The sequence below is a fragment of the Pedococcus bigeumensis genome (assembly GCF_006438965.1).
In the GTDB taxonomy this organism is placed as follows: Bacteria; Actinomycetota; Actinomycetes; order Actinomycetales; family Dermatophilaceae; genus Pedococcus; species Pedococcus bigeumensis_A.
In genome coordinates, this window is sequence record NZ_RCZM01000001.1 from 286,379 (window position 1) to 344,049 (window position 57,671).

Annotated in this window: 49 protein-coding genes (2 of these 49 running past the window's edge); 29 read left to right on the forward strand and 20 right to left on the reverse strand. The window is 70.7% G+C overall.

Features of this window, described 5'->3' with window-relative positions; translation table 11 throughout:
* Positions 1-404 carry the 3' portion of a PfkB family carbohydrate kinase gene (locus tag EAH86_RS01265; RefSeq protein WP_140736815.1) on the forward strand. The gene continues 556 nt to the left of window position 1, outside the view, so only the last 404 of its 960 coding nucleotides appear in the window; its start codon lies beyond the left edge, outside the window; the stop codon is at positions 402-404.
* Between the two features lie 51 nt (positions 405-455).
* On the opposite strand, the gene EAH86_RS01270 is transcribed toward EAH86_RS01265, so the two are convergent.
* From EAH86_RS01270 to EAH86_RS01280, 3 genes are read right to left on the reverse strand one after another with little or no spacing between them, the layout of a single operon-like run.
* The gene (locus EAH86_RS01270) at positions 456-1,160 is read right to left on the reverse strand and encodes a M50 family metallopeptidase (RefSeq protein WP_140736816.1); all 705 of its coding nucleotides are present in this window, start codon (positions 1,158-1,160) and stop codon (positions 456-458) included.
* Between the two features lie 60 nt (positions 1,161-1,220).
* Positions 1,221-2,219, reverse strand: coding sequence for an NAD-dependent epimerase/dehydratase family protein (locus tag EAH86_RS01275; protein ID WP_140736817.1), 999 nt, complete (start codon positions 2,217-2,219; stop codon positions 1,221-1,223).
* Between the two features lie 39 nt (positions 2,220-2,258).
* Positions 2,259-2,660: a MerR family transcriptional regulator gene (locus EAH86_RS01280; RefSeq protein WP_140736818.1), complete on the reverse strand. Its 402-nt coding sequence runs from the start codon at positions 2,658-2,660 to the stop codon at positions 2,259-2,261.
* 105 nt (positions 2,661-2,765) lie between these two features.
* On the opposite strand from EAH86_RS01280, the gene EAH86_RS01285 reads away from it, so the two are divergent.
* Together EAH86_RS01285 and EAH86_RS01290 are read left to right on the forward strand one after the other, a co-directional pair.
* Positions 2,766-3,947, forward strand: a complete 1,182-nt coding sequence (locus EAH86_RS01285; RefSeq protein ID WP_140736819.1) for an acyl-CoA dehydrogenase family protein — start codon at positions 2,766-2,768, stop codon at positions 3,945-3,947.
* 101 nt (positions 3,948-4,048) lie between these two features.
* Positions 4,049-5,605, forward strand: coding sequence for an acyl-CoA carboxylase subunit beta (locus EAH86_RS01290; RefSeq protein ID WP_425325209.1), 1,557 nt, complete (start codon positions 4,049-4,051; stop codon positions 5,603-5,605).
* A 102-nt stretch (positions 5,606-5,707) separates the two neighbouring features.
* On the opposite strand, the gene EAH86_RS01295 is transcribed toward EAH86_RS01290, so the two are convergent.
* The 3 genes from EAH86_RS01295 to EAH86_RS01305 all read right to left on the reverse strand — a co-directional run bounded on the left by EAH86_RS01295 (position 5,708) and on the right by EAH86_RS01305 (position 10,101).
* Positions 5,708-6,373: a Maf family protein gene (locus tag EAH86_RS01295; RefSeq protein ID WP_140736821.1), complete on the reverse strand. Its 666-nt coding sequence runs from the start codon at positions 6,371-6,373 to the stop codon at positions 5,708-5,710.
* A gap of 64 nt (positions 6,374-6,437) precedes the next feature.
* Positions 6,438-8,333 (reverse strand): Na+/H+ antiporter, encoded by a 1,896-nt coding sequence (locus EAH86_RS01300; protein WP_140736822.1) that lies wholly within the window; start codon positions 8,331-8,333, stop codon positions 6,438-6,440.
* Between the two features lie 28 nt (positions 8,334-8,361).
* Entirely contained in the window at positions 8,362-10,101 is a 1,740-nt protein-coding gene (locus tag EAH86_RS01305; RefSeq protein ID WP_140736823.1) for a DUF885 domain-containing protein, read from the reverse strand.
* An 85-nt stretch (positions 10,102-10,186) separates the two neighbouring features.
* On the opposite strand from EAH86_RS01305, the gene EAH86_RS01310 reads away from it, so the two are divergent.
* Positions 10,187-10,873, forward strand: coding sequence for an MOSC domain-containing protein (locus EAH86_RS01310; protein WP_140736824.1), 687 nt, complete (start codon positions 10,187-10,189; stop codon positions 10,871-10,873).
* 3 nt (positions 10,874-10,876) lie between these two features.
* Here EAH86_RS01310 and EAH86_RS01315 read toward each other — a convergent pair whose 3' ends face one another.
* Both EAH86_RS01315 and EAH86_RS01320 read right to left on the reverse strand, forming a co-directional pair.
* Positions 10,877-11,101: an acyl-CoA carboxylase epsilon subunit gene (locus EAH86_RS01315; RefSeq protein WP_140736825.1), complete on the reverse strand. Its 225-nt coding sequence runs from the start codon at positions 11,099-11,101 to the stop codon at positions 10,877-10,879.
* A gap of 40 nt (positions 11,102-11,141) precedes the next feature.
* Complete coding sequence (locus EAH86_RS01320) at positions 11,142-12,806, reverse strand: acyl-CoA carboxylase subunit beta (protein WP_140736826.1); 1,665 nt, start codon at positions 12,804-12,806, stop codon at positions 11,142-11,144.
* A gap of 24 nt (positions 12,807-12,830) precedes the next feature.
* Here EAH86_RS01320 and EAH86_RS01325 point away from each other — a divergent pair, with 24 nt between their 5' ends.
* Genes EAH86_RS01325 through EAH86_RS01345 form a run of 5 tightly spaced genes read left to right on the forward strand, consistent with a single transcriptional unit; the run spans position 12,831 to position 17,307 of the window.
* Entirely contained in the window at positions 12,831-13,613 is a 783-nt protein-coding gene (locus tag EAH86_RS01325) for a biotin--[acetyl-CoA-carboxylase] ligase (protein WP_140736827.1), read from the forward strand.
* Between the two features lie 9 nt (positions 13,614-13,622).
* Positions 13,623-14,780: an adenylate/guanylate cyclase domain-containing protein gene (locus tag EAH86_RS01330; RefSeq protein WP_241668118.1), complete on the forward strand. Its 1,158-nt coding sequence runs from the start codon at positions 13,623-13,625 to the stop codon at positions 14,778-14,780.
* Positions 14,777-15,568, forward strand: coding sequence for an enoyl-CoA hydratase/isomerase family protein (locus EAH86_RS01335; RefSeq protein ID WP_140736828.1), 792 nt, complete (start codon positions 14,777-14,779; stop codon positions 15,566-15,568). Before EAH86_RS01330 ends, EAH86_RS01335 begins: the two co-directional genes overlap by 4 nt.
* 29 nt (positions 15,569-15,597) lie before the next feature.
* Entirely contained in the window at positions 15,598-16,275 is a 678-nt protein-coding gene (locus tag EAH86_RS01340; RefSeq protein WP_056922896.1) for a response regulator transcription factor, read from the forward strand.
* A gap of 9 nt (positions 16,276-16,284) precedes the next feature.
* Positions 16,285-17,307: a sensor histidine kinase gene (locus tag EAH86_RS01345; RefSeq protein WP_140736829.1), complete on the forward strand. Its 1,023-nt coding sequence runs from the start codon at positions 16,285-16,287 to the stop codon at positions 17,305-17,307.
* A 47-nt stretch (positions 17,308-17,354) separates the two neighbouring features.
* On the opposite strand, the gene EAH86_RS01350 is transcribed toward EAH86_RS01345, so the two are convergent.
* The gene (locus EAH86_RS01350) at positions 17,355-17,861 is read right to left on the reverse strand and encodes a GtrA family protein (protein ID WP_241668119.1); all 507 of its coding nucleotides are present in this window, start codon (positions 17,859-17,861) and stop codon (positions 17,355-17,357) included.
* Between the two features lie 61 nt (positions 17,862-17,922).
* On the opposite strand from EAH86_RS01350, the gene EAH86_RS01355 reads away from it, so the two are divergent.
* On the forward strand, positions 17,923-19,131 hold the full coding sequence (locus EAH86_RS01355) for a 5-(carboxyamino)imidazole ribonucleotide synthase (protein WP_140736830.1): 1,209 nt from the start codon (positions 17,923-17,925) through the stop codon (positions 19,129-19,131).
* Positions 19,128-19,682: a 5-(carboxyamino)imidazole ribonucleotide mutase gene (gene purE, locus EAH86_RS01360; protein WP_140736831.1), complete on the forward strand. Its 555-nt coding sequence runs from the start codon at positions 19,128-19,130 to the stop codon at positions 19,680-19,682. The genes EAH86_RS01355 and purE overlap by 4 nt, the downstream gene beginning before the upstream one ends.
* On the opposite strand, the gene EAH86_RS01365 is transcribed toward purE, so the two are convergent.
* Positions 19,679-20,134: a CoA-binding protein gene (locus EAH86_RS01365; protein WP_170212755.1), complete on the reverse strand. Its 456-nt coding sequence runs from the start codon at positions 20,132-20,134 to the stop codon at positions 19,679-19,681. The genes purE and EAH86_RS01365 overlap by 4 nt on opposite strands.
* 55 nt (positions 20,135-20,189) lie before the next feature.
* Here EAH86_RS01365 and EAH86_RS01370 point away from each other — a divergent pair, with 55 nt between their 5' ends.
* Together EAH86_RS01370 and EAH86_RS01375 are read left to right on the forward strand one after the other, a co-directional pair.
* On the forward strand, positions 20,190-21,251 hold the full coding sequence (locus tag EAH86_RS01370) for an LLM class F420-dependent oxidoreductase (RefSeq protein ID WP_140736833.1): 1,062 nt from the start codon (positions 20,190-20,192) through the stop codon (positions 21,249-21,251).
* 97 nt (positions 21,252-21,348) lie between these two features.
* Entirely contained in the window at positions 21,349-22,515 is a 1,167-nt protein-coding gene (locus EAH86_RS01375) for an acyl-CoA dehydrogenase family protein (protein ID WP_140736834.1), read from the forward strand.
* 10 nt (positions 22,516-22,525) lie between these two features.
* On the opposite strand, the gene EAH86_RS01380 is transcribed toward EAH86_RS01375, so the two are convergent.
* On the reverse strand, positions 22,526-23,794 hold the full coding sequence (locus EAH86_RS01380; RefSeq protein WP_241668120.1) for an LCP family protein: 1,269 nt from the start codon (positions 23,792-23,794) through the stop codon (positions 22,526-22,528).
* Positions 23,795-23,979: 185 nt separating this feature from the next.
* On the opposite strand from EAH86_RS01380, the gene EAH86_RS01385 reads away from it, so the two are divergent.
* Together EAH86_RS01385 and EAH86_RS01390 are read left to right on the forward strand one after the other, a co-directional pair.
* A complete protein-coding gene (locus EAH86_RS01385) occupies positions 23,980-25,518 on the forward strand; it encodes an LCP family protein (protein ID WP_140736835.1) in 1,539 nt (512 codons plus the stop codon).
* The gene (locus EAH86_RS01390; RefSeq protein ID WP_140736836.1) at positions 25,515-26,567 is read left to right on the forward strand and encodes a glycosyltransferase family 2 protein; all 1,053 of its coding nucleotides are present in this window, start codon (positions 25,515-25,517) and stop codon (positions 26,565-26,567) included. Before EAH86_RS01385 ends, EAH86_RS01390 begins: the two co-directional genes overlap by 4 nt.
* Here EAH86_RS01390 and EAH86_RS01395 read toward each other — a convergent pair.
* Both EAH86_RS01395 and EAH86_RS01400 read right to left on the reverse strand, forming a co-directional pair.
* Positions 26,552-28,858: an NfeD family protein gene (locus tag EAH86_RS01395; protein ID WP_140736837.1), complete on the reverse strand. Its 2,307-nt coding sequence runs from the start codon at positions 28,856-28,858 to the stop codon at positions 26,552-26,554. The two genes, EAH86_RS01390 and EAH86_RS01395, sit on opposite strands and share 16 nt — an antisense overlap.
* On the reverse strand, positions 28,855-31,050 hold the full coding sequence (locus EAH86_RS01400; RefSeq protein WP_140736838.1) for a hypothetical protein: 2,196 nt from the start codon (positions 31,048-31,050) through the stop codon (positions 28,855-28,857). The genes EAH86_RS01395 and EAH86_RS01400 overlap by 4 nt, the downstream gene beginning before the upstream one ends.
* 163 nt (positions 31,051-31,213) lie before the next feature.
* Between EAH86_RS01400 and EAH86_RS01405 the strand changes: the two genes are divergently transcribed.
* The 5 genes from EAH86_RS01405 (at position 31,214) to EAH86_RS01425 (ending at position 35,300) form a co-directional block, all read left to right on the forward strand.
* Complete coding sequence (locus EAH86_RS01405; protein ID WP_140736839.1) at positions 31,214-31,753, forward strand: GtrA family protein; 540 nt, start codon at positions 31,214-31,216, stop codon at positions 31,751-31,753.
* Between the two features lie 6 nt (positions 31,754-31,759).
* Positions 31,760-32,602: a glycosyltransferase family 2 protein gene (locus EAH86_RS01410; protein ID WP_140736840.1), complete on the forward strand. Its 843-nt coding sequence runs from the start codon at positions 31,760-31,762 to the stop codon at positions 32,600-32,602.
* Positions 32,603-32,654: 52 nt separating this feature from the next.
* Positions 32,655-33,668: a glycosyltransferase gene (locus EAH86_RS01415; protein WP_241668121.1), complete on the forward strand. Its 1,014-nt coding sequence runs from the start codon at positions 32,655-32,657 to the stop codon at positions 33,666-33,668.
* Positions 33,665-34,633, forward strand: coding sequence for an NAD-dependent epimerase/dehydratase family protein (locus EAH86_RS01420; protein WP_140736841.1), 969 nt, complete (start codon positions 33,665-33,667; stop codon positions 34,631-34,633). Before EAH86_RS01415 ends, EAH86_RS01420 begins: the two co-directional genes overlap by 4 nt.
* Before the next feature lie 73 nt (positions 34,634-34,706).
* On the forward strand, positions 34,707-35,300 hold the full coding sequence (locus EAH86_RS01425; RefSeq protein ID WP_140736842.1) for a class I SAM-dependent methyltransferase: 594 nt from the start codon (positions 34,707-34,709) through the stop codon (positions 35,298-35,300).
* A 39-nt stretch (positions 35,301-35,339) separates the two neighbouring features.
* On the opposite strand, the gene EAH86_RS01430 is transcribed toward EAH86_RS01425, so the two are convergent.
* The gene (locus tag EAH86_RS01430) at positions 35,340-37,346 is read right to left on the reverse strand and encodes an N-acetylmuramoyl-L-alanine amidase (RefSeq protein WP_140736843.1); all 2,007 of its coding nucleotides are present in this window, start codon (positions 37,344-37,346) and stop codon (positions 35,340-35,342) included.
* 182 nt (positions 37,347-37,528) lie between these two features.
* On the opposite strand from EAH86_RS01430, the gene EAH86_RS01435 reads away from it, so the two are divergent.
* Genes EAH86_RS01435 through EAH86_RS01450 form a run of 4 tightly spaced genes read left to right on the forward strand, consistent with a single transcriptional unit; the run spans position 37,529 to position 42,655 of the window.
* On the forward strand, positions 37,529-39,013 hold the full coding sequence (locus EAH86_RS01435) for a bifunctional cytidylyltransferase/SDR family oxidoreductase (RefSeq protein WP_140736844.1): 1,485 nt from the start codon (positions 37,529-37,531) through the stop codon (positions 39,011-39,013).
* 23 nt (positions 39,014-39,036) lie between these two features.
* Positions 39,037-40,995 carry a glycosyltransferase gene (locus EAH86_RS01440; RefSeq protein WP_140736845.1) on the forward strand — a complete coding sequence of 653 codons (1,959 nt, stop codon included), beginning with the start codon at positions 39,037-39,039 and terminating at the stop codon, positions 40,993-40,995.
* Positions 40,992-41,792: a CDP-alcohol phosphatidyltransferase family protein gene (locus EAH86_RS01445; protein ID WP_140736846.1), complete on the forward strand. Its 801-nt coding sequence runs from the start codon at positions 40,992-40,994 to the stop codon at positions 41,790-41,792. Before EAH86_RS01440 ends, EAH86_RS01445 begins: the two co-directional genes overlap by 4 nt.
* On the forward strand, positions 41,789-42,655 hold the full coding sequence (locus EAH86_RS01450) for a glycosyltransferase family 2 protein (RefSeq protein WP_241668122.1): 867 nt from the start codon (positions 41,789-41,791) through the stop codon (positions 42,653-42,655). The genes EAH86_RS01445 and EAH86_RS01450 overlap by 4 nt, the downstream gene beginning before the upstream one ends.
* 15 nt (positions 42,656-42,670) lie before the next feature.
* On the opposite strand, the gene EAH86_RS01455 is transcribed toward EAH86_RS01450, so the two are convergent.
* Positions 42,671-44,584 carry a hypothetical protein gene (locus EAH86_RS01455; protein WP_140736847.1) on the reverse strand — a complete coding sequence of 638 codons (1,914 nt, stop codon included), beginning with the start codon at positions 44,582-44,584 and terminating at the stop codon, positions 42,671-42,673.
* A 219-nt stretch (positions 44,585-44,803) separates the two neighbouring features.
* On the opposite strand from EAH86_RS01455, the gene EAH86_RS01460 reads away from it, so the two are divergent.
* A complete protein-coding gene (locus EAH86_RS01460) occupies positions 44,804-46,441 on the forward strand; it encodes a CDP-alcohol phosphatidyltransferase family protein (protein ID WP_140736848.1) in 1,638 nt (545 codons plus the stop codon).
* 39 nt (positions 46,442-46,480) lie between these two features.
* On the opposite strand, the gene EAH86_RS01465 is transcribed toward EAH86_RS01460, so the two are convergent.
* On the reverse strand, positions 46,481-48,256 hold the full coding sequence (locus EAH86_RS01465) for a hypothetical protein (protein ID WP_140736849.1): 1,776 nt from the start codon (positions 48,254-48,256) through the stop codon (positions 46,481-46,483).
* On the reverse strand, positions 48,253-50,037 hold the full coding sequence (locus EAH86_RS01470) for a CDP-glycerol glycerophosphotransferase family protein (protein WP_161988539.1): 1,785 nt from the start codon (positions 50,035-50,037) through the stop codon (positions 48,253-48,255). Before EAH86_RS01470 ends, EAH86_RS01465 begins: the two co-directional genes overlap by 4 nt.
* Positions 50,038-50,233: 196 nt before the next feature.
* Between EAH86_RS01470 and EAH86_RS01475 the strand changes: the two genes are divergently transcribed.
* From EAH86_RS01475 to EAH86_RS01485, 3 genes are all read left to right on the forward strand, one after another.
* Positions 50,234-51,043: an ABC transporter permease gene (locus EAH86_RS01475; RefSeq protein ID WP_140736851.1), complete on the forward strand. Its 810-nt coding sequence runs from the start codon at positions 50,234-50,236 to the stop codon at positions 51,041-51,043.
* Positions 51,044-51,045: 2 nt separating this feature from the next.
* Positions 51,046-51,816 (forward strand): ABC transporter ATP-binding protein, encoded by a 771-nt coding sequence (locus EAH86_RS01480; protein WP_241668123.1) that lies wholly within the window; start codon positions 51,046-51,048, stop codon positions 51,814-51,816.
* 208 nt (positions 51,817-52,024) lie between these two features.
* On the forward strand, positions 52,025-53,677 hold the full coding sequence (locus EAH86_RS01485; RefSeq protein ID WP_140736852.1) for a SpoIID/LytB domain-containing protein: 1,653 nt from the start codon (positions 52,025-52,027) through the stop codon (positions 53,675-53,677).
* A gap of 60 nt (positions 53,678-53,737) precedes the next feature.
* On the opposite strand, the gene EAH86_RS01490 is transcribed toward EAH86_RS01485, so the two are convergent.
* Positions 53,738-54,391, reverse strand: coding sequence for a CoA transferase subunit B (locus tag EAH86_RS01490; RefSeq protein ID WP_140736853.1), 654 nt, complete (start codon positions 54,389-54,391; stop codon positions 53,738-53,740).
* Between the two features lie 3 nt (positions 54,392-54,394).
* Positions 54,395-55,207: a CoA transferase subunit A gene (locus tag EAH86_RS01495; RefSeq protein ID WP_140736854.1), complete on the reverse strand. Its 813-nt coding sequence runs from the start codon at positions 55,205-55,207 to the stop codon at positions 54,395-54,397.
* A gap of 293 nt (positions 55,208-55,500) precedes the next feature.
* Between EAH86_RS01495 and EAH86_RS01500 the strand changes: the two genes are divergently transcribed.
* Entirely contained in the window at positions 55,501-57,111 is a 1,611-nt protein-coding gene (locus EAH86_RS01500; protein WP_140736855.1) for a peptidoglycan-binding domain-containing protein, read from the forward strand.
* Here the strand turns inward: EAH86_RS01500 and EAH86_RS01505 are convergent.
* Positions 57,108-57,671: the 3' portion of a TIGR03089 family protein gene (locus tag EAH86_RS01505; protein WP_140736856.1), read on the reverse strand. It continues 156 nt past the right edge of the window; the window shows 564 of its 720 coding nt (coding positions 157-720); the start codon falls outside the window, past its right edge — the gene reads right to left on this strand; it ends in the stop codon at positions 57,108-57,110. The genes EAH86_RS01500 and EAH86_RS01505 overlap by 4 nt on opposite strands.

A 57,671-nucleotide genomic window follows, 5' to 3' on the forward strand; every position in this document is an offset into this window, starting at 1 on the left:
TGCGTGAGCGGGTGCTCACCCGCACCACGGTGTGGACCAGCAACGCCGAGGAGGCCGAACAGCTCACCGGGCGCGCCGACCCGGCTGCTTCGGTGGAAGCGGTGGCCGATCGCCTCCCTCAGGGTGCCGTCGCCATCGTCCGCGACGGGCCGAAGGGGTGCCGACTGCGCGAAGGTGGGCAGACGGCATACCTGCCGGGATATCCGCAGGAGGCGGTCGACACCAACGGGGCCGGGGACACCCACACCGGCGTGCTCGTTGCCTGCCGGGCGGCTGGCTCGGACTGGGAGACGGCCGCACGACGCGCCAACGCGGCCGGGGCGATCAAGGTGACGCGGCGTGGTCCGGCGACGGCGCCCACTGCGGCGGAGATCGACGGCTTCCTCGCGCAGCAGGACGCGTAGCGCGGGACGGTCAGGCCGGACGCCCAGTGCCAGGCGCTCACGGCCGGGCGCTCACTGCCAGGCGCGGGCTACCGCGGAGGCGGCAAGGACGGTGGCCGCTGCACACACGAGGACGAACGACGCGTTCCAGACGAGGCGCGGGACATGCGTCAGCGCGGCGAGGACTCCCGGGTCGCTGCTGCGGTCGCGGGTGCGCAGTACGGCGCCGAGGTGACGCCAGGCCCCCACCAGCAGGACGATTCCCGCTCCCACGAGCACCTGCGCCTGGACCGCGTCATCGCGCCACCACCACAGGGCCCCGGTGGCACCGAGCGCAACCAGCATCACCACCGCAGTGAGCAGAGAGCGCACCCGGACGAGCGCGACGAGCAGGATGACGATCACGACGCTCAGGACCGGAGCGCCCCACCCGCGGCCAGCGGCCCAGACCAGGGCGGCACCCACGACGGCGGGTGCCGGGTAGCCGGCCCAGGTCGTGAGCACCCTGCCCGGGCCGCGCGGGGGCCCCACGGTGACCGCGTGTCCTGACATGTCGCCGCGGAGCACGAAGCCGGTGAACCGCCGACCGACGGCCAGCCCCACCAGGGCGTGGCCGAGCTCGTGGACGAGAGTCACGGCCAGCCGCATGACCTGCCAGATGGCCGGCACGGCCACCACGAGAAGGGCCGCGACGAAGGCGACGGTCACGGCCGGGGCGGTCAGGGCGACGTCACCGGTCGCCGGTTCGAGTCGCGTGCTCAGCAGGTCCCAGTCCACGGCGGCGAACCTAGCCGACCGCGCTGTGCCGACCGGGGGTGCCCTCGGTCGATGCTCGCCTCAGGCCCTGTCCACGCGGAAGCGCGTCACGAGGTCGTCGTAGAGGGCGTCGAGGCGTTCGTCGCCGACCCGACGGGCGGGGTCGGCGTCGTGCCAGTCGACGATCTCCTGCGCTCCCTGGCGGAAGGGAACGCGAGCGGTCCAGCCGGGCACGAGCGTGCGGATCTTGGTGTTGTCGAACACCATCGAGTGCGTCTTGTCGCCGAGCAGGCTGTCGCCGAACTCCTCGTCCACGGCGGCGATGGCGTCGGAGGGGACGTGCACGAGGTGTGGCTCGACCCCGGCCGCCTCGGCGATGTCGGTGTAGATCCGGTTCCACGCCGGGGCCTCGTCGCCGGTGATGTGGAAGGCCTCGCCGATGGCCTCCCGGCGACCCAGCAGCCCGACGAACGCCCGCGCGAAGTCGGTGTGGTGCGTGATCGTCCACAGTGACGTGCCGTCACCGTGAACCACGACGGGCTTGCCCTGCCGCATCCGCTCGATGACGGTCCAGTGACCCTCGAAGGGCGGCAGCGTGTGGTCGTAGGTGTGCGAGGGACGCACGATGGTCATCGGCAGGTTGTCGTCGCGGTAGCCGCGCACCAGGAGGTCCTCGCACGCGATCTTGTTGCGGGAGTAAGCCCAGAACGGATTCCGCAGGGGAGTCGACTCGGTGACAGGCAGACGGGACGGTGGTGTCTGGTAGGCCGACGCGGAGCTGATGAAGACGTACTGTCCGGTCCGGTCGGCGAACTCGTCGAGCTGCTGCTGCACCTGGTCCGGGATGAAGCTCAGGAAGTCGACGACCACGTCGAAGTCACGTCCACCCACCGCTGCCCGCACGGCCGCGGCGTCACGCACGTCCGCCTGGAGGGACTCGGCCTCGGGGTGTGGGGGATGGGTGGTGCTCGTGCCCCGGTTGAGGATCGTGACGCGGTGGCCCTGCGCGACGGACTCGGCGACGCAGGCCGAGCTGATCACGCCGGTGCCACCGATGAACAGGACGCTGGAGCTGGTCATGTGCCCGAGCCTAGGGCCGGGAGTGCGCGAGGTGCGGCCTCAGGCGAGGCGGTCGAGGTCGGCGCGGCAACGGCGCTCGAACTCGCCAAGCTCGGTGATCGCGTCCTCGAGGTCACGCCGACGCTGTTCGAGGTCGGTCCGCCGCTCGTCGATCTGGTCCAGGACGTATTCGAGCTGGCTGGCCTTGCCTCGCGGCCGGTCGTAGAGGTCGATGATCGTGCGGATCTCCTCCAGCGGGAAGCCGAGTCGCTTGCCCCTCAGGATCAGGGCCAGCCGGGTGCGGTCGCGACGGTGGTAGACCCGCACGGTGCCGCGCCGCTCCGGGGTGATCAGGCCGAGGTCCTCGTAGTGCCGCACGGTCCGGTGGGTCACCTCGAACTCGTCCGCGATCTCCCGGATCGTCCACGTCTGGTCGACCTCGGTGGCGGCTGCGGCTGGCATACCCGTGAGTATTGCTTTACGTTTACGTCAACGTCAAGCAACCACGACAACCAGGTATGCCGCGTGGCCGGGTGACCCCTAGGCGCGCACCACGAAGGAGTAGCGATGTTCGAGCTGAGCAAGGAGCACGAGGACTTCCGGAAGGTCGTCCGGGAGTTCGCCGAGGCAGAGGTCGAGCCGCACATCGCCAAGTGGGACAAGGACCACCACTTCCCGAGCGTCCTGGTGCCGAAGATGGGCGAGCTCGGCCTGTTCGGCCTCGTCGTGCCCGAGGAGTTCGGCGGCATGGGCGATGACGGCGACTTCACGTCGCTGTGCGTGGCCATCGAGGAGCTGGGCCGGGTCGACCAGTCGATCGGCATCACGCTGTCGGCCGGTGTCGGCCTGGGTATCAACCCGATCCTCACCTACGGCAGCCAGGAGCAGAAGGAGCGCTTCCTGCCCGACCTCGTGGCCGGTCGTGCGCTCGCGGGCTTCGGCCTGACCGAGCCCGACGCCGGGTCCGACGCCGGTGCCACCCGCACCAAGGCCGTTCGCGAGGGCGACGAGTGGGTCGTCAACGGCTCGAAGGCGTTCATCACCAACTCCGGCACCGACATCACCTCGGTCGTCACGGTGACCGCCCGCACCGGCACCAAGGACGACGGCTCGGCCCAGCTCAGCGCGATCATGATCCCCTCCGGCACGCCGGGGTTCACCGTCGAGCCGGCCTACGACAAGCTCGGCTGGCACGCGTCTGACACCCACGGCCTGACCTTCGAGGACTGCCGCGTCCCCGCCGACAACCTGCTCGGCAACGAGGGCGAGGGCTTCAAGCAGTTCCTCAAGACCCTCGACGACGGCCGGATCGCCATCTCTGCGCTGGCCATCGGCATGAGCCAACGGATGCTCGAGGAGACCACGGAGTACGCCAAGACCCGCAAGGCGTTCGGCAAGCCGATCGGCGTCAACCAGGGCATCTCGTTCCAGATCGCCGACCTCGCCGTCATGGTCGAGGCGTCCCGCCAGCTCACCTACAAGGCCGCCTGGCTCAAGGACGAGCTCGAGGCCGGACGCCGCTCCGTCAAGGAGGTCAAGCAGGCCGCCGCGATCTGCAAGCTCTACTCGACCGAGGCTGCCGTCACGGCCACCCGCATCGCCACCCAGGTCTTCGGGGGTAACGGCTTCATGGAGGAGTACCCCGTCGCGCGCTTCTACCGCGACGCCAAGATCCTCGAGATCGGCGAGGGCACCTCCGAGGTGCAGCGCATGGTCATCGCCCGCCACCTCGGCCTGCCCACCGCGTGAGCGCCGGAGTGCGAGAGGGTATGCCGGTGACCTCCACCACCTCGTCCGACGCCGCCGGGTCCACCCCCACCGGATCGGGTGCTCCTGAGGCGCCCTTCGCCGTGGGCGGCGACTCGGGCTCCGACCCCAAGGTGACCGACGTCCGGGAGCGGCTCGCCGCGGCATACCAGGCCTCTGCGGTGGCGCCGGAGAAGGCGCAGGCCAAGCTGGACTCGCAGGGCAAGCTGTATGTCCGCGACCGGATCGCGATGCTGTTCGACGAGGGCAGCTTCGTCGAGGACGCGCGCTACGCCAACGCGACGGCCAAGGGTCTGCCGGCCGACGGCGTCGTCACCGGTCGAGGCACCGTCGACGGTCGTCCGGCGATCGTCATCGCCAACGACCCGACGGTGAAGGCAGGCTCGTGGGGCGCGCGCACCGTCGAGAAGATCGTGCGGGCCACCGAGATGGCGCTGCGCGAGGAGCTGCCCGTCTTCTGGTTCGTCGACTCGGCGGGTGCCCGGATCACCGACCAGGTCGAGATGTTCCCGGGGCGCCGTGGCGCCGGGCGCATCTTCCACAACCAGGTCGCGCTGTCCGGCAAGGTGCCGCAGATCTGCTGCCTGTTCGGGCCGAGTGCTGCCGGTGGCGCCTACATCCCGTCCTTCACTGACCTGATCATCATGGTCGAGGGCAACGCGTCCATGTACCTCGGCAGTCCGCGCATGGCGGAAATGGTTGTGGGAGAAAAGGTTTCGCTCGAAGACATGGGTGGTGCGCGGATGCACTGCACCGTCTCAGGGGTGGGTGACCTGCTCGTCGGCGACGACACCGAGGCCATCGAGATGGCGCGGTTGTACTTCTCCTACCTACCGGCCAACTGGCGCTCGGACCTGCCGTCCTACGCGCCCGAGGAGCCGTCGGCGCCGCTGACCCGGCATACCGTGCCCGAGCGCGAGAGCCAGCCGTTCGACATCCACGAGGTCATCGACGGACTGGTCGACGACGAGTCGTTCTTCGAGATCAAGCCGCTGTTCGCCCCCGAGCTGGTCATCGGGTTCGGCCGGATGTCGGGCGAGACGGTCGGCATCGTCGCCAACAACTCGATGGTCAAGGGCGGCGTGCTCTTCACCGACAGCGCTGACAAGGCCGCCCGGTTCATCTGGCTGTGTGACGCCTACTCGATCCCGCTGATCTACCTCGCCGACGTTCCCGGCTTCATGATCGGGTCCGAGGTCGAGCGCGGCGGGATCATCCGGCACGGAGCCAAGATGGTCCACGCCGTGTCGTCCGCAACCGTGCCGCAGTTCTGCATCATCGTCCGCAAGGCCTACGGTGCGGGGCTCTATGCCATGGGCGGTCCCGGCTTCGGCCCGGACGCCACGATCGCGCTGCCCACCGCCCGGATCGCAGTGATGGGTCCGGAGGCGGCGGTCAACGCTGTCTACGCCAACAAGATCGCGGCGATCGAGGACCCGGCCGAGCGCGAGCAGTTCGTGCAGGACATGCGGCGCGAGTACGAGGAGGACGTCGACCTCGAGCGCCTGGCTGCCGACCTCGTCCTCGACCAGATCATCGAGGCCGACGCGCTGCGTGCCGAGCTGTTGCTGCGGCTGCGCTACGCCAAGGCCCGCGAGCGCCACTTCGCCACCAAGCGTCGCGACATCCCCCCGGTCTGAGCCAGCTCCGGAGGTCCGACGGGCAGTAGCCGCCGACCGGTGGCCCGCTGAGCACGGGCAGAGGCGTGTTGGGCACGCTCTGCACGTCAGTACGCCCGACGGCTAGCTGTCGCGGCGGCCCTGGGCGCCCTGGTGGGCCGACGTGCGCAGCTCGTGCCACTGCAAGCCCACCTCCATGAGCAGCTCACGCAGCAGCGGGAGCGAGATGCCGACCACGTTGCTCGGATCGCCCTCGATACCAATCACATAGGGGGCGCCGAGCCCGTCGAGGGTGAAGGCACCGGCCACGCGCAACGGCTCGCCGGTCTCGACGTAGGCCTCGATCTCGTCGTCGGTCAGCTTGGCGAAGTGCACCGTTGTTGATGCGGTCGCGCCGAGAGTCGCGCCGGTGCCGCCCTGGGCCTCGTCCCGCGTGTCGACGACCCAGTGGCCGGTGTGCAGGACGCCCGAGCGGCCACGCATCTGGCGCCACCGTGAGATCGCCTCGGCCGGGGACGAGGGCTTGCCGTGGATCTCGCCGTCGAGGTCGAGGACCGAGTCGCAGCCCACGATGATCGCGTCGTCGATCTGGTCTGCGACGTCCTCGGCCTTGGCCCGGGCGAGTACGAGGGCGACGTCCTCGGCGACCAGCTCGCCGTAGGTCTCCAGCGCCGCGGCGGTGACAGCCGTCTCGTCCACGTTGCTGACGACCACGCTGGGCTCCAGCCCGGCGGCGGCGAGCAGACGACGACGGGCGGGGGAGGCGGAGGCGAGTACGAGGGACGTCACGAGGCGAGGTTACCCACCCGCGGCAACCACGCGGCATACCCGGACGTGGTCGGGCTGGACGGGCTCAGCCGAGCTGGTCGTCGACGAAGCACCAGCGCCAGGACTCACCGGGCTCGAAGCTGCGCATCACCGGGTGGTCGGTCTCGTGGAAGTGGGCCGTGGCGTGCTTCTGGGGCGAGGAGTCGCAGCAGCCTACGTGCCCGCAGTCCAGGCAGAGCCGCAGGTGCACCCAGGTCGTGCCGTCGCGCAGGCACTCCTGGCAACCGTGTGGACTGGTGGGGGCGACGAAGCGGTCGTGGTGGTCCGCGAGGTGCTGGCACTCGTCCTCAGACCGCTCCGGCGGCAGCAGCGGGTCCTCGCGCAGCTCGTCGGTGCGCTCCTCGATCCGGTCGAGCATCGACTCCTCGATGTCGAGCTGGGCGAAGACGTGGCCGAGCACCTCTTGGTCGACGGTGCCCGCGTCCCGGATCCGGAGCAGCTCGGCCCGTTCGGCCTCCAGCATGATGAGACGGACGCGGCGGTAGGTCGCGCTCGGCGTCTCTGCCGCGTCGACCCGTCCTTGACCCAGCCGTTCCCAGACGATGTTGGTGCGGTTCTCGGCGCGTCCGCGCAGCGTCTCGATGAGGTCGGCGTCGACGTCGTCGTGCTCCTCGAGTGCTTTGAGGCCGGCCGCGACCGACGACTGGAGGATGGTCGCCTCCTGGAGGGCGTCCTCGCGGGGGTCCGGCCCGCGCACGCCGAGCGTCTTCGCGAGCCAAGGGAGCGAAAGCCCTTGCAGGAGAAGCGTCGCCACCGTCACGGCCATGGCGGCCAGCACCAGGGTGGAGCGCTCGGGCGTGCCGGCCGGCAGGGCGAAGGCGGCGGCGAGCGTGACCACGCCGCGCATCCCTGCCCACGAGATGATTGCGGCGGCCTTCGGGTGGAACTTGCCCTCGCCCTCCATGAACTTGTGCTGCACCCACTTGAACGGGAAAACCCAGATCGGCCGGATGATGATGACGGTCGCCAGGACGGCCAGGCAGGTCGCCACGATGGTGCCCCAGCCCGGGCCGGTGTTGTTCGCGTCGGAGACCAGGCGCCGCATCTGCAGGCCGAGCATGAGGAAGACGACGTTCTCGAGGATGAACTGGATCGTGGTCCAGTTGATCCGCTCACTGACCCGCGACGACGCGTTCTGCACGATGGGTGACTTGTGACCGAGGAGCAGTCCTGCGACGACGACGGCGAGCACGCCTGAGCCATGGAACCGCTCGGCCGGCAGATAGGCGAGGTAGGGGACGATGAACGAGATCGAGGTGTCGATGGCCGACTCGGTCACCTTGCGCCGCACGTACGCGATCACGACCCCGACCAGCACCCCGAAACCCACGCCCAGCACGACGGCGCGCGTGAAGTCCAACACCACCGAACCCATCGTGACGTCCGAGGCGTGCTCGCCGGCCACCGCGGCGGCCAGGGGAAAGGCCGCGATGGCGGTGCGCAGCGACACCAGGGCGGTGGCGTCGTTGACCAGGGACTCGCCCTCCAGGATCGTGACGATCCGCCGCGGCAGGCCGATCCGCCGCGCCACGGCGGTGGCCGCGACGGCATCCGGTGGCGCGACGATCGCCCCGAGGGCGAAGGCCACCGCGAACGGCACCCCCAGAAGCCAGTAGGTGACCAGCCCGACGCCCGCGGCGGTGAACAGCACCAGTCCCACGGAGAGCCCGAGGATCGGTGCCCAGTTGGCGCGGAAGTCCACGAGCGACGTACGGATCGCCGCGGCATACAACAAGGGCGGGAGGAGTCCGACGAGGACGACTTCCGAGCTCAGCTCTGGCTCGGGGATGAACGGCACGTAACTGACCGCCACCCCCACGACGAGTAGGACCAGGGGCGCGGCGACCCGCAACCGCCGGGCGAAACCCGCGACGAGGATGACGGTCCCGATGATGGCGACGATCGCGCCGGCTGTTCCCACGCACCCATCCTTGCAGGCGCGCGGTCGGTCAGGTCAGCTCGCCCAGCACCGCCGCCCGCAGGGTGTCGAGGCCGACGCCGCCGATGTCGAGTGCCCGCCGGTGGAAGTCCTTGAGCGAGAACGAGTCTCCCTCGCGCTCCTGTACCTGGTCACGCAGCTGCATCCAGAGCCGTTCACCGATCTTGTAGGACGGTGCCTGACCCGGCCAGCCGAGGTAGCGGTCGAGCTCGAACCGCAGCCACGCCTCACCCTGGTTCGCGTGGTCGGTGAGGTACTGCCAGGCCTTGTCGTAGGTCCACTCCCCGCCCCCGACCTCGGCCGGGGCGTCGAACCGGCCGTGCACCCCGATGTCGATGACGACGCGGGCGGCACGCAGCGACTGGCTGTCGAGCAGCCCCATCTTGTTGCCCGGGTCGTCCATGTAGCCGAGCTCGTCCATCAGCCGCTCGGCATACAGGGCCCAGCCCTCGCCGTGACCCGAGGTCCAGGCGAACATCCGGCGCCACTTGTTGAGCAGCTCGGAGCGGAACACCGTCTGGGCGACCTGGAGGTGATGCCCCGGCACGCCCTCGTGGTAGACGGTGGTGAGCTCCTTCCAGGTGCCGAACTCGGTGACGCCCTTGGGCACCGACCACCACATGCGGCCGGGACGGGAGAAGTCCTCGGACGGGCCGGTGTAGTAGATGCCACCCGTCTGGGTCGGCGCGATCAGGCACTCGATGGTGCGCACCGGGTCTGGGATGTCGAAGTGCGTGCCGGCCAGGTTGGCGATGGCCTCGTCGGCGCGCTTCTGCATCCACGCCTTGAGCTCGTCGGTGCCGTGCAGCTGGTATGCCGGGTCGGCGTCGAGCGCGGCGATGGCCTCCTTGACCGTGCTGCCGGGCTTGATCTGCTCGGCGACCTGCTCCATCTCCGCGGTGATCCGCTCGACCTCCTGCTGGCCCCAGGCGTAGGTCTCGGCCAGGTCGACCGTGGCGCCCAGGAAGGAGCGCGACACCAGGGCGTAGCGCTCCTCGCCGCAGGCATCGGCCACGGGTGCATCGTCGAGCAGGTGGTCCTTCAGCCAGCGACCGAGCTGGGAGTAGGCGGCCGAGGCGCCCTCCGCAGCCGTCGCGAGCGCGTCCTTGGTCGACTCGGCCAGCTCGCCGGCTCCCGTGTCGTCACTGAGCCGGGCGCCTTCGACCAGGTGGGCGAAGTAGCCGTCGTCGGCCACGAGGTCGGCGCACTGCCGGATGCAGGCCTCGACCTGGCGCCGCGGCGCGATGTGGCCCTTGGCCGACGCGCTCAGGAGGCTCTCCTTCCACCCGGCGAGGGCGTCAGGCACGCGGGTGAGGCGCCGGCTGATCGCGCCCCAGTCCTCGTCGGTGGCGGTCGGCATCAGGTCGAAGCAGCCTCGGACCTCCTGCAACGGAGAGGCGATGACGTTGAGGGCCATCTCGTCGAGCCCGGCCCGGTAGGTCTCGTCGGCGAGGCCGAGCCGTTCCCGCATGGCGGCGAGGGTCACCCGGTCGATGTCGTCGACGGGGGTAGCCCCGTCGAGCAGCGCCAGCGTCTCAGCGCGCAGCTCCGCGTGGGCCTCGTGGCCGGCCGGGGAGAAGTCGTCCAGCTCCTCGTCGTGGCCGGCGATCCCGAGGTAGGTCGCGGTGATCGGGCTGAGGGCCACGAACTTCGCCAGGTAGTCGTCGGCGATCCGGTCGATGTCGGTGGCGGGGCGGGCCGCGGCAGTCGTCGTCGCGGAGGTCGTCTCAGGTGTCGTCTCAGTGCTCACGCGAGCGAAGGTACCCCAGCGTCCTGACGCCGGCACCGCAATAAGCACCGCGATAAGTCGTTGCCGGCGTCCCTAGGCTGGTCCCATGGCTGCACACCTCCTGTCGCTCAACGTCGGGCGTGCCGAACCCAGCACGGCGAAGAACGTCGGCGTCACCGGCATCGGGAAACGCCCGGTCGAGGCAGCCCACCTGCGGGCCCCCGGCCCCAAGCACGGCGGGCTGGGCAGCGGCGTCGAGGGTGACTTCCTCGGCGACACCAGGCACCACGGCGGCGACTACCAGGCGGTCTACGCGTTTGCGCGTGAGGAGCTCGACTGGTGGGCCGCGCAGCTCGGCCGCGAGCTCCCGCACGGCATGTTCGGGGAGAACCTCACGACCACCGGCCTCGACGTGGATGGTGCTCTCGTGGGCGAACGCTGGGCGGTCGGCGACGAGGTCCTTCTCGAGGTCTGCGGACCGCGGATCCCGTGCGCGACGTTCTCGGCCCGGATGGGTGAGCGGGGCTGGGTGAAGAGGTTCAGCGAAGTGGGACGCACCGGCGCCTACCTGTCGGTCGTGACGGGCGGGACGGTGCGGGCAGGGGATGCCATCGAGGTCGTGCACCGGCCGGACCACGACATCACCGTGCCGGACACGTTCCGGGCGTTCATGGGTGACCTCGAGATCGCCGAACGGGTGCTGGCCGCCGGCTGCCTCGTCGAGGTGGAGGCTGCCGAGCTGCGCGAGACCGTTGCCCGTCGCCGCGCCACCACCGCCGAGCTCGACGCCTGAGGGTCAGCCCCGCCAGGCGGACGCGCGCCAGGCGCCTCGTCCCGGCGCGAGCGGGCGGCGCACCGCACGCTCCCTGGAGGCCCACTGCGAGGTATGCCGCGGGGCCGGCGCAGACTCGCCGCCGGACGCCGCGGACAGCACCGCCAGCAGGGCCGCGACCTCCTCGGGGGTCGCGTCGCCGCGGACCAGCCGCAGCGGCGGCCGGTCGGGAGCCTCGTCTTCGGCCATCAGAGTGCCGGGCCCCGTGAGCTCTGAGCCTGCGAGGAGGTCATAGGGGAATGTTTCCGTGCTTCTTGGGCGGCAGGGTCTCGCGCTTGGAGCGCAGTGCCCGCAGCGCCTTGGTCACGTTCATCCGGGTGTTGGACGGCGTGATGACGGTGTCGATGTAGCCGCGCTCGGCCGCGATGTAGGGGTTGGCGAGGGTGTCCTCGTACTCGGCGATGAACCGGGCGCGGGTCTCGTCGACGTTCTCACCGGCTTCGGCCGCGGCTGCGAGCTGCTTGCGGTAGAGGATGTTGACCGCGCCCTGGGCACCCATCACCGCGATCTGGGCGGTCGGCCACGCGAGGTTGATGTCGGCGCCGAGGTGCTTGGACCCCATCACGTCGTAGGCACCGCCGTACGCCTTGCGGGTGATCACGGTGACGAGCGGGACGGTCGCCTCGGCATACGCGTAGATGAGCTTGGCGCCGCGGCGGATGATGCCGTCCCACTCCTGGTCGGTGCCGGGCAGGAATCCGGGGACGTCGACGAAGGTCAGCACCGGCACGTTGAACGAGTCGCAGGTCCGCACGAACCGGGCAGCCTTCTCGGAGGCGTCGATGTCCAGCGTGCCGGCGAACTGCATCGGCTGGTTGGCGACCACGCCCACCGAGCGCCCCTCGATCCGCCCGTAACCGACGATGAGGTTGGGCGCGAACAGCGGCTGCACCTCGAGGAACTCACCGTCGTCGAGCACGTGCTCGACGACGACCTTCATGTCGTAGGGCTGGTTGGCGCTGTCCGGGATCAGGGTGTCGAGCTCGCGGTCCTCGTCGGTGACCTCCAGCGACGGCAGCTCGGCAGACTCGTCGGCGAACGACGGCGGCTCCTCGAGGTTGTTCGAGGGCAGGTAGGACAGCAGCGCCTTGACGTACTCGATGGCGTCTTCCTCGTCCGAGCCCATGTAGTGCGCGACGCCCGACTTGGTGTTGTGCGTCCGGGCTCCGCCGAGGTCCTCCATCGACACGTCCTCTCCGGTCACCGTCTTGATGACCTCGGGACCGGTGATGAACATGTGGGAGGTCTGGTCGACCATCACCGTGAAGTCGGTGACAGCAGGGGAGTAGACAGCCCCACCTGCGCACGGCCCCATGATCAGCGAGATCTGGGGGATCACACCCGAGGCGTGCACGTTGCGGCGGAAGATCTCGCCGTAGAGCCCGAGCGAGACGACCCCTTCCTGGATCCGGGCGCCACCGGAGTCGTTGAGCCCCACCACGGGACAGCCGACCTTCATCGCGAAGTCCATGACCTTGCAGATCTTCTCGCCGAAGACCTCGCCCAGCGAGCCGCCGAAGACGGTGAAGTCCTGCGCGAAGACCGCGACGGTGCGCCCGTCGACGGTGCCGTAGCCGGTGACCACCCCGTCACCGTACGGACGGTTGGCCTCCTGGCCGAAGGCGACCGAGCGGTGCCGGGCGTACTTGTCCATCTCGATGAACGAGCCCTCGTCGAGCAGCATCTCGAGGCGCTCGCGGGCGGTCTTCTTGCCCCGAGCGTGCTGCTTCTCGATGGCGCGCTCAGACCCGGCGTGGGCCACCTCGGCGACGCGGCGCTTGAGGTCGGCCAGCTTGCCGGCAGTGGAGTGGATGTCGATGCCCGAGTCGGGGTCGGGGACGTCGGTGCCGCCAACCGACAGCGGATCAGCGACGGAATCGGTGGTCTGCGCCATGTCGGCGAGCCTAGCCTTGCCTCCATGCGCGAATCGCTCGACCGTGAGGCATTGCACGAGGCGTTGGTCACGCCGGGTCAGCCGTGGACAGGAGTCGACGTCCACCCGGCACTCGGCTCCACGAACCTCGAGGCGGCGCGCCTCGCGCAGCCGTGGCGGGTGGTGGTGACCGACCACCAGCAGGCCGGACGGGGTCGGCTGGGCCGAGCCTGGGACACCCCGGCCAACACCTCGGTCACGCTGTCCGTGCTGCTGCCTGCCCCCGACCAGGGTCGCGGCTGGCTGCCGCTGGCCACCGGTCTGGCGGTTCGCGACGCCCTCGCCGAGGTCGCCGACGTGGACAGCGGGCTCAAGTGGCCGAACGACGTGCTCCTGCCGTCGGACGGCGAGCGCAAGGTCTGCGGCATCCTCTGCGAGCTGCAGCCGGCGGGGATCGTGGTCGGGCTGGGCATCAACGTCGACCAGGACCGCGACGAGCTCCCGGTCGACACCGCCACCTCGCTGCGGCTGGCCGGTGCCCCCGACGTGAGCCGGGAGCGCCTCGTCGTGGCCGTCCTCACGCACCTGGCCCGCTGGCACGGTGACCTCAGCGGGGCGGGACCGGCGCGCGCAGGCCTCCACGCGGCATACCGGAAGGCGTGCCTGACGATCGGGCGCGACGTCGAGCTCCACGTGGCCGGCGGCGACGTGCGCCGCGCCCGGGCGGTCGGCATCGACGACGAGGGCCGACTGGTGGTCAGCAGTGCGGGCAGCGAGTATGCCGTGGCCGCCGGCGACGTGGTCCACGTGCGGTCCGCCACTGGCTAGGGTTGGAACGTGAGCGAGGTTGGCCGGCACCGGGTGGTGCGCCCGGAGGACTTCGCGGCGCTACGCCCCGACGACCTCGAGGCCAGGCTGCTGGGCAAGCCGGCCACCATGGCCCGACGGGACGTCTCCCGCGGCGCCGAGGTGTCGCTGCTGTCGGCCCGGAAGTTCTGGCACGCGCTGGGTTTCCCGAACGTCGAGGACGACGACGCGATGTTCACCGAGGCCGACCAGATGGCCCTGATGGCGGTGGCGCGCCTTGTCCGCGAGCAGGAGCTCGACGAGACGACGGCGCTGGCGATGACCCGCGCGTTCGCCCGGACGACCGACCGGCTGGCCGTCTGGCAGACCCAGCTGATGGCCGAAGCGATGGCCGACCCCGAACAGGAGGCCGCGCTGGACGAGGCCGATGCGCGGGCCGTCCCCAACCTGGCCTCCGCCCAAGCTGCCGCGCGCAAGCTCACCGACATGGCCGACGAGCTCGAGCCGCTGCTGATCTACGCCTGGCGGCGCCACCTCACCGCCGCGATCTCGCGCATGCTCGCGGACGCCGACCCGCAGCAGTCGTCGCAGGGCGTGCGCCGGGTCGTGGGGTTCGCGGACCTGGTCAACTTCACGTCGCTGGTGCGCCGGATGACCGAGCGGCAACTGGCCGTGATGGTGCAGCGGTTCGAGGCGCTGGCGACCGACATCGTCACGGCGCACGGTGGACGGGTCATCAAGACCGTCGGCGACGAGATCCTGTTCGTCACCATCGACGCGGCGCCGGCGGCAGCGGTGGCGCTCGACCTGGTCGAGACGATGGCCGAGGACGACCTGCTGCCCGACGTGCGCGTCGGTATGGCAGTCGGACCCGTCCTGTCGCGGCTGGGTGACGTCTTCGGCACCACCGTCAACCGGGCCAGCCGGCTGACCAGCGTGGCCCCCGCCGGGGGCGTGCTCGTCGACGACGCGCTCGCCTCGGCACTCGCGGCCCTGTCCGGCTTCGAGACCACAGCCCTGCGCCGCCGCACCCTGCGCGGCATCGGGCCGGTCACCCCCAGCGAGCTGCGGCGCACCACCGGCGGTCGCAAGACATCAGCACAGGCGATCAGCACCAGAGCCGGTGCCATCCCTGCTGGCTCGACACCAGCTGGCTCGACGCCAGCTCCCCGAAAGGCCTCCTCATGACCGCAGACCTGGTCCGCATCGAGCGCCACGGCGAGGGCGGCCACGTGGCCGAGCTCGTGCTCGACCGCCCGGAAGCCATGAACGCCGTCTCCACGGCGATGGCCCAGGCCCTGTCCAGGGCAACCACGGAGCTCGCCCAGGACCCCACCGTCCGTGCGGTCGTGGTCTCGTCGACGCACCCCAGGGCCTTCTGCGTCGGCGCCGACCTCAAGGAGCGCAACTCCTTCACCGACGACGACCTGCGCGCCCAGCGCCCGGTGGCGCAGGCGGCATATCGAGGGGTCCTGGACCTTCCCGTGCCTGCAATCGCGGCCGTGGACGGCTTCGCGCTGGGTGGTGGCTTCGAGATCGCCCTCTCCTGCGACGTGGTCGTGTGCGGCGAGGACGCGGTCGTGGGCCTGCCCGAGGTGAGCGTCGGCGTCATCCCCGGTGGCGGCGGCACCCAGCTGCTGACCCGCCGCGTGGGCTGGTCGCGGGCTGCGCAGATGATCTTCACCGCCCAGCGGTATGCCGCCGCGGACGCGTGCCGGTTGGGCGCGGTCGACGAGGTGGTCGAGGCCGGCACCGCCCGCGCGCGGGCCCTGGAGCTGGCGGCCACCATCGCCTCCCACTCACCCGTCGGCATGCGCAACGCCAAGGCCGCCATGCGGCAGGGTTTCGACACCGATCTGGACGCCGGACTGCGCATCGAGGACCGGATGTGGGCGGCCACGGCCTTCTCCGGGGACCGCGCGGAGGGGGTCGCGGCGTTCAACGAGAAACGCCGTCCTGACTGGCCTGGTCGCTGAGAGGGGTCCGTACTACATAGCATCACCCCATGACCCGTGTGCTCCTCGCTGAGGACGACCCCGCCATCTCCGAGCCCCTGGCTCGCGCCCTGCGCCGTGAGGGGTACGACGTCGACGTCCGCGCAGACGGACGTGCGGCCCTGGAAGCCTCCGCCGAGAACCCCGATCTGGTCGTCCTCGACCTCGGCCTGCCCTACGTCGACGGGCTCGAGGTGTGCCGTCGGATCCGCGCCGAGGGCCGCACCGTCCCCGTGCTCATCCTGACCGCGCGAGCCGACGAGGTGGACACCGTGGTGGGCCTCGACGCCGGGGCCGACGACTACGTCACCAAGCCGTTCCGGCTCGCCGAGCTGCTGGCCCGGGTGCGTGCACTGCTGCGCCGCAACCCCACCGACGCCCCGTCCGCGCACGAGCTCGTCCGGATCGACCCCGAGGGCCGGCGCGCCTGGTTCAAGGAAGAGGAGCTCCAGCTCACCGCCAAGGAGTTCGACCTCCTGCGCGTGCTGGTCCGCGAGCAGGGCAAGGTCGTCTCGCGCGAGCAGCTGATGCGCGAGATCTGGGAGACCGCCTGGTTCGGGTCGACCAAGACGCTCGACATGCACATCTCCGTCCTGCGCCGGAAGCTCGGCGACGACGCCGCACAGCCGCGCTACATCGCCACCGTCCGTGGAGTCGGGTTCCGGTTCGAGCGCGGCGACGAGATCTGACCGCTGACCATGCGGCAGCAGCTGATCCGCTCCACCGTGCTCGCGGTCGCCCTGGCGATCCTGATCACGATGACCCCGGTGGCCGTCGCCATCTGGAACGCCACGGTCAACGGCAAGGGCACCGTCGCGGGCTGGCTCGAGAACGGTACGCCGGCCTCGACCTCGATCCGACTGGTGCTCATCGTCATCGGGCTGGGTGTGCTGGCCCTTGGCGTCGGGGTGCTGGTGGCGATCCGTCAGGCCCACAGCCTGTCCCGCCCGATGACCCTGCTCGCCGAGCGCGCCGAACGGCTCGGTGCCGGTGAGTCCCGGATCCAGCCGATCGACTCGGGCATCGCCGAGCTGGACCAGGTGTCGCAGGTGCTCTCGCGCAGCGCGCAGCGGCTGACCAAGTCGCTCGCGTCCGAGCGGGACTTCGCCGCGGACGCCTCGCACCAGCTGCGGACGCCGTTGACCGCCCTGCTGATGCGGCTCGAGGAGATCGCCGCCACGGACGACCTCGAGGTCGTGCAGGAGGAGGCGAACATCGCGATCGACCAGGTGGAACGCCTGACCCGGGTGGTCGACGACCTGATGTCGCGCACCCGTCGAGGTGGCGACGAGTCCAAGGCCACCGTCTCGCTCGACTCGGTCATCGCCGCCCTGCAACGGGAGTGGCAGCCGGCGTTCGAGCAGGCCCGCCGCAGCGTGCGGGTGCACGGTGAGCGTGGGCTCGTGGTCCAGGCCAAGCCGGTCGACCTGTCGCAGGTCCTCTCGACGCTCCTGGAGAACGCTCTAGCGCACGGGCGGGGCACGGTCGACGTCCACGCCCGGCGCAGCGGCCCGTCCGTCGTCGTCGAGGTGAGCGACCAGGGCGAGGGAGTCCCGGCCTCGATCGCCCCGCACATCTTCGAGCGTTCGGTGACGACGACCGGCACCGGCCTCGGGCTCGCGCTGGCGCGCGACCTGGCCGAGTCCAACGGCGGCCGGCTCGAGCTCATCCAGGCGCAGCCGGCGATCTTCGCGCTGTTCCTCAGCGAGTCGGACGCCTGAGCCAGCCCGAGCGCCCCGGTCCGAGCCCTGAGCCTCAGCCCTGGGTCTCAGCCCTGGGTCTCGGCCAGCGGTGAGGTGTCGCGCAGCGGCTCCTCGCTGAACACGAACCGGCGGTAGGCCCAGAACCGGAAGAGCGTGCCCAGCGCGATGCCGACCAGCTTGGCGACGTTCTCGGCTGCCAGGCTCTCCTGCCCGAGGAAGTGGTGGGAGACGCCGACGCAGGCCGCCTGGATGAGCAGCGCCACGCCGTTGGTGCCGGCGAAGAGCAGCGCCTCGTGGTGGACCGGCCGGTTGCGACGGTGCCGGAAGGTCCACATCCGGTTGCCGATCCAGGCCACGCAGGTCGCGACCGCAGCCGAGATGATGGTCGCGATGACGGCCCTCGACAGCGGCCCGTTGCCGTAGCCGGACAGCGCCGTGCGGCGCAGGATGTTGAACAGCCCGAGGTCAACGACAAAGGCTGCCGCGCCGACGATTCCGAACTTGATCATCTCGCGGTAGAGGACGTCGATCGTGCTGCGCAGGCGCGCGACGAGGGAGTTGCTGGTGGACACCAGTGGAGCCTATCTGCGGATCCCCGCAGCCCGGTCACGACCGTACAGATATCCTCGCCGCGTGACGTCACCGCAGCGCGCCCCCGGAGGTTTCCCGGTCGTCGGCATCATCGGCGGGGGGCAGCTGGCGCGGATGTGCGCCGCTCCTGCGGCCGAGCTGGCGATCACCCTCAGCGTGCTCGCCGAGGCGCCGGATGCGGCTGCCGCACAGGTCATCCCGTCCGCGCCCGTCGGTGACCATGACGACGTCGCTGCGGTCCTCGCCTTCGCCCGCCAGTGCGACGTCGTCACCTTCGACCATGAACACGTCCCTGCGAACGTGCTGGATGCCCTTGTCGCAACAGGCGTCCCGCTGCACCCAACTCCGGAGGCGCTGCGGTTCGCTCAAGACAAGCTGGCCATGCGTGAGCGGCTCACGGAGATCGGCGTCGCGTGTCCCGCGTGGGCGCGAGCCCGGACACCCGCAGATGTCGACGCGTTCGCTGCGCAGGTCGGCTGGCCGATCGTTGCGAAGACACCGCGAGGTGGCTACGACGGCAAGGGCGTGCGCGTGATCGACTCGGCGGCGGAGGTGGACGACTGGCTGGCCCTGGTCGCGGAACAGGAGGGAACGGAGGGCCTGCTCTCCGACGGGATCCTGGTGGAGGAGAAGGTGGACTTCGTCCGCGAGCTCGCCGTCCTCATCGCGCGCAGTCCTTCCAACCAGGCCGCAGCGTGGCCGGTCGTCGAGACCGTCCAGACCGACAGCATCTGCACCGAGGTGCTCGCGCCCGCCCCCGACCTCGACCCGAGCCTCGCAGCAGTGGCCACCGAGGCGGGGCTGCGGATCGCCGAGAAACTGGGCGTGACAGGGGTTTTCGCCGTCGAGATGTTCGAGGTGAGGGATGTGCAGACCGGCGCCCCGGCATACGTCGTCAACGAGCTGGCCATGCGCCCGCACAACAGCGGGCACTGGTCGATGGACGGAGCGGTGACCGGACAGTTCGAGCAGCACCTGCGCGCGGTGCTCGACCTGCCCCTCGGCGCGCCCACCCCGCGCGAGCCGTTCACGGTGATGGCCAACGTCCTCGGGCGCGACTACCCGGAGCTCTACCCGGCCTACCGCCACATCATGGCGAGGGACCCGGAGCTGAAGGTGCACCTCTATGGCAAGGGCGTCCGCCCGGGCCGCAAGATCGGCCACGTCAACGTCTCCGGCGCCGACCTGGCGCAGCTGCGTGAGCGCGCCAGCCACGCGGCCGACTACCTCGCAGGAGTGATCACCGAATGAGCGCCACGACACCCACCACGCCCCCTGGAACCGAGACGGCGACGCCGTTGGTCGGGCTGGTCATGGGCAGCGACAGCGACTGGCCGGTGATGGCGCTGGCAGCCCAGGCGCTCGAGGAGTTCGGCATCGCGTACGAGGCCGACGTCGTCTCGGCACACCGGATGCCCGAGGAGATGATCGCCTACGGGCAGAACGCCGCTGGGCGTGGACTGCGGGTCGTCATCGCGGGAGCGGGCGGTGCCGCACACCTGCCCGGCATGCTCGCGTCGGTGACGCCGTTGCCGGTCATCGGGGTGCCGGTGCCGCTGAAGTACCTCGACGGCATGGACTCGTTGCTCTCGATCGTGCAGATGCCTGCCGGTGTGCCGGTCGCCACCGTGTCGATCGGTGGGGCGCGCAACGCGGGCCTGCTCGCCGCGCGCATCCTGGCCGCCGGCGACGGGGAGTATGCCGCGGGGCTGCGGGAGCGGATGAGCGCCTTCCAGGCGGACCTGCGCGACCAGGCCCACGCCAAGGGCGCGGCCCTGCGCGAGCGCCGCGCCGGGTCCTAGCGGGCCATCCCGGCCGAGCGGACGCCACGCCACTCGATCCGGGGGCAGGTGTCCATCACGACGTCCAGGCCCACCGCGCGGGCCCGGTCGGCAGCGGCCTCGTCCACGACGCCCAGCTGCATCCAGACGGCGTCGATCATGAGGCGGTCCTTGTTGGCGATGGCCTCGTCGACGACGGCTCCGACGTGCTCGGAGTTGATGAAGCAGTCGACCACCTTGATGTCGGTGCCGTCGGGGATGTCGGACAGCGACGGGTAGCCCTGCTCGCCGTGAACCACCTCCGCGGTGGGGTGCACGGGGATGAGTCCCTTGCCGAGCTCGACCTTCAGCCAGCGGGAGACACCGAACGCCTCACGGTCCTGGTTGTTCGAGAGGCCGACGACCACCCAGATGCCGGGGTCGATGAGGAGCTCGCGGATGAGCTCGGGGTCGTTCTGGTGGCGAAACGTCATTGACTCAGCATCACACTTTGGGAGCGGGTTGGGGAGAGGCAGTAACGTCGGCCGCATGAAGTTCGGACTCTTCGTGCCACAGGGCTGGCGCATGGACCTTGTCGGGATCGACCCCACCCAGCACTGGGGCGTGATGGCAGGGCTGGCACGACGGGCGGACGCCAACGAGGACTGGTCCTCGATCTGGGTCTTCGACCACTTCCACACCGTGCCGATCCCCAGCGAGGAGGCGACGCACGAGGCGTGGACGCTGATGGCCGCCTTCGCCGCCGTCACGGGCAGGGTGCGGCTCGGCCAGATGTGCACCTGCATGGCCTACCGCAACCCGGCCTATCTCGCGAAGGTCGCCGCCACGGTCGACATCATCTCCGAGGGCCGGCTCGAGATGGGCATCGGCGCCGGGTGGTACGAGCACGAGTGGCGCGCCTACGGCTACGGCTTCCCGCGGGCCGGCGAACGGATCAGGGCCCTCGACGAGGGCGTCCAGATCTTCCGGCAGATGTGGACGACCGGGACGGCGACATTCGACGGGAAGCACTTCCAGGTCGACGGGGCGCGCTGCTACCCGCAGCCGCTGCAAGGCACGTCGGTCCCCGGGTCCAAGCACAACGGCATCCCGATGTGGATCGCCGGCGGTGGTGAGAAGAAGACCCTGCGCATCGCCGCGCAGTACGCCGACTACACGAACTTCGACCCGACGCCCGAGGTGTTCGCGGCCAAGAGCGAGATCCTCAAGGGCCACTGCGACGACGTGGGCCGAGACTTCGGCGAGATCGTGCGCAGCAGCAACCTCAACGTCTTCATCGGCAGCACCGAGCAGGAGGTCGAGGACCGCTTCGACAGCCTCCGTGCCCGGCTCCTGTCGGTCGGCTCACCCGAGGCGCGCGTGGAGCAGCTCTTCGCCGACTACCGCCAGCAGGCGACGGTCGGCACCCCGGAGCAGATCGTCGAGAAGCTGCAGGCGCTCGAGAAGCTCGGGATGACCTACGCGATCCTCAACTTCCCCGAGAGCGCCTACGACACCACGGGCATCGCGATGTTCGAGCGCGACGTGATGCCGGAGCTGCTCGACCGGGAGCAGCACGGCCACCTCTGGCACCTCCCACGCCGCCGCTGACAGTCCGCTGGGCTCTCTGCGCCGCTGCCCACGTGGGTGTCGGGTGACACACGACGCAGCTGGGACGCCGCGGCATACCAGCGGGTAACCTGAAGCCGTGAGCACTGGTAACCGCGACTTCGACCTGTTCAAGATCTCCGAGGACCACGAGGCCCTCCGTGGGGCGGTGCGTGCCGTCGCCGAGGACAAGATCGCCCCGTATGCCGCGGCCGTGGACGAGGAGGCGCGCTACCCGCAGGAGGCGCACGACGCCCTGGTGGCCTCGGACTTCTTCGCCCCGCACATCGCCGAGGAGTACGGCGGTGTGGGCGCCGACGCGCTCGCCACCTGCATCGTGATCGAGGAGGTTGCCCGGGTCGACGCGTCCGCCTCGCTCATCCCGGCGGTCAACAAGCTCGGCACGATGCCGCTGATCATCGCGGCGAACGACGACGTCCTGAAGCGCTACCTCACGCCGGTCGCCGCCGGGAAGTCGACGTTCTCCTACGGCCTGTCCGAGCGCGAGGCGGGCTCTGACACGGCCGCCATGAAGACCCGTGCCAAGCGCGACGGTGACGACTGGATCGTCAACGGGCAGAAGTCCTGGATCACCAACGCCGGCGTCTCCGACTACTACACGGTGCTCGCGGTCACCGACCCCGACGGCAAGCGCGGCAACAACGTCACGGCCTTCGTCCTGGAGAAGTCCGACGAGGGCTTCACCTTCGGTGAGAAGGAGCGCAAGCTCGGCATCAAGGGTTCCCCGACCCGCGAGCTGCACTTCGACAACGTCCGCATCCCCGGCGACCGGATCGTCGGCGCGGAGGGCGAGGGCCTCAAGATCGCGCTCGCGACGCTCGACCACACCCGCGTCACGATCGGTGCCCAGGCCGTCGGGATCGCCCAGGGCGCACTGGACTTCGCCGTCTCCTACGTCAAGGAGCGCAAGCAGTTCGGCAAGAACATCGCCGAGTTCCAGGGCATCCAGTTCATGCTCGCCGACATGGCGATGGCAGTCGAGGCAGCTCGCCAGATGGTCTACGTCGCGGCCGCCAAGTCCGAGCGCGGCGACAAGGACCTGCCCTTCTTCGGTGCGGCCGCCAAGTGCTACGCCTCGGACGTGGCCATGCAGGTCACGACCGATGCCGTCCAGCTGCTCGGTGGCGCGGGCTACGTCCGCGACTTCCCGGTCGAGCGGATGATGCGCGACGCCAAGATCACCCAGATCTACGAGGGCACCAACCAGATCCAGCGCGTCGTGATGGCCCGGCAGATCCTGAAGTAGCCGTCACCGCTTACCCGCCGGACGGTTTGCCGTCGGTGCCTTCGGGGGGCGCCTCGAGCGGAGTGTCGTTGCGCAGCAACGTGAACAGCGCCTTGGCCCGCTTGGTGTCCCACTTGACCGAGCTGCCGGCGCTGGTCTGGTAGTTCAGGCTCGAGAGGGGGACGACGAGGCTCAGGCCCTGGTCGTTGGAGACAGCCCGCATGGCGAGCAGGACGCGGCTGGCGTCACGCATCGAGGTGTCCTCGCCGACGATGAGGCCCTTGGCGGCCGCGTGCGAGAAGCCCCAGTAGCGCGTGGGCACCAGCACCGTCGAGGGGGTGAGCGCCTTCTTCATGATCGCAGCCAGGAACTGCCGCTGGCGCTCGGCTCGACCGATGTCGCCGCGGGGGTCGGAGTAGCGCGCCCGGACGTAGCCGAGCGCGTTCTTGCCGTCGAGGACCTGGCACCCCTTCTTGAGGTTGATGCCGGCCTTCTTGTCGTTCATCTTGAACGGGACGCAGATGTCGACGCCCCCGACGCTGTCGACCACCGAGGCGAACCCGGCGAAGCCGATCTCGACGTAGCCGTCGACGTGCAGGTCGGTGACCCGTTCCACCGTCTGCACCAGCAGGTTCGGGCCGCCGAACGCGAAGGCCGCGTTGATCTTGTTGCTGCCGTGCCCCGGGATCGGCACGTAGCTGTCGCGGGGAAGGGAGATGAGCGCCGGCTTGCCCCCACCCTGGGGGACGTGCACGAGGATGATCGAGTCGGTGCGCCGGCCTGCGGCCTTGCCGGTGGCGTACTCCTTGCGCTGGGCGGCCGAGAGGCCCTCGCGGCTGTCTGACCCGACGAGCAGGTAGTTGAAGCCCTTGCTGTCGGCGGGACGCGTGCCGGCGGGGGTGGTGTCGACCTTGGTCACCGTGTTCCAGGCGTGCAGCGGGGTGAAGACCATGAAGGCCACCCAGGCCGCGACGAGCAGCAGGACCAGGCGTACCACCGGGAAGCGACGCCGGCGGCGTGGTCCGTCGTCCCGGGCGTGGTCCTCCCAGGCCGGGTCGACCGGCGGGGTCGCGGCTGCGTCACCACGACGGGAGTGCTCGGTGCGGCCGGACCCGGTGGACGCGGCTGCGGCGGGGCCTTGGTCGCGGGCCGACCGGTCCCGCCTCCGGCTGCGGACGTCGACGGTGTAGACCTCGTCGGCGGTGCCCCCTTCGGTCCCTTCGGAGCCGGTGCTGTCGCCGCGGGCGTCCCGTTGGGGGATCGCTCGCGCGTCGTCGGGGCCGGTCTGGCGTCCAGTCATGCGCTCCAGTGTCGTGGGCAGTCCTGTGGGCTGGCAAAACGCCGCGATGGGGGAGCGGTGGCCGGGCCGCGAGCGAGCCTCGCACAACCGGGCAAATGCCCTGAACGCCGCGGTTGGCCGTCCGACACTCGGATAATCACACGCGTCACAGGAATCACACTGGTGTACCCCGATACTGGTCCATCATGAGGGCCACCCACGTCGCGCCGACCGGCGCTGAGACTGGTGTGTACCTGTCCCAGCGGAGCAATGCCGCCCTGGTGGACGGGGACGCCCTCACGCCGCGGATGCGGCGCCGACGCGCCTTCACCCTCGTGCTGCTCACCCTGTTGCTGCCCGGCAGCGCCCAGCTCGTGGCCGGCCGGCGCGGCCTCGGACGGTTCGCCCTCCGGGTCTGGTTCAGCCTCGCCGCCCTGGTCGTGCTCATGGGGCTGGTGTTCCTCCTCAGCCAGTCGCTCGCCATCGGGGTGCTCGGGCGCGGCTGGGTGCTCACGGCCCTCCAGTGGCTGCTCGGCGGCTTCGCCGTGCTGTGGGCGGTCCTCTTCGTCGATGCGTGGCGGCTCGGACGCCCGGCCACCCTGCGGCTGGCCACCCGTCGCTGGCTGACCGGCGTGACCGCGGCGCTGCTCGTCGTCACCAGCGGCGGCCTCGTGTATGCCGCGAGCTCCGTGGGTGCCGGACGCGACGCCATGAACGCCCTCTTCCAGGGGAACGAGGCGGTGGGGGCGGTCAACGGGCGCTACAACATCCTGTTGCTGGGGGCCGACTCCGGGCGCGACCGGGTGGGCACCCGCCCGGACAGCATCCAGCTGGTCAGCATCGATGCCGAGTCCGGTAGCGCGGTGACCTTCGGCTTCTCCCGGGACACCGAGAACATCAACTTCCGACCCGGCTCCACGATGGCGCGCCTCATGCCTGAGGGCTGGAACTGTGGCGATGAGTGCCTGCTCAACGGGCTGTACACCTGGGCGGAGAACAACGCCGCGAAGTTCCCGGCAGGGACGCAGAGCCCAGGCGTGCTCGCCACCCGCGAGGCCGTCGAGGCGCTGAGCGGCCTGGACATCCAGTACTACGTGATGGTCGACCTCCAGGGCTTCAAGAAGATGGTCGATGCGGTGGGCGGTCTCGACATCAACGTCAAGTACCGCACCCCGATCGGGGGTGGCACCTCGCGGATCACCGGCTGGATCGAGACCGGGCCCCAGCACCTCGATGGCTACCACGCGCTCTGGTACGCCCGGTCCCGTCAGGGCTCCACGAACTACGAGCGGATGGCCCGGCAGCGCTGCGTGATGACCGCGATGTCCGAGCAGCTCGACCCGCAGACGGTGCTGCTGCGCTTCCAGAAGATCGCCGGCGCCACCACCGGGCTGATCAGGACCGACCTGCCGCAGTCCGAGCTCGGCCGGTTCGCCGACCTGGCGATGAAGACGCGAACCCACAAGATCCGGGGCGTCAACTTCGTGCCGCCGCTGATCAAGCCGTGGGACTACGACGCCGACGTGATCACCTCGACGGTCCAGAGCACCATCAAGGCGTCCGAGAAGGCGGCCGAGGCGACGGCGAAGGGCCCGGCCAAGGGCGCTTCGTCAGGCACGTCCTCGGCCACGACGGCGAAGCCGAAGGCCAAGCCAGGATCCGGGACGGCAGTGCTCGACCCGGCCAAGGCTGCAGGCAACGCGGCGGAGGGCGACCTGTCCTCCGTATGCTCTGCATCCTCATGACCAGCACGCCACCAGAACCGCACCTCGTCCGTTCCCCCAGGGTCGGCGTCGTCATGCCCATCCTCAACGAGCAGCGCCACCTCGAGGAGGCGGTGGCCGCGGTGCTCGAGCAGGACTACCCGGGCGACGTCGAGCTGGTGCTGGCCCTCGGCCCGAGCCGCGACGACACCGACGCCATCGCCGAGCGGATCTGCGCTGGCGACCCGCGGGTCAGCTCCGTGCCCAACCCCTCCGGTCGCACCCCCGAGGGCCTCAACGCGGCCCTGGCCCGGCTGTCCACGGACACCGAGGTCGTCGTCCGGGTGGACGGGCATGGCCTCCTCGATCCCGACTACATCAGCACCGCCTGTGCCCTGCTCGAGGAGACCGGGGCGGCCAACGTCGGCGGTCTGATGGACGCTCGCGGGGTGACCAGCTTCGAACGGGCCGTCGCCGCGGCGATGACCTCGCGGCTCGGGGTCGGCGCAGCGGCCTTCCACACCGGGGGAGAGGCCGGCCCGGCCGACACGGTCTACCTCGGGGTCTTCAGCAAGCCCTGGCTCGACCGGATGGGCGGGTACGACCCCCGGTTCGTGCGCGCCCAGGACTGGGAGCTCAACCACCGGATCCGGGAGGCCGGCGGCCTGGTCTGGTTCTCCCCGGGACTGAGGGTGACCTATCGCCCCCGTCCGACCCTGCGCGCGCTGGCCCGCCAGTACCGTGACTACGGCCGCTGGCGCCGCGCGGTGTCCCGCACCCACGCGGGCACCCTCAACCTGCGCTACCTCGCCCCGCCCGCGGCCCTCGTGGGCGTCGTCGTGGGTCTCGCGGGGGGCTTCGTCTGGTGGCCCCTGTGGCTGGGCCCCGCGGCATACCTCGCGATCACGACGGTGGGCGGCCTCACGGTGACCGACGAGGACCTTCGCCCCGCCGACCGGCTCTGGATGCCGCTCGTGCTGCCCACCATGCACCTGTGCTGGGGCTGGGGCTTCATCACCAGTCGCGTCCGCGTCGACGGCGAGACCGACTCGCGGCCGGCCGCCGAAGCCGGGTCTCAGCCCGCGGGCTGAGCCTGGCGGTCCAGCAGGTCCGGAGCCGCGTCGTCCGGGCTCTCGTCTCGAGAAGGGTCTCGCCGCCGCCGCCACCAGAGCACGAGGGCCAGCAGCGACCATCCGATCGACGCCACGACGCTCACGGTCCAGGCGGCGAGCTCGACCGGCCACCCCGGTGGGTCGAAGCGGAGCGTCACGATCTTGCCCTCTGTCGAGGCAGGCAGGCGCAGGGTGGTGAGGTAGCCGTCGACGAGGTGGTCCGACAGGCTGCCGCCGCCTTCGACCCGGTAGCCCGGCCAGGCGAGGCGGCTGAAGGCGACCGTGCCGCCCTGGTCGGACACCGCGGTGACCCGCAGGCGCACGGTCCTGGTGTCTTCGGAGAGGGTCTCCACGCGGGTGCCCGGGGACGACCAGACGACCCCGCCGGCAGCCGGCAGGGGGCGCTCGCGGACCCACATGACAGACAGGGGCGTCTCGCGGCCCACCCGCCATCCCGGGGGAGGGTTGTCGAGCGTCTTGGCCGAGACGCCTTCCTTGCGGATCAGCACCGTGCTGACGCTCAACAGGTCGAGCCGGCTCATCCCGGTCTGCGGCTCGGTGCTGCGCAACATGGCCAGCGCGGGGCGGCAGACCCCGCCGATGAGGGTCATGCAGTACCGGTCGTTGTAGGTCGCGAAGCCGATGGTGGTGTAGGTGTTCTGGATCGGACGACCGTCGACGTACCACGCACTCGCTGTCAGGAAGTCCGAGGTGACCGAGGCGTCGGCCTGGATCGCGTCGTTGGGCGCGCCGACCATGAAGACGTCACCGACCGACCCGGCGAGGGGCCTGCGGTAGTCGCTGACCAGGGCGGGCATGTTGCGCTCCTTGGACTGCGGCGTCGGGAAGTACGAGTGCTGCAGGACGAGGAACCCGAAGGAGCACAGAGCCATCACGGCCGCGACGACGGCCGGCAGCTGTCGCCGGAGCCGGGCCGAGGCGTCGGATGCCGTGCCTCGTCGCCACAGCCACCAGACCAGCAGGATGGCGACGGACACCAGGGCGAAGGAGGTGAGCTGCGCGCGTGTCGTGTAGAGGGCGTGGCTGCCCGCGAGGAACGCGGCGGCGCCCACCCAGAGGAGGCTCAGCCCGAGCTGACCTCGGGTGGGGCGGGTCGTCGCTCCTGACGCGAGGATGCCTGCGACCACGAGGGCACAGAGCGTGACGACAGGTAGCAGCCGCACCGGGTACCTCAGCGGACCCACCTGGGTCGGCCCCAGCGACCACAGCGCGACCGAGACCAGGACGAACAGCAGGCCGGCGGCGGGTCGTAGGGCACTGCTCACGCGGGAAGGGCGGACCCACGCCAGCATCGGGAGGAACCACGCGAGGTAACCGAGGGGTGTCATGTCCCGCCGGCCGAGGCCGGGTGGCACGACACCGGTCGGGACGACCGAGACGGCGTAGTCCTGCAGCGACACCGGGAGGTTGTTCGTGTCGAGGACCTCCCAGCTGCCACGGGTGGTCACCGGGGCGGTGAGCAGCCCGGGCAGGTACACGGTGACGGCGAGCAGCCCGGCGCAGACACCCACCCCGAGGACGCGGAGGAAGGCCGGCCGCTCGCGGAGGATGGCGGCGTCCAGCAGGCAGCCGATGAGGACCAGGGCCAGGTAGATCGTCCCGTAGACGTATCCGACCGTCACCAGGAGGTAGCAGAACACGAGGGCCGGGAAGGGGTTCCGGCCTTGGAGCGTCCGGCGGATGGCCCACCAGGCCCACGGCAGCAGTGCCCACACGAGGAGCCCCGTGGCCCAGGTCGTCAGGTCGAGGTACTGGGTCACCCCACCCAGGGGGAGAGCGATGCTCACGACGAAGGCGATCTCCCGTCGCACCCCGTAGCCGCGACACAGGAGGAAGCCGCCGAGGGAACCCAGGACCGCCACGACGACCTTCAGCACCGTGCAGAAGACCATCGCGTTGGTGGCGAACGTCGAAGCGACCGAGATCAGCAGGACCAGCGGGTTCCACTGCCCCCACTGACCCTCGGCCACGTAGTTCCCGGCCCGCCAGCGCTGCAGGTCGATGAGCGGCCAGTGACCGTCACGCAGCTCGGAACCCAGGTGGTACCACTGGCCGAACGAGCCGATCTGGGTGTCGCCGTAGAAGTAGAAGCGGTGGGTGAACCACAGTGGGACGAGCAGCAGGACAGCCACCGTCACCATGGCAGCCACCGCCCAGATGAGGGTGGCTCGCCGGTCTGACGAGGTGGAGGTGGTGGACGCGGGTCGCGCGGGTCGCGCGGTGGTCGGTGTCGGCGGCGCGACGGTCATCGTGCTGACGTGGCCGGCTCTGCAGACCGGCGGCGGCGCCTGTCCCACAGCGCCAGGCCGGTCAGGACGAGCGAGAGGAGGACGCTCAGGGCCCAGGCACCGACGGCGACGCCCCAGGCGGGCGGCGAGTACGAGACCTCGACGGTCCGGCCGGCTGAGCCTGCGGGCACGTCCAGGGTGAGCAGGTAGCGGTCGACGGGGTCGGCGAAGGTGCCCGCGCTCGTCGAGTAGCCCGGCCACGCCAGCCGGCTGAAGACGACCTTGCCACCGGAGGACGGCGCCGCGAGGACCTTGAACCGGACGCTGCGGTCGTCCCGCGAGATGAGTTCGACACGGGTGCCGTCGGAGGTCCAGGCCACATCACCCGCGGTCGGCAGCGGCTTGTCGCGCACCCACATCAGTGCGGCGGCGTTGTCCTTCTCCACGTGCCAGCCCGCAGGCGGGTTGGCGATGGCGGCCTTGTCCTTCTTGAAGTCGGCCTTGCGGATGAGCAGGGTGGACACGCGGAGCAGGTCGACGCGCGGCATACCCGTCGTCGGTTCGACGGTGAAGAGGGTGTCGAGGAGCTTGGCGCACGTGCCGCCGTTGAAGATCATGCAGTAGCGGTCGTTGTACGCGCTGAAGCCGATCACGGTGTAGGTGTTCTGGATCGGGTAGCCCGAGACGTACCACGACGACCCCACGAGGAAGTCCTTGGCCGCGCCGGGGTGGGTGAGCGCGTACTCCTGCGGGTCGCCGACCAGCATCGCGCCACCCTGGGCTCCGGCGAGCTGCTGCTTGTACGCCGAGACCGCGGAGGGCATGTTCCGGTTCGTGGAGTTGGGCAGTGGGTCGAAGTGGTGGGTGACACCGAGCAGGAGGATGGACCACACGGCCATGAAGGCCACGGTGGGCACGCTGGGGAACCTCGCGGCAGGGTCGCGGCGGGTCAGCAGCCAGACGACGAGGATGCCGATGAGCACAAGCACCAGCGACGAGGCCACCTCGGGGGTCTCGGACTTCGCTCGTGAGATGGACAGGTAGGCGGCCACCACCACCCAGCCGAGGCTGGCCGCGAGACGGGCGCGGGTGGGGCGGGCACTGGCCCGCGACACCAGCACGACGGTCAGGAGGACCGCGCCGAGCACGATGTAGGGGAGGGTGCGGGCCGGGTAGCGCAGCGGGCCGACGACGCTGGGGCCGATGGCGTAGAGGATGCTCAGGCCCAGCATCACGAAGACCCCGGTGAGACTCTTCACGAAGGTGCGCATCCGGGCGACGTCGATCCACATCAGCAACGGCAGGAACCAGGCCGTGTAGTGGATCGGGAAGAAGGACTTCTGGGTCAGCCGTGCCGGGACGATGCCCGTGGGGAGCACGCTGACCACGAGGTCGCGCAGGTCCACGGGCAGCTTGGCGTCGTAGTAGAGCCCGGTGTCAGCACGTGTCGTGACGGAGGCGCTGAGGATGCCCGGCAGGTAGACGGTGACCGTCAGCAGCCCGGCACAGACCCCGATGAGGAAGACGCGCAGGACGGCCGCCCGGTCGCGCTGGACCCAGGCGTCGACGAGGCAGGCCACGATGACCAGGGCGAGGTACATCGTCCCGTAGACGTAACCCACGGTGACGATGAGGTAGCTGATCGCCAGCGCCGGCAACGGGTTGCGGCGGTGCAGCATCGTGCGGCGGATCGCCCACCACGCCCACGGCAGCAGCGACCAGACGAGCAGCCCGGTCACCCAGGTGGGGCTGTCGAGGTACTGCGTCTCCCCTCCGAGGGGGAGGGCGATGCCCACCAGGTATGCCGCGCGGCGCGGGGTGCCGTAGCTGCGCGCCAACACGTACCCGCCGGTCGCGACGGTGACGAACATCAGGGCCTTGACGATGACGCAGAAGTACATGGCGTTGCCGGCGAACGAGGCTCCGAGCCCGACCAGCATGATCAGCGGGTTCCAGGTGCCCCACTGACCCTCGGCCGTGTAGTTCCCAGCTCGCCAGTTGTCTGGGCTCAGAACCGGCCAGTGGCCCGCGCGCAGCTCGGTGCCGAGGTGGTACCACTGCGGGAAGGCGCCGATCTGGGTGTCGCCGTAGAAGTAGTACCGATGCGTCCAGAACAAGGGGATGGCGAACAGCACCAGAACGGTCGCGACCGTGGCCAGGGGCCAGAAGAGGTCGGACCGGCGGGCCAGGCGGCTCCTGAGTTGCTCCGTCACGTCGACCCACAGTAGTCGGCGCAGGATCGCCCCCTGACACGTCCGGCCCGCGTGGCGCGGCGTGGCGCGGATTGGGGTGGGAGCCTGACCTGACGGTATCCTCGGTCGCTGGGCCGCCAGCGGGCGAGAACACACCGCCGGCCCGTCATCGGAGGAGAACAGCGTGAGCCATGAGGTCGAGCCTGACGCTGACGCGCCCGCGACCGATGCGACGCACAACCCGTCGGTCCCTCCCGGCGTCGGCGGTCCTCCGGGCTGGCTGCTGCGGGTCATCCACGACCAGCGCGCGGCGTTCCTTGTGGTAGGCGCCGCCAACACCCTGATCGGCCTGTTCTGGTTCGTGACGTTCCAGTACCTCGTCGGTCGCCACGTCGGCTACATGGTGACCCTGGCGTGCGCGCACGTCGCGAGCGTCCTGTGCGCGTTCTGGCTCTACCGGCTCGTGGTGTTCCGGGTCCGCGGGCACGTCCTGCGCGACCTGCTGCGGTTCGAGTCGGTGTACCTCTCCGCCCTCGGGGTGAACGCCGTGCTGCTGCCCCTGCTCGTCGAGATCGGCCACCTGCCGGTGCTCGTGAGCCAGTTCCTCATCGTCGGCGTGACGTCGCTGATGAGCTGGTTCGGCCACAAGCACTTCTCGTTCCGCCGTCCGGCCGCGGACGGACCGTCGTCCGACCCCAGCGATTCCCCCCACGATCCGAGGTAGCTGCCCGTGAGTCCCCGTGTTTCCATCGTCGTGCCGTCCTACAACAACGGCTCGTTCATCGAGGCCACCATGGAGTCGATCCTGGCCCAGACCTACACGGACTTCGAGCTCGTCGTTGCGGACCACTCCTCGACGGATGACTCGTGGGAGCGGCTCCAGCGGTTCACCTCCGACCCGCGGGTGCGGCTGCTGCAGACGCCGGCGGGCGGCGGCGCCCCTGCCAACTGGGAGCGCGTGACCAAGGAAGCCACCGGCGAGCTGGTCAAGCTGGTCTGCGGTGACGACCTCGTCTACCCGACCTGCCTCGAGCGCCAGGTCGAGGCGATGGACTCTGCTGAGGGCATCGTCATGGTGGCGTCGAAGCGCGACCTCATCGACGCGCATGCCAACGTCATCGTCCGCTCGCGCGGACTGGCCGGACTCCGCGGCCGGGTGAGCGGCCGGGCCGCGGCCCGCCGGACCGTGGTGGCGGGAGCCAACATCTTCGGCGAGCCGGCCTGCGTGCTGATGCGTCGGTCGGCCCTGGAAGCCGCTGGGGGCTGGGACGACAGCCACCCGTACGTCATCGACGAGGCCAGCTACGTCAACGTCCTCATGCAGGGCGACTTCTACGGCATCGCCGAGGCGCTCGCGGGCTTCCGGCTCAGCGCCGGCCAGTGGAGCGTGCACCTGGCCGAGGAGCAGTCCAAGCAGGTCCTCGGCTTCCACCACCACCTCGCTGCCGCGCAACCCGGTCTGCTCAGCCGCGCCGACCTCGTCCGTGGCGACATGCTGGCCCGGGGGATGGCCTACACCCGGCGGCTCGCCTACCTCTGGGTCGGGCGGAAGATGCACGCGAAGCCGGAGTAGGCACCGTGCGCGCCACCCTTTCCCTTCGGCCCCATGAGGTATCGTGCAAATCGTGACGGACTCCCTGCCCGACGAGAGCCGACTGCACCGGGTGTCCGTCGTAATCCCTGTCTACGGAGGCGAATTCACGCTCGGATCCGTCGTCGAGGAGATTGCCCGGTTCGCCGAGCCGAGTGTCACGCCGGACGGCCACCGCTACCAGGTGATCGAGACGTTGCTGGTCTACGACAACGGCCGCGACCGCTCCGACGAAACGATCCGCGAGCTCGCTGACAAGTACCCGTTCGTCCGGCCGGTGTGGCTCAGCCGCAACTTCGGCCAGCACCCGGCGACGCTGGCGGGCATGGCCTCCTCGAGCGGCGACTGGATCGTCACCCTCGACGAGGACGGCCAGCACGACCCCGCCGACATGGCGGCCTTCCTCGACACCGCCCTGCGCGAGAACGTCCAGCTGGTCTATGCCGAGGCCACGAACCCGCCCCCGCACAGTGCGTTCCGCAACCTGACGTCCAAGGGGGCCAAGTGGCTGTTCGCGACGGTGCTCGCGGGCGGCGCGACCGCGTCCTTCCAGAGCTACCGGCTCGTCCTCGGTGAGGTCGGCCGCAGCGTGGCCGCCTACGCGGGGTCCGGGGTCTACCTCGACGTCGCGATGCAGTGGGTTTCCGGGGAGCCCGCGGTGTGCCCGGTCGAGCTGCGCGAGGAGGGGGATCGTCGCTCCGGCTACTCGCTGCGGCGGCTGCTCTCCCACTTCTGGCGCCTCGTCCTCTCCAGTGGCACGCGCGGTCTTCGTCTGGTGAGCGTGCTCGGCGTCGTCTTCGCCCTCGCGGGGCTGGGCTACGCGGCATACCTCGTCGTCGCCAGCACGACCGGGGACGTTCCGCAGGGCTGGACCTCCACGATGGTGGTGGTGCTCTTCAGCACCGGCGCAGTGCTCTTCTCGCTGGGGATCATCGCCGAGTACATCGGCGTGGCCGTCAACATGGCCATGGGCAAGCCGCCGTACCTCATCGTGGGTGACCCGGCGGACGGTCCGCTCGGAAGCCGGCGCCCGCGCCCCCGCCCGTGACACCGGCGTCCCCCCTCACCTGGGTGGTGGGCAGCGGTGGCCTGCTCGGCTCGCACCTCGTCCGTTCCGAAGCTGCCCGTGGCCGCCCGATCTGGGCGCCCGGCCCGATCCCCTGGTCGGCCCAGGACGCCCCGCAGATCCTGCACGACCACGCCCGCGCGTTCGTCCGCGCGGCTGGGGCAGGTCCCTGGCAGGTCCTGTGGTCGGCCGGCGCCGGCGTCACCGGTGCCTCGAAGGAGTCCCTGGACGACGAGCTGAGAGTCTTCGAGGCCGCGTTGGACGGGCTCTCCGAGCCGTCGGCCCCGATGCAGGGGGCGGTCTTCTTCGCGTCATCCGCCGGTGGCCTCTACGGCGGCAGCAAGAACCCGCCGTTCGACGAGACGACGCCGGTGAGCCCGTTGGCGCCCTACGGGCGCGCGAAGCTGGCCGCCGAGACGCGCCTCCGGGAGTGGGGCGCAGCCACCGGGGTCTCGGTACTCTGCGGGCGGATCGCCAACCTGTACGGGCCGGGCCAGAACCTCGCCAAGCCCCAGGGGCTGATCTCACAGATGCTCAAGGCCCAGCTCACCGCCCAGCCGCTGTCGATCTACGTCTCGCTGGACACCCTGCGCGACTACATCTACACCCCTGATGCGGCGGAGCTGGTCGCGGACGCCATGGATCGGCTCCGCACGGAACAGGCCGCGGCCGGTGCGCCGTTGGACGTGACCAAGGTGCTGGCCTCGCTGCGCCCGGTGACCATCGGCGAGATCATCGGAGAGGTGCGGCTGATCTCCAAGCGGCGTCCCCGCATCGGCCTCGCCGCCTCGCCGGTGGCGGCGTTCCAGGCTCGCAACCTCAGCCTCCGCTCGGTCGTGTGGACCGAGCTCGACCACCGCCCGCGCACGCCACTGGCGGTGGGGATCCAGCGCACGGCGGCGGACCTGCAGCTGCGTTGGCAGCGCACTGGTGGCCTGACGGCCTGAGGCTTTGTGGGTACTCTGTGTCGCAATCCGACCGGCCTGCCAAGGCCAGCCCCCGACGTCGAGGAGCAGACCCATGAGCACCGAGGCCCCCGATTACGCCGAGCGGCTTCGCCACAAGCAGATGGTCTGGTGGAAGCGGATCCTGCCTGTCCAGGCGCCCTATCACTGGAACCTGCGGCGCCAGCAGCTCGGACGGACCCTCGACGTGGGCTGCGGCATCGGCCGCAACCTCGACGTCCTGGAGTCCGGTTCGGTGGGTGTCGACCACAACGCCTCTGCCGTCGCGTTGGCCCGCTCGCGTGGCCAGATCGCCATGACCGCGGAGGAGTTCCACAAGAGCGACCAGGCCAAGCCGGAGTCGTTCGACGGCATGCTGATCGCGCACGTGATCGAGCACATGGACCCGGCCGGCGGCATCGCCCTGCTCAAGGAGTACCTGCCCTACCTGCGTCCGGGCGGCAAGGTCTTCATGGTCTGCCCGCAGGAGCGTGGCTACGACAGCGACCCGACCCACGTGCGCTTCACCACGGGGGAGGACCTCGTCCAGCTGTCCAAGGACGTCGGCCTCGAGCCCGGCGAGCCGTTCAGCTTCCCGTTCCCGCGATGGGCGGGCAAGCCCTTCATCTACAACGAGTTCTGCCTGCTGGCGACCAAGCCCGCTGCCTGACGATGGCCGAGCCCGCTGCCTGAACGAGGACCGGGGTCGTCAGGACCGACGGATGATGACGACCAGGCCGGTCGCCTTCACGTAGCGCACCATCGCCGTGGCGAAGGACTGCGTGTCGTCGGTCGCGGTCGAGGTCACGGCCGAAGTGGGGAAGCCGAGCGAGGACGCGGGTCCGCCGCGCCCCAGCCAGTAGGTCTGGATGGGGCCGGACGTCGGGTGGGCACCCGTCGCGGCGCTGTACCAGAGGGTGCCGTGCTGCAGGGGCAGCTTCAGGCCGGACCCCGCCGGCGCCGCTTCGGCCGTCGGGTAGCCGTAGGCCGAGGCGGGGCCACCGATCGCGGAGTAGCCGGCCACCATCGGGCTGGGCACGGTGTGGATGCCCGAGGGGCCCGAGTAGGTGACCATCCCGCCCTGGAAGTCCTGGGCGTACCCGGTCGACGTCGGGCGGACCATCGTCGCCGTGGGATAGCCGAGCGGGCCTGATACGTCCCCGCGCTGCGTCCAGTAGTCGCGAACCAGTCCGTTCGTGTGGTGCGTGCCGACCGCAGAGGTCCACGTCATCGTGATGCCCTTGGTCGTGTCGCTGCGCTGGCCGTTCGGCACGGCGTAGCTGTTGCCGGTCGGGGCGCCCCACAGGGTCGGGCCCTGGTTGTCCTCGTAGTACGCGCCGAAGGGGGCGCCGAGCTCGATCATCCCGGCCGAGGTGTTCCACAGGCTGCCGCCGGTGAAGAGGGTGCGCAGCCCGAGGGGCGAGCCGGCCTCGCCGCGCGCGACCAGGCCGAGCCGACCCGTGGGGCCGCCCAACGCGGCATACCTCTTGTAGACGACGCTGCCGGTGTAGGCCTCCTTGCTGCTCACCGACGTGCGCAGCGTGGCCAACCGGTTCCACAGCTGGGTGCCGGGGCAGCTCGTGTTGACGGTGTCGCGGTGGCCGGTGATGACCGGCAGGGTCACGACGGTGCCCTTCGGGTAGCGGGAGCCGCTGTCACCGCTGACCAGCTGTGTCGTGCCGCGGGCGTCGACGTAGAAGGTGCCGAGCCGCCACGCCATGATCGACGTCACCGCGTTCGTGGCAGCAGCGCTCGGGATGGTGGTCGTGTAGGTGCCGAGGACCGAGACGCCGAAGGTGTTGATGTTGAAGCCGAGGGTGTGCGCTCCGATGACGGGGCGGTCGAGGCCGCCGAACCGGCCTTCGAAGATCTGGCCGTACTTGTCGACGAGCGCGTTGTAGCCGATGTCGCACCAGCCGAGGCTCTTGGCGTGGTAGGCGTAGATGCCGCGCACGAGACTGGCGGACTGGCTCGCGGTGTAGCTGTTGGTGCCCGCCGTGTGGTGCAGGACCGCCCCCTTGGTGGTGGCGGCGAACGAGGGGTCGCACGAGCGGATCCGCTCGTCGGCGCCCCAGGCGGCGCGGCTGATCACGGTGGGCTTGGCTGCTGCCGCGGTCGCGGAGGCTGCCGGGCGCCGTGCGGGGGCGTCGGCCGGGCTGGTGCCCGGGTCCACGAGATCGATCCGGCCACGGGCAACCGCGGCCCGGTCCGAGGCGGCATACCGCACCTGCACCGAGGTGACGCCGTCGCCGAGCCAGGCCGGGTCGGTGCCCATCCGCTGCGCCTTGGTGGCGGCGGGGTCGCTGTCTCCGGAGACCTCGACGTCCACCCACGGCGTCCAGCCCTTGGCCGTGCGTCCACGAAGCGAGACCTCGGTCCCGACGGCGGGGGCGGCGCCGGCCGGCCACGACACGGCGGCGAGCTGGGCCTTCGAGGGCGTCGTGGCGACCAGGGTGCGGCGCACGGAGCCCGTGACCGACGGCTTGCCCGGCGACGACAGCGAGTCCGGGCGCGACGCCTCGGTGCTGGCCAACGACTGGAGCGCGACACCGTGGACCGAGGGTGGAACCGGCTTCGGGCTGGCGGCCGCCGTGGGCATCGTCGCGACGGGCAGCCCCGTCACCAGGGTGGTGGTGGCGAGGGAGGCGCAGGCCAGCTCGACGAGAAGACGCCGTCCTGAAGCCGCCCGCGGGACGCGTGTGGCAGGAGTGGTCATTGCGGCATCCTGACCCAGAGTCGGGGGAGAAGACCGCTTGCGGCCGCATTCTTTGCCGTTTCTTGACTCCCGGCGGGCGTCGCAGGGCGGCCTTGGTATGCCGTCTCACCGGGTTGGCCACGTCGTCGCGGCGCGCCCGAGGACGGCCGGGAGACGCCCGGTCAGCCGGTAGTGTTGGGCCGGTGATCCCCCTTCGCAACGTCGCCGTCGTCCTTGCGGGTGGGGTGGGCAGCCGGGTCGGGCTGAACATCCCCAAGCAGCTCATCAAGATCGCGGGACGGCCGATCATCGAGCACACCATCGACGTGTTCAACAGCAGCCCGCTGATCGACGAGGTCGTCGTCATGATGACGCCGGGGCACCTCGACCCGGTCCGCGCGATCGTCGCAAAGGGCGGCTACACCAAGGTCACCCAGATCCTCGAAGGAGCCGAGACCCGCAACGGCACGACCCAGCGGGCGCTCGAGGCCCTCGGCGACGAAGAGTGCAACGTCCTCTTCCACGACGCCGTCCGGCCGCTGCTGAGCCAGCGCATCATCGAGGACTGCATCGACGCCCTCGCGACGTATGCCGCGGTCGACACCGCCATCCCGTCGGCCGACACGATCATCGCGGTCACCGACGAGAACGAGATCAGCGACGTCCTCAAGCGCTCGGAGCTGCGCCGCGGCCAGACCCCGCAGGCCTTCCGCCGCTCGGTCATCTCGCGCGCCTACGAGCTTGCTGACCAGGACCCCGACTTCACCGCCACCGACGACTGCACGGTCGTGCTGCGCTACCTGCCCGACGTCCCGATCGCCGTGGTGGCCGGGGACGAGCGCAACATGAAGGTGACCGAGCCGATCGACGTCTATCTCGCCGACAAGCTGTTCCAGCTGACCAGCCACGACGTCCCGCAGGAACGCACCGAGCGGGAGTACCGCGAGGCCCTGGAGGGCAAGACGGTCGTCGTCTTCGGTGGCAGCTACGGCATCGGCGCCGACATGGTGGCCATCGCGGAGAGCTACGGCGCCAAGGTGCACTCCTTCAGCCGGTCCGGCACGCGCACGCACGTCGAGCGCCGCTCCGACATCGTCGCCGCCAGGCGCCAGGTGCTTGCGGAGGACGGCCGCGTCGACTACGTCGTGAACACCGCGGGTGTGCTCCCGCGGGGCACCCTCGCCGAGACGACCGAGGAGACGATCTACGCCGCGACAGAGGTCAACTACATCGCGCCGATCCTCATCGCCCAGGAGTTCTACGACTCCCTGCGCGAGAGCGGCGGCTCGATGCTGCTCTTCACCTCCAGCTCCTACACGCGGGGGCGCAGCGGCTACAGCCTGTACTCGTCGGCCAAGGCCGCGACCGTCAACCTGACCCAGGCCCTCGCGGACGAGTGGGCCGCCACCGGTGTGCGGATCAACTGCGTCAACCCCGAGCGGACCTCGACTCCCATGCGTACCAAGGCTTTCGGGGCTGAGCCGCCGGACTCGCTGCTCGACAGCGAGACGGTCGCGCGCACCTCGCTGGGGGTGCTCGTCTCGCACCTGACGGGGCACGTCATCGACATCCGCCGCGCCGACCCGATCAGCTCGCACGAGGTCACTGCCGCGGTGGCCGAGGACATGCACGAGAGCGAGCCCCTCGACGAGATGCCGGCCGGGGCCGAACCCGCCGGGACTCGCTGACGCGGGGGGTAGGCGACCACACCATGGGATTCGCGGAGCGGATCTCCTCGTGGCGCGAACGCCGGCCGGCGGTCGGCGCCTCGTCGGACGCAGCGTCGCAGTCCCTGAAGATGAGCGTCGTCGTCGCCGTCCACAACACCGGTGACTACCTCGAGCCCTGTCTCGCCTCACTCGTCGGACAGAGCCTGCCTCCCACCGAGTACGAGGTCATCCTCGTCGACGACGGGTCCAACGACGGGATCACGGCTGCTCGTCTCGACCATGCCGCGGCCGTCCACCCCCAGGTGAGGGCGATCCACATCCGCAACTCGGGCTGGCCGGGCAAGCCCCGCAACGTCGGGATCGACGCGGCCCGTGGCGAGTACGTCTACGTCATGGACCACGACGACCTGCTCGCGCCCGAGGCGCTCGAGCGGATGTACGAGATGGCGAGCCGCAACCACGCCGACGTCGTGATCGGCAAGATCGCCGGTCGGGGCCGACGGGTGCCACCGACCCTGTTCCGGGAGAACCGCGAGGTGTGCAGCCTCGAGACGGCGCCGCTCATGGAGAGCATGACGCCGCACAAGGGCTTCCGCCGCGCGTTCCTCAAGCAGCACCAGCTCCGCTTTCCCGAGGGACGCCGCAGGCTCGAGGACCACGTGTTCGTCGTCGAGGCCTATCTGCGTGCTCGGGTGGTCTCGGTGCTGTCGGACTACACCTGCTACCTCCACATCGCGCGCGAGGACGAGGCCAACGCGGGCTTTCGGGCCATCGCGCCGGTCGCCTACTACGGCAACCTGCTCGAGGCCGTCGAGGTCGTCGAGCGGCTCACCGAACCCGGTCCGCGGCGCGACCTCGTGCTGCGGCGCTGGTACTCGGTCGAGATGATGCGCCGGCTGAGCGGCGCGAGCTTTGCTGGGCGGTCGCCGACGCGGCAGCGGGCCTTCTACACCGAGATCCGACGCCTGGCGCAGGACCACTTCGCCCGGCCGACCATCTGGGAGCCACTGGCCGCCGCCGTCCGGGTGGTCGCGGAACTGATGCGGGCCGACCGGTTCGACGACCTGGTCGCGCTGGCGGGTTTCGAGGGGTCCCTACGGGTCCAGGCCGATACCGAGGCGTGGCACTGGGAGGGCGGCCGGCTGCGCTTCCAGGCCCTCGTCGCGGTGGCGTCCGAGTCGGGCCAGCCTGCCATCACCATCGTCGACGGCGTCCCCGTGTATGCCGCGCACCTCACCGACGTGCCACTCGAGGCGAGCACCGCGCGCAACCCCGCCGAGGCGTGGCTCCAGCTGGTGCGGCGCGAGTCGCGCACCCGGCTCCGCCTGCCGCTCGAGGTCGTCACCGTGACCGACGACGGCACTCAGCGGTACCGCGTGCAGGGCGAGCTCGACCCCCTCGATGTCGCCGGCGCCGGGCCGCTCGAGGCCGGGATCTGGGACGTCTACCTCAAGCTGCGCGCCCCGGATGTCGGCCCCGACCACCTGCGTCGCATCGGCACCGAGCACGGCACCGTCTCCGCGGACCGTCCCGCCCTCCCGGCCCTGCTCGGGAAGGATGCCCTCGCGGTCGTCCCGTATCTCACCGAGAAGGGCAATCTCAGCCTTGACGTCGGTGCGACCAGCCGGCTGGTCGAGGCGTTGCGCCCTGGTGTTGCGACCGTTCATCCGGGAGCCGATGGCGCGAGCTCGATCACCGTGTCCCTGCCGCTGCAACTGGCGGACGGGGGCGGTGACGGCCTTCGCGTCGTGCGCGCCCTGCCGCATGAGGTCGAGGTCTCCGGCCCCGCGACCCTCCGCCCCGCTGGCCGGCCCGACCAAGTGGTGCTCGAGAGCCACCTGCCCGTGACGGCGGACCCGGCTGCGACCGACGTCTTGGTCACCCTTTCCCACCCGCACCGCATCCTGTGGTCCGGCGTCCCCACGAGCCAGGAGAGCCCCCTGTTGCCTTCCGTCCCGCCAGAGCCTTCCGTGCCGGTCACCGAGCGGGCGGGCGGATGAGCGCGACCACGCCCGGGCCGACCGCGGCCGGGCGCCGCCCGACCCTGGACGAGCTGCGGGCGGTCACCCAGCCGGAGTCGACCATGAGCCGGCGCAACGCCGAGCACTGGCTGGCGCGCCTGTTCCTGCGCAAGGTCTCGCTGCGCGTGACCGCACTGTTGATCCGGACACCGGTCTCGGCCAACGCGCTCACCGGCTGGATGATCATCGTCGGGCTCGTGGGTGCGCTCGTGCTGGCGCTGGTGGGCGGCTGGCTGGGCATCGTCCTCACCTTCGTCCTGGTGCAGGTCTACTTCCTGCTCGACCTCTGTGACGGCGAGGTCGCGAGGTGGCGCCGGACCACCTCGATCACCGGTGTCTACCTCGACCGGGTCGGCCACTACGTCGTCGAGGGGGCTCTGCTCAGTGGCCTCGGCCTGCGTGCGGGAGATGGTGGCTTCGGGGGCTGGTCGACGATCGGTGTCGCAACCGGGCTCTGCGCGATCCTCATCAAGGCGGAGTCCGACCTCGTCGACGTGGCCCGCGTGAGGGCCGGCGCCCCGCTGCCCACCGAGGCATCGGTCGAGCTCCGCAGCAACACCTTGAGCGGCCTGCGTCGGGCGGCCCAGGTCCTGAAGATCCACCAGGTGACCGGCGCCCTCGAGCTGTCCTTCATCCTGCTCGTCGCGATGGTCGTCGACCTGGCTGCTGGTGACCTGCTCGGCACGAGGATCACCGCGGTCGTGATGGCCGTGGTCGCCGGGACCATGGTCGTCGTGCACCTCGTGAGCATCCTGCTCTCCCGGCGGCTCGATTGAGCTCGCCCAGCCTGTCCTGCGTCGTCATCACGATGGGGGACCGTCCCGCCGAGCTCGGTCGGGCGCTGCAGTCCCTGCACGACCAGGACGGCGACCCGATCGAGGTGGTGGTCGTCGGCAACGGTTCCGACGTCTCCGACCTGCCCCCGGGGGTGCGGTTCCTGCGCCTTCCCGAGAACGTCGGCATCCCGGCAGGGCGCAACGCGGGGGCAGCCGAGACGACCGGTGACCTGCTGCTGTTCCTCGACGACGACGGCTGGTTGTCGCAGCGAGGCACCGCCGAGCGGATCCGCGCGGCGTTCGCCGGCGACCCCCGGCTGGGTGTGGTGTCGCTGCGCATCGTCGATCCGGACACCGGCGAGACCCAGCGACGGCACGTGCCACGGCTGCGCGTCGGTGACCCGCTGCGCTCGTCGGCCGTCACGACGTTCCTCGGCGGCGCCAGTGTGGTGCGTCGACAGGCCTTCGAGCAGGCGGGAGGGCTACCGGACGCATTCTTCTTCGCGCACGAGGAGACGGACCTCGCCTGGCGGGTGCTCGACCACGGCTGGGACATCCGCTACGACGCTGGAGCCGTGATGTGCCACCCCGCGACGTCACCCGCACGGCACGACGTGTACTTCCGGCTCAACGCGCGCAACCGCGTCTGGCTGGCCCGACGCAACCTGCCCCTGCCGCTGGTGCCGCTCTACCTCGGCGTCTGGGTCCTCCTTACCGTGGCTCGCAACCGTGACGCGCACGCGCTGCGCACCTGGTGCCGGGGGTTCCTCGAGGGATGGCGCACCGAGCCCGGGCCGCGCCGGCCGATCGGCTGGGGCACCGTGTGGCGGATGACGCGACTCGGTCGGCCACCCGTCATCTAGCGTGCGTACCGCCCGTCACCCAGCCGCGCCCGGAAGGGATGGCTTCCCGACGAGCCCGTCGAGGGCTGCGGCGAACCGCTCCGCGCCACCGTCCTGGGTGATGCCCAGCAGCTCCGCCCGGGCCAGGGACCGACCGACGGCTGTCGGGTCCTGCCCTGCCCGGACCGCGGCGATGAGCTCGACGAGGCCGGCAGCACCGCTCCCGAGGACCAGACCACCGCGGCTGCTGGGATAGCGGGCCGCGAACTCCTCGGCACTGAGTCCGGCTGGGTTCGCGAGCGCGAGCGGGCGGTCCTGGGCGAGCCAGTCCGACACGACACCCGACACGTCGGCCACGAGGACGTCGGCCTCGGCCAGCACGCTCTCGAGTCCTGGCCAGTCGCCCTCGGCGATGCGGTGGGTCGTCGGGGAGTGGGCCGCCCAGAACGATGACCGGTCGTCGACGACCGGTGCAGACCCCGAGCCCGACCCTGCGGCGGCAACCATGAGCGAGACCTCGTCACCAGTGGCAGGGTGAGCGGCCGGCGCCACCTCCTGCGGCGCACCAGCAGCGCGGAGCAGGCCGAGGACCTCGCGGTGGGCCCGTCGCAGCGCGACGTCACGGGTGCCGGTGAGGGGGTGGGGACGGTAGACGACTCGCACCCCCGGAGTCGCGAGCAGGGTGCGCACCAGGTCCGGCCCGTCGTGCGCGAGCGAGGAGTGGTGGCTCTCGTCGCCCCACCCCTCCCAGGTGGGGGCGTAGACCACGGTCAGCGGACGGTCAGCGGCGGACGGACGGGCGTCCGCGCCTGCCTGGGGACGACCCACCTCACGGATGCGCCCGAGCACGGCGCCGAGTCCCGCGTCGGCATACCGCCTCGCACCAGCCGGACCCGCGACCCACACCTCGTCGTAGACGCGCACGAACGGGTTGCTGCTGCTTGCCTTGTCGCTGTCGCCGTGGCCGATGAAGGCGGTGCGCATGCCACCCATGCGCAGCAGGTGCATGTTGGACATGCCGTTGGCCACGAACAGCGCCCCGCGCACCGTGCCCAGGTCGAAGGACACGAGGGTGGTCGCCGCCGGGATGCACACCACGGGCAAGGTCGTCGGTCCGAGGCGGCGCCACGCGTCGCGGTCACGCATCAGCACCAGCGGGCGGTGGCCGCCGGTCTCGAGCGTCCGCAGCCACATCTCCACCTGGTAGACCGCTTCGGCCGTGCCGCCGTAGTAGAGGACGACGTCGGGTGCGTACCCGGTCACGGCCTCCTGCACGGCCTCGGGTACCCGCTGCCGGAGGCCGGCCCGGCGGGCGGTCTGCGTCGCACGCAGCGCCAGGGCTCCGACCAGGGCCGTCAGCAACAGCGCCACGACAGCCGCAGCGGTCTGCGTGCCGCTGTCGTCCGAGGCGACGGCGGAGCCCGTGCCCAGGAGCAGCCCGAGCTGGACGGGTATCAGGCACGCGTCGCGCCACCGGAGCAGCCACCCGGGCGGGGCCGGGACGCGAAGGTCTCCGAGGGGAAGGTTCCAGCTGAGCACGGGGGACTTGCGCAGCAGCGCCACGACCTCGGCCACGCCTGCGAGGGCCCCGGCCGCCAGTCCCACGCCCACGGCTGCCGCCACCGTCCACACCAGCGCGCCGGTCGTGAGATCCGCACGGGCGGCCAGCACGACCAGCAGGACGGCCTGCACGGCCCACCGCCAGGGCAGTCCGAGCCCTACCCGCGCCAGGGCCCACGGGAGGAACGGCGCAGCGACGGCCAGGCCGACCTCGGCTGCCGCAACGAGCAATGCCGCCACGACGAACCACCCGCCGGAGCCGGCGAAGGCGGCGGCAGCAAGCACGGCATACGCGAGGACCGCGATGGCCACCACGAGCACACCACCGGGCCCCGGCCGGCTCGGGACGCGGTCCGTGCGGGTGAGGGCGGTGGGTGTCGTCGGCGCCATCAGAGTCCCCGAGCCATCAGTGGCGCGGGCGGCACGGAGCGGAGGACGGTGCGCAGGCAGGTCGTCCGCAGCGGGCGCAGTGGCGGCACGGCATGGGCGGGCGGGACCTTCCTGACGGGGCGGGCGGCGCCTGGCCGGCGCACCGTTACGGTAGCGCAGCGGTCCCGGCGTCGTAGGGTGTGCGTGCCCTGCTCCCCACGCTCGATCCCGAGGTTGCCGATGACCCGCGCCGAGATCCGCCGGCCGGTCGCGCCCGTCGTGCTGTTGGTCGCAGGTCCCGGCGTAGCCGATGAGGTCGTCGAGACGGTGGCCACCCGCGCAACTGCCGAGAGCGGCGTGCCCGCGGTCGTCGTCGATCCCGCGGGTGACACGCTGGCATCGGCTCTTGCCACGGCCTCCACTCGTGGCAGCGGCATCGTGCTCCTCGACGCCCGCTGGCTGGCGCCGGCCACGGTCTACGGTGACCTCGTCGCCGACCCCCGTGACGAACCGGCCGTGCTGGCTGACCCCGACGGCACGGTCGTGGGCGTCCGCCTGACGACTGGGGCCGAACTGCCCGGCTCTGGCACCGGCGGTGACCTGCTCGCGGCGGCTGCCACGGTGGCCCGAGGTCATGGCGCCCGTGAGCTGGGACCGGGCTCGTTCCCGACCGCCTGGACCGACGGGGGCCTTGCGACCGCCCTCGCCACGGTCGACGCCGCCGACGAGCGGGCGCTACGGCTGCGCCGCGCCTCGCGCAGCGATGACGGGTTCCTCTCGGCGTTCCTCGTCCGTCCCCTGTCCCGTCAGGTGACCCGACAGGCCGTCCGGCTCGGCCTGCGGCCGGCGCAGATCACCGCGGTCTCCCTCGCCCTGGGAATCGCCAGTGCCGTCGCGTTCGCAGGGGGCACCACCGGGTGGCGCGTGGTCGGCGCCCTGCTGCTCTTCTGCTCGCTCGTCGTCGACTGCGTCGACGGTGAGGTGGCGCGCTACACCCGCACCTTCTCCCCGCTCGGTGGCTGGCTCGACGTCGCCTCCGACCGGGTCAAGGAGTATGCCGTCTACGCCGGTCTCGTCGTCGGTGCCGACCGAGTTGGTCAGGGCCACGGGTGGCAGGCCGCCCTGGCCGCCATGGCTGTGCTCGTTGTGCGGCACTTCGTGGACTTCGGCTTTGCCGCGTCACCCGCCACCCGGTCGTCGGGGTCCGCCGTCGCCGGGCTGTCCGAGGCCACCTCGGCCCGACCCGGCCTGATCTGGGCCAAGCGGGCCGTCATCATGCCGGTCGGGGAGCGGACCGTCCTGCTGGTCGTGCTGGCCCCACTGCTCGGGGCGAAGTCGGTCCTGTGGCTGCTGTTCGCCCTCGGCGTGCTGGCCGGGGTCTACACGAGCGCTGGTCGGCTCGGGCGCAGCTGGTCCGCGGGCCGGGAGCAGTCGCTCGCGGCTCCCGGCGCGCAGCGGCTGGCGGCGCAGTGCGACGCCAGTCCCGTGCCCGAGGCCGCGCTCCTCGTGACCTCGCGACTGGGGTGGCTCGCCCCCGCGGTGGCCCGGACCCTCGAGCTCGTCGTCGTCGGTGGCACCGCCCTGCTCGTCGGTGGCGACGCTGCCCTCGCCGGGGCCTACGCGCTCCTCGCCGTGGCTGCGTTCCGCGACTACGACCTCGCCTACCGCCAGCGGCTCACCGGCGTCGTCCGTCCCCGCGACGGCCTCACCCCGATCGGCTGGCCGGTCCGCTCGGTCGGCGGGGCGCTCCTGGTCGTCTGGGCGGCATCCGGCCCGTCCTGGCCACCGCTCGTCGCGGCGGCCGTCGTCGGCCTGCTCGCCCTGGGCGTCAACGTGCGGTGGTGGGCCGCACGGTCGTCCGCGCACCCGACCGGCTGAGCCGGCCCCGCGAGGCGGGTCGAGCGGCCGCGCCCCGGGTCAGGCGTGGTGGTCGGCGGTGATCTGCTGCTGCTTCGCCAGCACCGTGTCAACGGCCTCGACGAACCGGGTCACCGGGTCGGACTGCGAGTCGCCCAGCAGGTACTCGGTGGTCCGCCGGCGCGCCGCGGCGTGCGAGTCGTGCTCGATGGCATCCGTCACGTGCTCGGTGACGTCGGACCCGCTGCCCGAGAGGACGTAGGCCCCCTGCGCTGACGGGAACTGGGCACGGAAGGTGTCGTCGTCGAGGGCGCCGGAGTTGGTCACGACGTAGGGCTTGCCCGAGGCGAGGAAGTCGGTGATCACGCTGGAGACGTCGCTGACCAGCAGGTCGGCGCGGTTGAACGCGTGGTACAGCCCCTCGGCGCCGGTCACCACCTCGTGCGGGACGCCCGCGGCCTCCACCATGGCGGTGAGGCGCAGGACCTCGAGCCCGTATGCCGGGTCGTCGGTGCCCGTGCCCGGGTGCGGTTTGAAGAGCACTCGCACCCCCGGCATACCGAGCAGGCCGGTGAGGATCCCCTCGCCCTGGGTGAGGATCGAGGAGTACTCCCAGGCGGCGAAGAAGCCTTCGCGGGTGGGGGCGTAGAGCACGGTGTAGTCCCAGCTCGACACCCCGTCGGTGCCGGCGTGGGACTCGCTGAGCGGGGTGGCGTGCCGCTCGATCTCGGCGAGCTGCGGCCGTCCGACCTCACGGATCTGTTCGTCGCGCACTCCGACGTCGGCGATGCGGTAGCGGTCGCGGGCGGCCGGCCCGCTGACCCACGCCTCGTCGAAGATGCGCGTGAGGACGGTGGCGCTGCCGCCCTTGTCGCTGTCGCCGTGGCCGATGAACACGTCGAAGATGCCGGGCAGGCGCAGCAGGTGGTTGTTCTTGGCGACGTTGGACGGGTAGAGGGCCAGGCCGAGCGACGGTGGGACGACACGCTCGAGGTCACCGGCCCGGCGCACCTCGATCACGGGGAGCCGGTCGGTCTCGACCAGCTCGGCGTTGTAGGCCTCGCGGCAGATGACGACGGCGCGCTGCGGGAGCTGCTCGAGGGTCTGCACCCACACGTTGGCGATGTAGCCGATGGCTTCGGGGCGGCTGTAGTAGAGCCCGACCCGGGGGGCGAAGTCGGCCAGGGCTGCCCCGAGCAGGTCGACGACCGTCTCGAGCGGGGTGTCGCGACGGGCCCGGAGGAAGTCGATGACCGCGACCAGGGCGGTGGCGAGCGCGGTCGCGGCGGAGACGGCGGCTGCGATGACGACGACCGTCGCGGTGGCACCGAGCAGGTGGGCGGAGAGGGCGATCGCCAGCACCAGCGAGCCGCTCGAGGGCCAGTTCACCGCGTCGGAGAGGGCACCGGTGCCGAGGGGCTCGCTGCGGCGAACCCCGGGCACCTCGAAGTTGCGCCACGAGACCGGCACGGCACGGAGCTGCTGCGAGCGCCGTTGGCCGAGGATCGTCACCAGGCGGCAGGCCCAGATGAAGAGCACGGTCACCCCGGTGACGCGAAGGATGTCGGTGCCGGTGTCGTGGGCACTGGCGGCCACGGCCACGAGGAGCACGTCGCGCAGACCGGCGCGGAACGTGTCGTCGGCCTGCAGTCGCCGCAGTCCCGCAGCGATCGTGGGGGCGCGCCACACCAGGACCTCGGCGACAACGCTGCCGAGCACGCCGAGCGCCAGGAAGAGTCCCGCCAGCTCACGCGAGGCGCCGACCACCAGGACCGCGAGCATGAGCGCCACGATCGAGCCAGCAAGGAGGGCCAACGCCGGCAGGGCCTTCCTCATCGTGCACTCTCCCCGGCCGCGGAGAGTCGTGGGGGAGTGCGCTCGACGGCGCGTTCGACTTCTGCGACGAAGTGGGCGATCGGGTCGCCGACAGGGTGGCCGAGGAAGTAGGTCGCGAGCTCCTCGCGGTGCTCGCGGAAGCGGTCCTCGCCCAGCGCCTCACGGATCGCCTGAGCCAGCCCCTCGACGTCGGGCCGGATCAGCGCTCCTGCAGCAGTCGACGGGAAGTCCGCGTGGAAGGCCGCCTGTTCGGTGTCGCGCGGGTTGGTGACGAGATAGGGCTTGCGTGAGGCCAGGAAGTCGGCCACCACGCTGGAGATGTCGGCCACGAGCACGTCGGCCTCGTTGAAGGCGCTGTAGAGCGCGTCCGGCGCCGTGCCGACCACCCGGTGCGGAGTGCCGGGAGCGCTCAGCCGGGCCTCGATCGCGGCGCGGGCAGCGGCTGCCGCGCCGAGGCGGGTGCCGGTGGCAGGGTGGGCCTTGAACAGCACGGTCAGCCCGAGGGCGGGGTCGGTGAGCACGTCGACGATGCGCTCGCCCATCGTGGCCACCGAGCTGTAGTCGACCCCGGAGAAGTTGCCCTCCCAGGTCGGGGCGTACAGCACCGTGCCCGACGTGCGGGGCCGCTCCGTGAGCCGCTCGATGTGGGCCAGCTGCGGGCGGCCGACCCGGTGCAGCTGGTCGGGGCGAATGCCCTCGCCCCGGTTCAGGTAGCGGTCACACCCGGCCTGGCCGGCCACCCAGATCTCGTCGAACACGCGGTGCAGGGGGCTGTAGGTCACCGACTTGTCACCATCGCCGTGGTTGATGAAGACGTGTCGCGGGCCGGGCAGCCGGATCATGTGGTTGTTCTTGATGACCGTCGTCGGGTAGAGCACGACCCGGATGCTGGGGACACAGAAGGCTTCGACATCGCGGGCTCGCGGCAGCACGACCACCGGGGTGCTGGTGGGGAGTAGCTCGTCGAGGTGGTGCCGCTCGCGGACGAAGATCACCGCGGGGCGGGTGAGCCGGTCGATCGTCTCGATCCAGACGTTGAGCTGGTAGGTCGTGCCGCGACCGCCGCTGAAGTACACGGCCACCTCGGGTGCGTGGTCCACCAGCGCCCCGAAGAGGCGGGCGTTGTCCTCCTCCGGGAGCGGCAGACTGCGGACGAGCCGGATCCGGGCGAGCACCCGCCACGCCACGACGGCCGCGCAGACGACGACGCCAACCAGCATCACCACGACCGGGACGGGCGACGTCGACGCCCAGGAGACCAGGAGGCCGACGAGGACCAGGACGTCCAGCTGGAGCACGCCCTGCGAGCCAACAGGGAGCGGGGGCGGCGACGGGACGGGTGGGCCGAGCGGCGCCGGGGACTCGGTGCGGCCATCGACCTCGAGGCCGCGCCATACCAACCGGGCCCGGTCCATCCGCGCGAAGGGTGCGGTGGCCGCGCGGTAGACCACGTGGACTCCGTGGACGATGCCCACCGCGGTGACCGCGGCGACGACGGTCCAGGGGGAGGGGCGGGTGGCCAGCGCCCAGCCGAGCAGGGCGACGCCCTCGCGGAAGAGGGCCCTGTCGACGGCCCCCATCTCGTGGAGCTCGAGCCACCGCGGGAACTGGGGGTCTTCGCCGGAGTGCAGGAGCAGGTCGCTCACGACCAGGACCAGCAGCGCGATGCCGAGCACCACCCCCCACCCGGCGAGGGCGGCAACGACGCTGACGACCGCTGAGAGGGCCCAGAGACCGGCAGCCCAGTTCTCGAGCCGTCGCAGGTGCGCCGCGGCATTCATGGTGCCATCAAAGACGGGATCGATGGAGCACTGCAAACCAGCCCTGCTGGTGAGCACGACAAAGCTTCCAGGCGGTGGACTACCCCGAACAGCCCGGTCAGGCGATGGCGTAACCTCTGCCCGTGCCATCACTCCCATCTAGGCTGTGGCGGAGACGCGCCGGCCGATGGCCCGGACCCGGACCATCGAAGGAACCATGGAACTGATCTCGCGCTATCGGGCTCTGTCCAAGCGGCGCACGGTGCTCTGGACGCTGGTCGTCAGGGACCTCCGGGTGCGGTACTCGCGCAGTGTCCTGGGCTACCTGTGGACGGTCCTGGACCCGCTGCTGATGTCGCTCATCTACTTCCTGGTGTTCGTCTACATCTTCAAGCGGGGCGACGTCGGCCACAAGCCGTACTTCTTGTTCCTCATCATCGGTCTGCTCTCGTGGCAGTGGTTCTCCGGCTCGCTCACCGACACCTCCCGGGCCCTCGTGGCCGAGGCCAAGCTGGTGCGCTCGACCAACCTGCCCCGCGAGATCTGGGTGGTCCGCGTCGTGCTGTCCAAGGGCATCGAGTACCTGCTCTCCGTGCCCGTGCTGATCCTGTTCCTGATGGGCTACCTGATCCGAGGGGAAGCGCACCTCAACGCCGCGCTCGTGCTGTTCCCACTGGGGATCGTCGTCGAGTTCGTCGCCCTGGTCGGCCTCGGCCTGGTGCTCGCCCCGGTCACGGCCCTGGTCAGCGACACCCAGCGGGTCGTCCGCATCCTGCTCCGGATGTTGTTCTACGCGACACCGGTCATCTATGCCGGCCACCTGGTGCCGTCCCCCTGGGACAAGGTGACCTGGTTGAACCCCATGACGGGCATCCTCGAGGCGATGCGCGCGGGCTTCTTCACGCACGACAAGTACCCGATCCTCTGGGGTCCGATCATCGCCTCGGTCGTCATCTCCGTGTTCCTGCTCGTCGTCGGCTCGATGGTCTTCCGACGCTTCGAGCGAGCCGTCCTGAAGGAGATCTAGCCGTGAGCAACGCCGTCCAGCAGGACCTTGCCCCGGTCATCTCGGCACAGGGCCTCGGCATCGAGTTCTACCGCGCCAAACGCCGCCAGTTCTCCTTGCGGGAGATGCTGTTCCACGGGCGCACGGGCACGTCCAAGGAGACGTTCTGGGCGCTGCACGACGTGAGCTTCGACATCCGGCCGGGCGAGGCCGTCGGCCTGGTGGGCGGCAACGGCAGTGGCAAGAGCACGCTGCTGCGGTGCATCGCGGGGGTGCTGCTGCCCGACGCGGGGGAGGTCGACGTCATCGGCGGCGTCGCCCCGCTCATCGAGCTCACCGGTGGCTTCGTCGGCGAGCTCACCGCCCGGGACAACATCTACCTCACCGCCGGGCTGCACGGGCTCAGCAAGGCGCGCATCGAGGAGCACTTCGACGACATCGTGGCCTTCGCCGGCCCTGAGGTCCGTGAGGGGCTGGACATGCCCTACCGGCACTTCTCGTCGGGGATGAAGGTCCGGCTCGGGTTCGCGGTCATCACCACCCTGGACGAGCCGATCGTCCTCGTCGACGAGGTGCTGGCCGTGGGTGACCGTGCCTTCCGGGAGAAGTGCTACACGCGGATGGAGTCGCTGCTCGAGGACGGCAGGACGCTGTTCCTGGTGTCGCACTCCGAGCGAGACCTGCGCCGGTTCAGCACCCGGGGGCTCTACCTGCAGCGGGGCAAGCTCGTCATGGACGGTCCGATGGCTGACGTGCTCGAGACCTACAACGCCGACCTCGACGCCCAGCCCTGACGGACCTGAGTCGGACCCGACCCTGACCCCGACCTGAGTCGGCCCTGATCCAAGCCTGAGGTGGGGCTCGACCTGTTCCGAGGGGGCCCGTTGGCCCGGCTCGGGACAAGGGTCACAATCGGCGCACAAATCCACTCGAACCCCACCCGCGCGCCTGCCGCCGGGGTTAGCCTCCAGGGAAAACCCCATCCGAAGGGACCGCTTCCGCATGCCCGCTCTCCAGCGCTGGTCACGTCTCGCAACGTGCACCGCCGCCGTCCTGGTAGGGGCCCTCGTCGGCCCATTCGCTTCGTCGCCCGCGTCGGCGGCCGCCGACGACGTCGTCCTCATCGGGCACGGCTACGGCCACGGCCGCGGGATGGGCCAGTACGGCTCGTACGGCTATGCGGTCGACCACGGGTGGACCTCGGCGATGATCCTCGACCACTTCTACGGCGGCACCAAGGCCGGGAGCGTCGGCAACCCGAACATCAGCGTCCGACTCAGCTCGATCGAGTCGTCCTCGACTGTCGACACCTGGATCACGAGCGCCAAGCCGTTCAAGGTCGGCACGGTCGACGTGGGCGCCGGCTCGGGTGCCCGCATCGTCTGGACCACCACGGGCTGGCAGATGTACACGAAGTTCGAGGGCTGCACCTCGCTGCCCAAGACCTACGGCCCCTACGCCCTGGGGTCGGCCACCACCCTCCCGATCACGCTGGGCGCGGCGCCGGTGGCCCTCACGGACCTGCTGACCGTCTGCGACAGCGGGCGGGGCTACCGCGGCACCCTGTCGTACGTCCGCGACGGGTCGACCAACAAGCTCGTCAACACACTGCCCCTGCAGAGCTACCTCAAGGGTGTCGTCCCGCGCGAGAGCCCGGCGAGCTGGGGCGACGTCCGTGGCGGTTGGGGCATCGAGGCGCTCAAGGCACAGTCGGTCGCCGCCCGCTCCTACGCGTGGTCCTCGAACCGCTACCCGTACGCGAAGCTGTGCGACACCGAGGCGTGTCAGGTCTACGGAGGTGCCGCCGGTGACGGCGTCGCCCTCGAGGACGCCCGCACCAACCGGGCAGTGGACGGCACGAGCGGACTGGTTCGGCTGAGCAACGCCAACGGTGCCGTCGTGAGCACCGAGTTCTCTTCCGGCACAGGCGGATACACGGCCGGCGGCACCTTCCCGGCGGTCGTCGACGACGGCGACCGCAAGTCCCCCAACGCCAGCTGGACGGTGCGGCTGTCCGGTAGCGCGATCGCCAGCGCCTACGCCGTGGGTACCTTCAAGCAGCTCAAGATCATCCGCCAGAACACGCTCGGCGTCGCCGGGGGCCGCGTCCAGCAGGTCGACGTCGTCGGCGCCACCAAGACGGTCTCAGTGACCGGCGACGCGTTCCGCCAGAAGTTCGGCCTGAAGTCGGACTGGTTCTTCCCCGTGATCCAGCCGACCCAGCAGGTCAAGTCCGTGGCCTACAAGAAGCTCGCCTTCTCCGACGTGGTCTACCGCCAGGTGGCCGGCCCGAGCTACAGCCCGTGGACCCAGCACGCCAGCGTCACCGCGGCTGACTACGCCGCCTCGGGCAGCCCGGCCACGACGGTCCAGGCGTCGTCCTACGTCAAGTACTCGTGGTCGAGCACCGTCTACGCCGTCACCGCCTGGGCGGGCGAGCGGCTGCCCCAGGTCGACATGCTGAGCTACGACCAGTGGAAGCGCGCGGGGTTCCCGACTGTCCGCAACGCCGCGACGGTCTACGGGACGATGTACTACCGGTTCGGGTCCGACCCGGCCATCTACGCCGAAGGTCCCGACGAGGTCCGGCACCACCTGACCTACGCCGAGTGGACTGCGGCCGGCCAGCCGGCCCCCGTGGTGCGTCCGGCCTGACGGCCCACCGCCGACCTGCGCCGCGGGTATGCCGGGTGGCACCACCCGGCATACCCTCGCTCAGCTGGTGGCCGGCTGTGCGAGGTCGACCGAGAACGACGGCTCGGTCTTCTCGCGGACCTCGTCCTCGGTGACCCCGTCGGCGAGCTCGCGCAGGACCAGGCCGTCGGGGGTGACGTCGAAGACGCACAGGTCGGTGATGATCCGCTGGACGACGCCGCGGCCGGTGTAGGGGAGCGAGCACTCGTCGACGATCTTGTAGGAGCCGTCCTTGGCGTTGTGCTCCATCAGGACGATGACCTTCTTGGCGCCGTGCACCAGGTCCATCGCGCCGCCCATGCCCTTGACCATCTTCCCCGGGATCATCCAGTTGGCGATGTCGCCCTTGGCCGAGACCTGCATGGCTCCGAGGATCGCGGCGTCGACCTTGCCACCTCGGATCATCCCGAAGCTGGTGGCCGAGTCGAAGAACGACGACCCGCGACGCAGTGTGACCGTCTCCTTGCCGGCGTTGATGAGGTCCGGATCCTCTTCTCCGTCAACGGGATAGGCGCCGACGCCGAGGATGCCGTTCTCGGACTGAAGCACGATCTCGACGTCGTCGGGCACGTAGTTGGGGACCAGGGTCGGCAGGCCGATGCCCAGGTTGACGTAGGAGCCGTCGGACAGCTCGGCGGCCGCGCGGGCGGCCATCTGCTCACGGGTGAGTGCCATCGGTCAGGCCTCCTTCGCGGTGGTCGTGGTGGGCGTGGTGGTCTCGGTGCGGGGGCGGACGGTCCGGCGTTCGATCCGCTTCTCCTTGGCCTGGTCGGCCGTCAGCGGCAGGACCCGGTGGACGTAGATGCCGGGCAGGTGGACCTGGTCGGGGTCGAGCTCGCCCGGTTCGACGAGCTCCTCGACCTCGGCGATCGTGACCCGCCCTGCCATCGCGGCGAGCGGGTTGAAGTTCCGTGCCGACTGGTTGAAGACGAGGTTGCCGTGCCGGTCGCCCTTCCAGGCCCGGACCAGACCGAAGTCGGCCACGATCGCGCGCTCGAGGACGAACTCCTTCTCGACGCCGTCGACCTCGAAGACCTTGACCTCCTTGGGCGGTGAGGCCTTCGCGACGGTGCCGTCCGCGGCATACAGCCAGGGCAGCCCACCATCGGCGACCTGGGTCCCGGCGCCGGTCACGGTGTAGAAGGCGGGGATGCCGGAGCCACCGGCGCGCAGCCGCTCGGCCAGGGTGCCCTGCGGCGTCAGCTCGACCTCGAGCTCACCGGAGAGGTACTGGCGCTCGAACTCCTTGTTCTCCCCGACGTAGGAGGAGACCATCCGGGCGATCCGCTTGTCCTTCAGCAGGATGCCCAGGCCCCAGTCGTCGATGCCGCAGTTGTTCGAGATCGCTTCGAGCCCGCTCACCTCCGCATCGTGGATCGCCGCGATGAGCACGCTCGGGATGCCGCAGAGCCCGAACCCGCCCACCGAGAGGGAGGAGCCGTCGACGATCCCGTCGATGGCTTCGGCCGCGGTGGAGACGACTTTGTCCATGGCGTGGACTCTAGCCGGAGGCATAGGGACCACCGTGCGTGGTCCCTGCCCACAGTCCGGGGTATGCCGCGTGGTCACCGCACATGGGCTCGGGCCAGCCGTTTCCGATCGGCGCGCATCAGCCGTTCGGGGAGGAGAAACGAATTCCGTGGTTGTAGTTCACCCGAACCGCTTGTGACGACAGTGCACTGGTGGGACAAATGTCCTACCTGCTGCTGGAGTGACCTCTGGGGCTGGTGTCCAACTCGTCCAGCGGCTCGGGATCCGAGGCGCCATCCCCCGTGGAGTGTTCTGTGTCGCGTGTCGTGCGTGCCTTCGGAGTCCTGGCCATCCCGGTCCTCACTGTGCCTGTGGGCATGGCGACCGCGGATGCCGCGACCCTGCCCAAGCCACCCACCAAGACCCTCCCGTCGGCGCTGGACATCGCGCCGCCCTACCAGGCCCAGCGCCTCTGCGATCCCCACGCCAAGCCGGGTGTCGTGGCGTTCGCCAAGCTGATGACGGCCAACTACAAGCTCGGCAGCGCCGACGGGGGCATCACCCGCAACTGCAACAGCGGGCTCACCGAGCACTCCGAGGGGCGCGCCTGGGACTGGATGCTCAGCGTCAACAAGCCGAACGAGAAGGCTGTCGCCGACGCCGTGACGCAGTGGTTGTCGGCACCGGACGCGCAGGGGCGCCCGGGCGCCATGGCCCGTCGCTTCGGGATCATGTACATCATCTGGAACCACAAGATGTGGCGTGCCTACGACCCGGCGAGGGGCTGGGCCACCTACACCGGACCGGTCCCGCACACCGACCACGTCCACTTCTCGTTCTCGTGGGACGGCGCCTACGGCCACACGTCTTGGTGGACCGGCAAGGCTCTCACCAAGGTCGACCCGGGGCCCGCCTCGACGCCCAAGCCCACCACACCTCCCCAGCCGCCCTCGGCGGTCTACTCGCTGCTCATCCAGGGCGCGACCGGCCCCGATGTCGCGCTGGCGCAGAAGGTCATCGGCACCACGGCGGACGGGGTGTTCGGGCCGAAGACGACCACTGCGCTCCGCGCCTGGCAGGCAGCTCACGGCGTCAAGGTGACCGGCCAGCTCGACCCGGCCACCTGGGCGAAGATGGTTGCGCTCAAGCTGATCCCGCCGCGCGGCGCCACCACGCCGCCGAAGCCCACCACCCCGCCGCCGCCTGCGAAGCCGCCGACGACCACACCGTCCAGCCCGCTCGCCCCCTACGCGAAGCTGACCATCGCCAAGGGCGCCAAGGGCGCGGCCGTGACGGCCCTCCAGAAGGCCCTCGGCATCGCCGCCGACGGCGCCTTCGGACCCCAGACCGAAGCGGCGGTCAAGGCGTTCCAGACGCGTCGCAACCTGCCCGCGAACGGCATCGTCGGCCCGAGCACGTGGGCCGCCCTCATGACGACCGACGGATCCGCCGGGCCGGTGTCGCGCGGCAACCCCTCACCCCGCATGGTCACGCCCTACACCGCGCTGATGGCGACGGTGCTCAAGGCTGGCTCACGCGGCGAGGCCGTCAAGACGTTGCAGCGCGCCGTCGGCGGCGTCGCCGTCGACGGTGGCTTCGGCGCCCGCACCACCACGGCGGTCAAGGCGTTCCAGAAGTCCCACCACCTGCCCCAGACCGGCGTCGTCGACACCAAGTTCTGGCAGGCGCTGGAGAACCGCGACTACCCGCTGCGGGCCTACTACGACACCGTGATCCGCGTGGGCTCGCGGGGCGCCGCGGTCACGGCCCTGCAGAAGGCGCTGCGGATCACGGCCGACGGCGCCTTCGGGCCCGGTACCGAGTCTGCGGTGAAGGCCATGCAGGGTCGGGCCAAGATCGCGCGGACCGGAGTGGTGGCCAAGGTGACCTGGCAGGCACTGGAAGCCGAGCTGCGTCGCCGCTAGACCTCGAGGGTCACACCTTCGGACGTCAGCCGCGCCGCGCGTCCCGGGGCGCCCTCGGGCCCGCGCGAGAGCACGACCGAGCCGTCGGCCGCCCACGCGGCCAGCGTGGTGGCAAGGAACGACCCGAGCGCGGTCTCGGACGTGTGCACGCGCACGCCTCGTGCCCAGTCCCGTTGCGGCACAACGCCTTCGTATGCCGTGTCCGCGCCACCGTCGCGCAGGGCGGCGTCGCTGGGACTCGCCTCGTCCCACGGACTGAACTGGTCGGCATACGTCGCCAGCTCGCGGGCCTCGTCCATCGCGCCGGGAGGGACCGGCGCGCCCGCACCACGGGCCAGGGCGGCAAGCGTCACGAGCACCGTCGGGACGGTGCTCGCGGTGCTCGCGGCGGCGACCTCGACGTCGTCGGTGACCACGAGGTCAGCGCGGGTGTCGTCGAGGACGACGGTGGCACCCACCGACCAGACGGCGAGAGCCCAGTAGAGCGAGCGCCAGTGCGGGGGCAGGGCGACGCGGACGCACGAGCCGGGGGCGATGTCCCACTCGTCCTGCAGGGCGTT

Bases quoted from the DNA above. Each gene is read 5' to 3' on its own strand.
- EAH86_RS01275 (WP_140736817.1), bottom strand. From the start codon at position 2,219: ATGACCAGCTCCAGCGTCCTGTTCATCGGTGGCACCGGCGTGATCAGC.
- EAH86_RS01280 (WP_140736818.1), bottom strand. From the start codon at position 2,660: ATGCCAGCCGCAGCCGCCACCGAGGTCGACCAGACGTGGACGATCCGG.
- EAH86_RS01285 (WP_140736819.1), top strand. From the start codon at position 2,766: ATGTTCGAGCTGAGCAAGGAGCACGAGGACTTCCGGAAGGTCGTCCGG.
- EAH86_RS01310 (WP_140736824.1), top strand. From the start codon at position 10,187: ATGGCTGCACACCTCCTGTCGCTCAACGTCGGGCGTGCCGAACCCAGC.
- EAH86_RS01315 (WP_140736825.1), bottom strand. From the start codon at position 11,101: ATGGCCGAAGACGAGGCTCCCGACCGGCCGCCGCTGCGGCTGGTCCGC.
- EAH86_RS01320 (WP_140736826.1), bottom strand. From the start codon at position 12,806: ATGGCGCAGACCACCGATTCCGTCGCTGATCCGCTGTCGGTTGGCGGC.
- EAH86_RS01325 (WP_140736827.1), top strand. From the start codon at position 12,831: ATGCGCGAATCGCTCGACCGTGAGGCATTGCACGAGGCGTTGGTCACG.
- EAH86_RS01335 (WP_140736828.1), top strand. From the start codon at position 14,777: ATGACCGCAGACCTGGTCCGCATCGAGCGCCACGGCGAGGGCGGCCAC.
- EAH86_RS01340 (WP_056922896.1), top strand. From the start codon at position 15,598: ATGACCCGTGTGCTCCTCGCTGAGGACGACCCCGCCATCTCCGAGCCC.
- EAH86_RS01345 (WP_140736829.1), top strand. From the start codon at position 16,285: ATGCGGCAGCAGCTGATCCGCTCCACCGTGCTCGCGGTCGCCCTGGCG.
- purE (WP_140736831.1), top strand. From the start codon at position 19,128: ATGAGCGCCACGACACCCACCACGCCCCCTGGAACCGAGACGGCGACG.
- EAH86_RS01365 (WP_170212755.1), bottom strand. From the start codon at position 20,134: ATGACGTTTCGCCACCAGAACGACCCCGAGCTCATCCGCGAGCTCCTC.
- EAH86_RS01370 (WP_140736833.1), top strand. From the start codon at position 20,190: ATGAAGTTCGGACTCTTCGTGCCACAGGGCTGGCGCATGGACCTTGTC.
- EAH86_RS01380 (WP_241668120.1), bottom strand. From the start codon at position 23,794: ATGACTGGACGCCAGACCGGCCCCGACGACGCGCGAGCGATCCCCCAA.
- EAH86_RS01385 (WP_140736835.1), top strand. From the start codon at position 23,980: ATGAGGGCCACCCACGTCGCGCCGACCGGCGCTGAGACTGGTGTGTAC.
- EAH86_RS01390 (WP_140736836.1), top strand. From the start codon at position 25,515: ATGACCAGCACGCCACCAGAACCGCACCTCGTCCGTTCCCCCAGGGTC.
- EAH86_RS01395 (WP_140736837.1), bottom strand. From the start codon at position 28,858: ATGACCGTCGCGCCGCCGACACCGACCACCGCGCGACCCGCGCGACCC.
- EAH86_RS01425 (WP_140736842.1), top strand. From the start codon at position 34,707: ATGAGCACCGAGGCCCCCGATTACGCCGAGCGGCTTCGCCACAAGCAG.
- EAH86_RS01430 (WP_140736843.1), bottom strand. From the start codon at position 37,346: ATGACCACTCCTGCCACACGCGTCCCGCGGGCGGCTTCAGGACGGCGT.
- EAH86_RS01440 (WP_140736845.1), top strand. From the start codon at position 39,037: ATGGGATTCGCGGAGCGGATCTCCTCGTGGCGCGAACGCCGGCCGGCG.
- EAH86_RS01445 (WP_140736846.1), top strand. From the start codon at position 40,992: ATGAGCGCGACCACGCCCGGGCCGACCGCGGCCGGGCGCCGCCCGACC.
- EAH86_RS01455 (WP_140736847.1), bottom strand. From the start codon at position 44,584: ATGGCGCCGACGACACCCACCGCCCTCACCCGCACGGACCGCGTCCCG.
- EAH86_RS01460 (WP_140736848.1), top strand. From the start codon at position 44,804: ATGACCCGCGCCGAGATCCGCCGGCCGGTCGCGCCCGTCGTGCTGTTG.
- EAH86_RS01465 (WP_140736849.1), bottom strand. From the start codon at position 48,256: ATGAGGAAGGCCCTGCCGGCGTTGGCCCTCCTTGCTGGCTCGATCGTG.
- EAH86_RS01470 (WP_161988539.1), bottom strand. From the start codon at position 50,037: ATGAATGCCGCGGCGCACCTGCGACGGCTCGAGAACTGGGCTGCCGGT.
- EAH86_RS01475 (WP_140736851.1), top strand. From the start codon at position 50,234: ATGGAACTGATCTCGCGCTATCGGGCTCTGTCCAAGCGGCGCACGGTG.
- EAH86_RS01485 (WP_140736852.1), top strand. From the start codon at position 52,025: ATGCCCGCTCTCCAGCGCTGGTCACGTCTCGCAACGTGCACCGCCGCC.
- EAH86_RS01490 (WP_140736853.1), bottom strand. From the start codon at position 54,391: ATGGCACTCACCCGTGAGCAGATGGCCGCCCGCGCGGCCGCCGAGCTG.
- EAH86_RS01495 (WP_140736854.1), bottom strand. From the start codon at position 55,207: ATGGACAAAGTCGTCTCCACCGCGGCCGAAGCCATCGACGGGATCGTC.